The sequence below is a fragment of the Variovorax sp. P1_G12 genome (assembly GCF_056405555.1).
On the sequence record NZ_JBFUBW010000015.1, the window covers coordinates 1 to 55,187 of the forward strand.

Consider the following 55,187-nt stretch of genomic DNA (forward strand, 5'->3'; position numbering starts at 1 on the left):
GGCCATCGTCGATCTGTTCCTGAAGCAGGGAAGCGGACTTGGCGTGCTGCAGACCTGTCTGGCGCGCCGGCCGAATCAGAAGGTTGTGGTGCTCAGCAACTACGCCACCCCCGACATCCGCAAACGCTGCGCCCAGTTCGGCGTCGATGCGGTGTTCGACAAGTCGAACGAGATCGACGGCCTGATCGACTTCTGCATCGCGCAGGCCGCCGCCCGCACTGCATGAGTTGCTCGCCCCCAGGTTGCCCGGCACTTCGTGTCCGGGCGCCCACCCCCTACCGGGGGCGCAGTCAGCGGCCCGGCGAAGCCGGTTCCGCGACTGCCCACGGACAGGCACGCTGCGCGCAGCCGTCGAAAGACCACTGCGCCTGTTCGTTCGGCCGGCGCAGCCAGGCCCGTTGGTGAAACACCGCGGAACCGGCTTCGCCGGGCCGCTGGTGTTGCCCCCGGTAGGGGGTGGGCGCCCGACACGAAGTGCGGGCAACCTGGGGGCGAGCCTAGTCGATCAGTTTGTTCTTGAGGGCGTAGTAGGTCAGGTCGCTGTTGGAGGACAGGTTCATCTTCTCCATCAGGCGCGTGCGGTAGGTGCTCACGGTCTTCACCGACAGCGACAGCGTCTTGGCGATGTCGCCCGCGGTTTCGCCCTTGGCCAGCTTGAGAAAAACCTGGAACTCACGCTCCGACAACTGCTCATGGGGCGCCGCGTTGTCCTTGCGGTCGAGCTGACGCGCCAGCAGTTCGGCCACCGCCGGCGTGATGTAGCGCCGGCCCAGCGAGATGGTGCGGATCGCATTCACGATCTCGATCGGCTCGCACTCCTTGTTGAGGTAGCCGCTGGCGCCCTGGCGAATGAGGTTCATCGCATAGTGCTCCTCGGGATAGCCGCTCAGGATCAGGATGCCGACGTCCGGCGCCTTGGCACGGATCATGGCCAGCGCATCGATGCCGCTCTGGCCCGGCATCGAGAGGTCCATCACGAGCACATCGAGTTCGGTGGTCCGTACGAGTTCGATCGCTTCGCGGCCGCTGGCCGCCTCACCCACCACGCGAAGATCGACGTGCTCCGAGAAAAACTGGCGCAAGCCGGAACGCACGATGGCGTGGTCGTCCGCAATCCCGATCTTGATCATCTGTTACCTTCGTCGTTGTATTGCCGTCTTTTGCGTCGCAACATGCCGATCCCTGGACGACTCCGATTATTCCCGAATTTGAACTGCAGGCATTGCCCGGAAACCTCATGCGCTGGATAGCTTTCCCCCAGATGGCCCTCGGCCTCACGCTCGCCGCACTGGCGGCGCTGGCGCTGGTGGGCATCAACGAGGCCGGCTACCAGCAGTCGTACCGCGCCTTGCAGGATGTCAGCGACGCGCAGAAGGCACGCAGCGTGCTCAACCTGATGCTGCAGAACGTCCTCGATGCCGAAACCGGGCAGCGCGGTTTCCTGCTGACGGGCGAAGCCCGCTATCGGGAGCCCTACGACCTCGCGCTGAAGCAGGTGGACGGCCATCTGGCGACGCTCCAGGCCCTCTATGCAGGGCGGCCGAACGAACTCGCGCAGCTGGGCGAGCTGTCCAAGCACGTGGCGCGCAAGCTCGCAGAGATGGAAATGAGCGTGCGCCTGCGCCAAAGCGGCAACGAGGACGCCTGGAAGTTCGTCATCACGACCGATGTCGGCCGCGAGGAGATGGAGGCCATCCGCGGCCAGGTTCAGGCGCTGATTGCGACCAGCAACGACGAGCTGGCGCGCGGGCAGGCCCAGATCGCAAGTTCGCTGCACTTCGGCCGCATCGGCATCGCGCTGGTGGCGCTCGCGGGGCTGGCCGCGTTCTACCTCTACCTGCGCCAGACCCATGCGTTGCGCTCGGCCGGCGAGCGCCAGCAGGAGGCGCTGCAGCGCGAACGCAATGCGCTCGAAGGCGAGGTGCGGGAGCGTACCGCGACGCTGGCCGAACTGGCCACCCACCTGCAGCAGGTGCGGGAGTCCGAGCGCGGGTTCCTGGCGCGCGAACTGCACGACGAGCTGGGCTCGCTGCTGACGGCCGCCAAGCTCGATGTCGCGCGCCTGAAATCCAGGCTCAACGACGCGCCCGACGCGACGCAGCGGCTGCAGCACCTGAACGAGCTGCTCAACAGCGGCATTGCGCTCAAGCGTCGCATCATCGAGGACCTGCGCCCCTCCTCGCTGTCCAATCTGGGCCTGGTCGCCTCGCTGGAGATCCTCGGACGCGAGTTCGCCGAGCACTCGGGCATGGAGATCGAGATGGTGCTCGAACCCGTCGAGCTCGACGAGGACAACCAACTCACGGCCTATCGCATGGTGCAGGAGAGCCTGACCAACATCGGCAAGTACGCGCAGGCCACCGAGGCCAGCATCGTGATGAAGAACTACGGCAACCATGTGGTCATCGAAGTGATCGACAACGGCAAGGGCTTCGATACCCAGCACGCACGTCCTTCGACCCACGGGCTCGCGGGCATGCGCCATCGCGTGCAGGCCGCCAAGGGCAAGCTCACCGTGTCGTCGACGCCCGGCAAGGGCACGCACCTGAGCGCGATCCTGCCCGCCAAGCGGGCCTGAGTCCGGCGGCCTCGCCCCGGGCCGCCACCGCCCCTTTCGGTTCTCTCCTACGCCCCCAGGCCGCTGCTGCTGACAGGGTCTTCGCGGCCGGCCTCTTAACGTGGACCCCAAGCCGCTCCCGTCGCGAACGCGCCGGGGTCTTCACGTCAAACGGGGCCACCCTCGAAGGAGTCAGCATGTTGCACTACGCCGTCGTGTTCCTGGTCATCGCCTTGATCGCCGCGCTGTTCGGATTCGGTGGCATCGCCGCCAGTGCAGTGGGAATCGCGAAGATTCTCTTCGTCATCTTCATCGTTCTCGCGATCGCCAGCTTCATCGCGGGCTTGATGCGACGCCGCTAGCGTCGTTACGATGGGCGGGTAACGCAATCATTTTCCGGAAGGACCCATTTCATGAACTCGACCACCAAGACGCCTTCGCAAATCGCCGATGAGGCGCGTCAGACGGCCAGCGATGCCATCGACACCACGCGGGCCTACGCACAGAATGCCGTGAATGCCGCCGGGGAGAAGGTTCGCGACCTGCGTCGCGATGCCGAGCCGGCCGTGGAGCAACTGGCGGCGCGCGTCCAGCAGGCGGTCCAGCGTGGGCTGGATGCCGCATCGACCACCAGCGCCCGGGCTCAGCGCCGCTTCGAAGCCGCCGCCGACGTCACGGGGAAGTACATCGCCGACCAGCCGGTACGCTCGGTGCTCGTGGCCGCCGCCGCCGGTGCCGCCATCACCGCGCTGATCGTCCTGGCGAGCCGCCGCCGCAACGACTACTGATCCGCCGCAGGCGTATTTTCAAGCGGAGCGCGGCTTCGGCCGCGTCCCTCCGCTTGAGCCTGCGCAGCACCATGCTCCATCCCATCGTCTCGACGGCGCTCGGCCACCCGGAGCTGATCGCCGAACACCTCGCCAACTACGGCGCACTGGTACGGCAGGAATCCCAGGAGGCCAGCCGCAGTCTGGTCGCCCGAATGGCGGCGAGCGTCCTGGCGGCGGTCAGCGCCATGCTGGCATTGGGGCTGATCGGCGTCGCCGTGATGCTCGGCGTGCTGCATGGCAGCTTCCACTGGGTGCTGGCCGCGGTGCCGGGGGTCGCGGTCCTCGTTGCCGTGGTATCGGCGCTGATCGCGGCACGCCCCTCACCCTTCCACGCGTTCGCGGACCTTCAGGCCCAACTCGACGCCGATGTGCAGGCGCTTCGCCAGGCCGGAGAGCGCCATGGCCGTTGACTCTCGACCCCTCACGCCGCAACAGCGGCTCGCGATGTCCCGCAGGGCGCTGGTCGCCCAGTTCCGGAGAAGCCTTCCCGAGGACGAGGGACTCTACGCCATGGCGCTTCCACCGGCCAGCCCAGGGGCGTTCAAAGACCTCGCCTGGGCGCCCGTGGCACGCCATGTGGTGCGCCGCTGGTGGCGCCGGCATCCCGCGAACGCGGCCGGCCAGATCGCACGCCCGCTCCTCGAGCGCTATGCGCGCGAGCAGCCGGCCAGGCTGATGGGTGCAGCGGCGGCGGCCGGCGCGCTGGTCGTGCTGGTCAAGCCCTGGCGCCTGCTCTCGACCGCCGCGGTGATTGCCGCGGTCCTGAAGACCTCCGATGTGGCCGACCTGGTCACCACGCTGATGCAGAGAGACACCACCCCGCGAAAGGACCTCCCATGAGGTCCGCCAGATGATCGCGCTGGTTCGCTGAGCGGCCCGCCGCACGACAAAAAGCCCGGGAGACCGGGCTTTTTGCATGGGCGCATCGATGGCTATGGCTCGACGATGATGCGGACCTACATCGCCTTCACTTCGAGCTTGTTGTCGACGCCGTTGACGCCCCTGACGGACTTGGCGATCTCCTCGGCTCGCGCCTTCGCGTTGGCGTCCGGAGCCGGACCGCTGAGGGTCACCTGGCCGCCCTTGGTGTCGACGTCGATCTTGATGGCGCTCAGGTCCGGATCCTTGGCCAGGCCAGTCGACACCGCGGCCGTGATCGAAGCGTCGTCCACCGCCCCGGCCACCGACGTCACCGCGGATTCCGTCCTGGCCTTGGCGCCAGCGCCAGCCTGCTCGGTCCTGGCGATCGCCGAATCCACCTTCTGGCCGACGGTCTCGTCGCCCGCCTTGTCGCAGGCGCCCAGGGCCAGCGCGCTTGCGGCCAGCATCAGCGCCACCCAGCGGCGAACGTTCGGATTGACTTGTTTCGGATGGGTCATGGGAACCTCCTGTCTGTCTCGAGAGAAAGGGCCACCGTGAGTTGGATCACCGGTGGCTCACCGAACCGCCAATTCCAATCTAGCGAGACCGAGCGGGGGGCGCGGCGGGCAGCGTCTTGTCCTGCCGTAGGACGCCGGGAGGCCGGGAGGTCAGGCCGTCACGATCCAGCCTTCGATCGGATCGACCGCCGCGGGCAGACCGTAGCCCGGGCCCGGACGACTGCCGCTTCGCGCGGCCCCCCAGGCCGCCTGCACCAGGCAGAGCGCCGCGTCGAGGCGATCGCCCTTGGCATCGTCCAGCAACAGCCGCCGTGACCGTCCGTCGAGCGCGAGTTGCAGCCCGAGTCGCGCCGAGCCCGCTTCCAGCGCATCCAGCAAGTCCCCGCGCGCCTGCCGGCGCTCGTTGCTCTGGCCAGCGGCCGCGTCGCTCTTGTAGCTTCGCCGGCCGATCAGCTCGCGTGCCAGCAGCCCCGGATAGGCTTCCAGTGCTACGCGCGAACTGCCTTCGGCCGGCACGCGCAGGCCCGGCAACGCAGCGCCGGCGGCCACCAGCCGAGGCACGCCGGCATGCAGCATGAACGCGACCGGCGGATTGACCCATTTCATCGAAGGACTGGATCCGGCGGGACCGTCGGTCTTCCGGTGGGCGAATTTCCCGCCCTGGGGCCGACCCGCACAGAAGGCCGCGAAGGCACGGCGGATCTCCTCGCGGCCGAGGCCGGCATAGTGGGCGATCAGCGGCTCCCATTGCAGCGGCCATCCCAGGTGCTCGACCAGCTCGCGCGGCAGGCCGAACGGAAGGTCGAAGGCGCCCACCCACGCCGGCTGGTCGCCGAGCCAGCGCCCCCAGTCGTCGAGTGACGTGAAGTACTCGAACCCGGCAAGTTCCACGCGCGCGTCCCGCGCCGTCCCGAGCGCGACCACGATCGGCTTGCGCGGCTTCGGCGCGCTGGAAAAATCGCAGCCGAGCAGCAGCGGCAGGGTCGGCAGGGGGGTCTTCAGTGGCGTCCGACGATGGCCGCGGTCGCCATCAGTTCTTCCAGCAGCGCGAGCGAGACCACGCCCGACACCGAATAGGGATCGAGCTCGGCGCGCTCCGAATACTTGAGCAGCGTCGAGGCGTTGAGCTTCGACAGGTTGACCTGCCCCATCGTCCAGCCACCGAACCGGCGTTCGGAGATCTCCTCGTAGTACAGCAGCACCACGTCCTTGTGGCGCGGGTCCCGCTGGATGTGGCCATAGAGCTCGCTGATCGCCGTCCGGCCGCCTTCGATACCCTGCAGGAACACGCCCGCCCCATAGCAGAGGATGCCGGTGATGCCGCAGGCGGTGTTGTGCTGACGCGATTGCGCGAGGATGGCCTCGACGGCCTCCGGACTGGTGTCCACGGCGCGACTGGCGTAGAGAAGGCGTACGAGCATGGTGTGCGGCTCAGCGCTTGCGCGGAAGAAGGGAAAGGAATTCTCGGCGCAGGTTGGGGTCCTTCAGGAAGACGCCGCGCATGACCGAGTTGATCATCTTGCTGTCCATCTCCTTGACGCCGCGCCACTGCATGCAGAAGTGCTCGGCCTCGACCACCAGCGCCAAGCCGTCGGGCTGGGTCTTTTCCTGGATCAGGTCGGCCAGTTGCACCACCGCCTCCTCCTGGATCTGCGGCCGGCCCATCACCCATTCGGCCAGCCGCGCGTATTTCGAGAGCCCGATCACGTTGGTCTTCTCGTTCGGCATGACGCCGATCCAGAGCTTGCCGATGATCGGGCAGAAGTGGTGCGAGCAGGCGCTGCGCACCGTGATCGGGCCGACGATCATGAGCTCGTTGAGATGCTCCGCATTGGGAAATTCGGTCAGCGGGGGGGGCGGCACGTAGCGGCCCTTGAACACCTCGTTGACGTACATCTTCGCCACGCGGCGGGCCGTGTTGTCGGTGTTGTGGTCGTTCTCGATGTCGATCACCAGGCTCTCGAGCACGTGCTTCATCTTGCCCTCGACCTCGTCGAGCAGGCCCTCGAGTTCACCGGGCCGGATGAATTCCGCGATGTTGTCGTTGGCGTTGAAGCGGCGGCGGGCGGCGACGAGGCGCTCGCGAATCTTCACGGACACAGGCGTGCCCTCGTCTTCATCCCCTGCAGCGGGGCGCGGTACGGCGTCGATGGTCCTTAGCATCCGCGCATCGTATCAGCGAATGGAATTCCCGCGATGGCCCTACTGCGCCCTACCCGCCTGCGCGCCCAGCTATTGTTTTGATAGCGAAAAATCGGTCACGAGCGGCAGGTGGTCGGACATGCGGGCCCAGATCGATCCGCGCGGCACCGAGGAGGCGACCGGTTCGAGCTGCCGGGCGTAGATGAAATCGAGTTGGGCGACCGGCAGCCGCGAGGGGTAGGTCAGCGTGCGCGGCCCGCGCAGGTCGCTCGAGTCGCGCATGCCCATCGCATTCATCGCGTAGCGCATCCGCGCGCCCCAGTCGTTGAAATCGCCGGCCACCACCAGCGCCTCGGTGGACGGAATCTCGCGTTCGATGAAATCGCGCAACTGTGCGATCTGGCGGATCCGGCTGCCCTTGATCAGGCCCAGATGCACCACGATGGTGTGCACGGTGCTGCCGTCGACGTCGATCGCCACGTGCAGCAGGCCGCGCTGCTCGAAGCGGTGGTCCGAGATGTCCTGGTGGGTCTTGCGCAGCACCGGCCAGCGCGTCAGCAGCGCGTTGCCGTGCTCGCCGTGCTTGGTGATGGCATTGGTCTCGTAGACCGCCGTGTAGCCCTCAGGCGCCAGGAAATCCGCTTGCGGCAGCTCGGGCCACCGATTGAAGCGCGCGGCCGCCTGGCGGTTCATCTTGCGAACCTCCTGCAGGCAGATGATGTCGGCATCGAGCTGTTCGATCGCATGGCCGAGGTTGTGGATCTCCAGGCGCCTGGCAGGGCCGATGCCCTGCACACCCTTGTGGATGTTGTAGGTGGCTACACGGAAGCTGGTCGCCGAAGGATTCATTGCACAAATTGTGGCAGCAGCAAGATGGCCGCGGCGTTGGTCGGAGAAAAAGTGGCCTCCGCCGCTTCTTGGTAGGGGAGCCACCGCCAGGCCGTGTGCTCGCAAGGATCGAGCCGCGGTGTCAGCCGCTCGGGCACGCAGAGGCCGAACACATGCTCGGTGTTGCGGGTCACGCCGGGCGCGTAGCGGGCACGCCAGCGGGGCCAGATCTCGTAGACGTTGCGTCGCTGCCAGTCGACCAGCCGGGGCGCGAGCGCGCTGCCCGGACCACAGAGGATGCCGGTCTCCTCCTCGACCTCGCGCGCCGCGGTGCGCGCCAGCGGCTCGTCCTCGAAGTCCTTGCTGCCGGTGACCGACTGCCAGAGGTCATCGGCGCCGGCACGGCGGATCAACAGCACATCGAGCGCCGGCGTGTGGACCACGACCAGCACTGACTCGGGAATCTTCCAGGGCCGCCGCTCGCTCATGCTGGCGACCCTTCGTCCTCAGGCTGCCTGCGGCGTGTTGCGCAGCTTGATGTGCAGCTCGCGCAGCTGCTTCTCGTCCACCGGGCTCGGCGCCTGCGTCAGCAGGTCCTGCGCGCGCTGCGTCTTCGGGAAGGCGATCACGTCGCGGATCGACTCGGCGCCGGTCAGGAGCATCACCAGGCGGTCGAGGCCGATCGCAATGCCGCCGTGCGGGGGTGCGCCGTACTGCAGCGCGTCCAGCAGGAAGCCGAACTTGTTCTGCGCATCCTCGGCGTTGATCTTGAGCGCGCGGAACACCTTGCTCTGCACTTCCTCGCGGTGGATACGGACCGAGCCGCCGCCCATCTCGATGCCGTTGAGCACCATGTCGTAGGCCTTGGCGATGCACTTCTCGGGGGCCGTATCCATGAGGTCTTCATGACCGTCCTTGGGGGCCGTGAACGGGTGGTGCACGGCCGACCAGCGCTGGCCTTCCTCGTCGAACTCGAACATCGGGAAGTCGACCACCCACAGCGGCGCCCAGCGGTCGTCGAACAGGCCGTTCTTCTTGCCGAAGGCGCTGTGGCCGATCTTCACGCGCAGCGCGCCGATGGCGTCGTTGACGACCTTTTCCTTGTCGGCGCCGAAGAACAGGATGTCGCCGTTGCGGGCGCCCGTGCGCGCGATGATCTCGGCCAGCGAGGCGTCGTTGAGGTTCTTGACGATCGGGCTCTGCAGGCCTTCGCGGCCCAGCGCTGCATCGTTGACCTTGATATAGGCCAGGCCCTTGGCGCCGTAGATCTTGACGAATTCCTGGTAGCCGTCGATCTCGCCGCGCGAGAGACCGCCCTCGCCGCCGCCGCCCGGCACACGCAGCGCGACCACGCGGCCGCCCGGCGTGCTGGCGGCCTGGGCGAAGACCTTGAATTCGACATTGCGCATCACGTCGGTCAGTTCGGTGAATTCGAGCTTGACGCGCAGGTCGGGCTTGTCGGAGCCGTACTTGAACATCGCGTCGCCGTAGCTCATCACCGGGAACGGCGGCAGCTCGACCTCGGCCGCGGCGCGGAACACCTTGCGGATCATGCCCTCGAACATTTCGCGAATCTCTTCCTCGGCCATGAACGAGGTCTCGATGTCGATCTGCGTGAACTCGGGCTGGCGGTCGGCGCGCAGGTCCTCGTCGCGGAAGCACTTGACGATCTGGTAGTAGCGGTCGTAGCCGGCCACCATCAGCAGCTGCTTGAAGAGCTGCGGCGACTGCGGCAGCGCGAAGAAGCTGCCGTCGTGCACGCGGCTCGGCACCAGGTAGTCGCGCGCGCCTTCGGGCGTCGACTTGCCGAGCATCGGCGTCTCGATGTCGATGAAGCCGTTGGCGTCGAGGAACTTGCGCACCTCCATCGTGACCTTGTAGCGCAGCATCATGTTGCGCTGCATCGCCGGACGGCGCAGGTCGAGCACTCGGTGCGTCAGGCGGGTGGTTTCCGAGAGGTTGTCGTCGTCGAGCAGGAACGGCGGCGTGACCGAGGGATTGAGCACCTTCATCTCGTGGCACAGCACTTCGATCTTGCCGCTCTTGAGGCTGTCGTTGACCGTGCCCTCGGGGCGCGCGCGCACCAGGCCGGTGACCTGGACGCAGAACTCGTTGCGCAGCCCTTCGGCGGCGGCGAAGGTGGAAGCGCGATCCGGATCGCACACCACCTGGACGTAGCCTTCGCGGTCGCGCAGGTCGATGAAGATCACGCCGCCGTGGTCACGCCGGCGATTGACCCAGCCGCAGAGGGTGACGGTCTGTCCGAGGAGGGCTTCGGTCACGAGACCGCAATAGTTTGAACGCATGGCCATAGATGGATTCCGGCGCCGCGAAGGCGCGTCTTTGTCTTTACTTGATCGCGATCGTTGCGGGGCCGCCAGGAACGACCACCCCCATCGACACGATGTACTTGAGCGCGTCGTCCACGCTCATCCGGAGTTCGATGCAGTCGCTGCGCTTGAGCATCACGAAATAGCCGCCGGTCGGGTTGGGCGTGGTCGGCACATAGACACCGAGGTAGTCGCCGCCGCCAAGGTGGCCGACCACCTCATGGCCGGGCGTGCCGGTCACGAAGGCGATGGTCCAGGAACCCGCACGCGGCCACTCGATCAGCACCGCGGTACGAAAGGCATTGCCGTTCTCGGAGAACAGCGTGTCGGAGACCTGCTTGACACTGGAGTAGATCGAGCGCACCACCGGTATGCGGCGCACCACCGCATCGCCCCAGCCCAGCAGCCGCTTGCCGACGAAGTTGCTCGCGATCGCGCCGACCGACAGCAGGATGGTCAGCGTCAGCAGCACGCCGAGGCCGCGCACCTTGTGCTCGTTGAGGTACTTCTGCCACGTTTCCGGCAGCAGCCACAGCGTCTGGTCGAGCGTGCCGATGATCCAGTTCAGCACGCCGAGCGTGATGGCCAGCGGCACGATCACCAGCAAGCCGGAAAGGAGCCATTTCCGCAGCGCGAGCATGGCTTGGCCTCAGTCGCTGCCCGATGAGGGTGCTGGAGCCGGTGCTGGAGCCGGTGCCGGCGCCGGCGACGCAGCGCTCGCGGGCGCGTCGGCGGGCTTGGCTGCCGCGCCTTCCACCGGCGCGGCAGGGCTGGCAGCGCCCTTCTCGCCGCTGTCCGCGGCTTTCTTGCCTCCGCCGTCCCGGAAATCGGTCACGTACCAGCCCGAGCCCTTGAGCTGGAAGCCCGCGGCGGTGAGCTGCTTGCTGAACGCGCTGGCGCCGCAGGACGGGCACTCCGAGAGCGGCGCGTCGGACATTTTCTGCAGCACGTCCTTGGCAAAGCCGCAGGCACTGCACTTGTAGGCGTAGATAGGCATGGAATTGGGGGGGCGGAAGGGAACGGCCGGCGGCCGCTCGCAAAGCCCTCCATTATAGGCGCCCGCCCGCCACCGAGGCCGTCGGCGCGGCCGCCCTGCGCGCGGCTACGTCGTCGATTCGGCACCCCCCTTGAGTGCAGCGTGCTGCTGCCTGTAGCGCCTGCGCTCCCGCGCCGCGATCAGGTAGCTCGAACCCACGACGAACACCGCCACCACGAAGATCACCACGGTGGCCAGCGCATTGACGGTCGGATCGAGCCCCAGGCGGGCCCGCGAGAAGATCACCAGGGGGAGCGTGGTCGAGCCGGGCCCGGACAGGAACGCCGACATCACGACGTCGTCCAGCGACAGAGTGAACGTCAACAGCCAGGCAGCCACGAGCGACTGCGCGATCATCGGCAGCGTGACGCGCATGAAGACCTGCAGCGGCCGGGCACCGAGATCCTGGGCGGCCTCCTCGAACTGGGGATTCAGGTCGCGCAGGCGGGCACTGATCACCACGGTTGCATAAGCCAGGCCGACGAGCAGATGGCCGAGCCAGATCGTCACCATGCCGCGCTCCGGAAAACCGAAGAGGCGCTGGATCGAAACGAGCATCAGCAGCAGCGACAGGCCGACGATCACTTCCGGCATCACCAGCGGGGCGCTGACCATGCCGGAAAAGAAGGCGCGCCCCTTGAACCGCGCAAAGCGTTCCAGCGCAAAGGCAGCGAGGGTCCCCAGCACGACGGCGGCGCTCGCGGTGGCCGCGGCGACCCTGAGCGAAAGAAAAAGCCCCGATCGAATTTCCTCGTCGCCGGCGAGCTTGGCGTACCAGCGCAGGCTGAAGCCGGCCCAGACGTTCGGCACCGGGGAATCGGTGAAGCTGAAAACGACCAGCGCCGCGATCGGCAGGTAGAGGAAGACCAGCCCCAGCGTCAGCCAGATGCGGCTGGTCCAGCGGCCTGCGGACGTGACGATCATGAACGCGCCACCTTCGCCTGGCTGTTGTTGAAGATCGCCAGCGGCACGATGATGAGCAGCACCATCACGACCGCGACGCCCGAAGCCAGCGGCCAGTCGTTGTTGGAGAAGAACTCGTCCCAGAGCACGCGGCCGATCATCAGCGTTTCCGGCCCGCCCAGGAGTTCCGGGATCACATACTCGCCCACGCAGGGAATGAAGACCAGCATCGCGCCCGCGATGATCCCGCTCCTGGACAGCGGCACCGTGACCCGCCAGAACGCCTGCCAGGGCGTGGCCCCCAGGTCCTGCGCGGCTTCGAGCAACTGCAAGTCCAGCTTGGACAGCGTGGCATACAGCGGCAGCAGCATGAAGGGCAAGTAGGTGTAGACCATGCCCAGCACGAGCGAAAATGGGCTGTACATGAACTCGCCCGGCGCCGGGATCAGCCCCAATGGGTAGAGCAACTGGTCGGCACGGAGGTGGATGAGCAGCCTTCCGACCCAGCCGGTCTGCGCATCCAGCAGCCCTTTCCAGGCGTAGACCCGCAACAGGAAGCTGGTCCAGAACGGCAGCATCACGGCCATCAGCAGCAACGGCTGCAGGGCGGTGGAGGCGCGCGCCATGAAGTACGCGAACGGATAGCCGATCACGAGGCAGATCAGGGTCGTGATGCCAGCGTACATCAGCGACCGCCCATAGGTCGCCAGGTAGAGGTTGTCCTGGAAGATGGTCGCGTAGTTCTGGAGCTTGAGCCTCACGACCAGTTCCTGATCGGCGTACGCGAACAGGCTGCTGATCGTGGCGCCGTCCATCTCGGCGAAGCTGATGCGCAGGACAATGAGAAACGGCAACAGGAAGAAAGCCAGCAGCCAGAAATAGGGCACGCCGATCACAAGGCGCCGCCCTCGCATGAGCGTTTTCCAACCGGGCAAGCCGCCGCGGTCGGCTTGGGCGTGTTTCATCAGTTTTTCAGGACGACCTGGGAGGTCGGCAGCCAGTGGGCCCAGACCCTGTCCCCCGGCACCGGAGCGCCTTCCCGATGCCGGGTGGCGTTCTCGACGTTGACCTTGAGCACGGCGCCGCTTGGCAATTCGAGGTGGTACAGGGTGTAGCCACCGAAGTAGGAAAGGGCCTTGACGACCCCTTGGACCCTGTTGCGGTCATCGTCCGGCGGCTCCGTGCCCAGTTGGATCTTCTCGGGCCGCACGGCGACCACGACCGGCTGGCCTTCGATACCGGTGATGCCGTGATCGACCCGATGCACGACGTCGGCGCATTCGATTTCGGCATGGTCGGCCTCGTCCACCACGACCTTGCCTTCCATCAGGTTGACGTTGCCGATGAAGTCGGCGACGAAGCGGGTCGCGGGACTTTCGTAGATGTCGGCCGGGCTGCCGACCTGCAGGAAACGACCCTCGCTCATCACGGCCATGCGCGAGGCCATGGTCATGGCTTCCTCCTGGTCGTGGGTCACCATCACGCAGGTCACGCCGACCTGCTGGATGATGTTGACCAGCTCGATCTGCGTGTCCTCGCGCAGCTTGCGGTCGAGCGCGCCCAGCGGCTCGTCCAGCAGCAACAGCTGGGGGCGCTTGGCCAGGCTGCGCGCGAGGGCCACGCGCTGCTGCTGGCCGCCGGACAGCTGGTGGGGCTTGCGCTTGGCGAACCGGGTCAACTGCACCAGACGCAGCATTTCGTCCACGCGGGATGCGATCTCGGCCCTGGGCAGCTTGTCGCGCCGCAAACCGAAGGCGACGTTGTCCCAGACCGTCAGGTGCGGAAAGAGCGCATACGACTGGAACATCATGTTGACGGGGCGCTCATAGGGCGGCAGCCCCGCGAGATCCACCCCGTTCAGCACGATGCGCCCCGACGAAGGCAACTCGAACCCCGCGAGCATCCGCAGCAGCGTGCTCTTGCCGCAGCCCGAGGATCCGAGCAGCGCGAATATTTCGCCCCGCGTGACATCGAGACTGACCTGGTCGACGGCGCGGAACTCGCCGAAGTTCTTGCTGACGGACTCGATTCGCAGGAAGGCGCCGCCACCGGTGGGAACATTCATGCCGGCAAGCCCCTCAGCGATTGGCCTTGAAGTTGGTGAAGGTGCGCGTGATGAGCCTGAGCGTCGCCTGGTCGGGCGTATCAGGCGCGATCATCGTCGCAAGCGCGGCTTCGTCCGGAAACACGGCCTTGTCCTTCGCCAGCACGGGGTTGACGAACTTCGTCGCGGCCTTGTTGGGGTTCGCATAGAACACCTTGTTGGTCAGCGAGGCATGCACTTCGGGCCGCAGGATGTAGTCGATCCACTTGTAGGCGTTCTCCGGATGCTTGGCGTCCTTGGGGATGGCCATGGTATCGAAGAAGAGAAGGCCCCCGGTCTTGGGCAACAGCACGTCGAGGTCCTGCGGGTTCTTGGCCTTGGTCGACTTGTCCTTGGCGATCATGATGTCGCCGGACCAGCCGATGACGGCACACAGCTGGCCCTTGGCCATCTGGTCGATGTAGTCGGAGCCGGAGCCGGAAAAGCGGGTCACGTAAGGGCGCACGCCCTTGAGCATTTCACCGACCGCCTTGTAGTCCTCGGGGTCCTTGCTGCGCGGATCCTTGCCCAGGTACTTGAGAGCGATCGGCACGATCTCGGAGGCCGTGTCCAGATAGGCCACGCCGCAGCCCTTCAGCTTGGCCATGTACTCAGGCTTGAAGACGAGATCCCATGCGTTGTCCGGCAGCGGCTTGCCGCCCAGCGCCTGCTTGACCTTGTCCCGGTTGATTCCCACCGTCGTGTAGCCCCAGAGCCAGTCGACCAGGTGCTCGTTGCCGGGGTCCATCTTGGCCAGCTGGGCCTGGATGGCCGGGTCGAGATTCGCGAGGTTGGGGATCTTGGACTTGTCCAGCTTCTGCAGCAGGCCGGCCTTGATCTGCATCTTGGCGAAATGGGAGCCGGGCACCACGATGTCGTAGCCGCTCATGCCCGCCACCAGCTTGGCGTGAAGGGCCTCGTTGCTGTCGAACAGGTCGTAGCGGACCTTGATCCCCGTCTCCTTTTCGAAGTTCTTGATCGTGTCCTCGGCGATGTAGTCCCCCCAGTTGTAGATGTTGAGGACCTTCTCCTCATCCGCCCGCGCGACGGGCGACGCCAGCACCGCAAAGGCGCAGGCCAGCGCACCCAGGAGCAGGCGGGGACGCAAGGACATCGAACTCATGGACGAAACCTCCGGACAGGAAAGCAAAGAACAACAAAACGACTCGAGGGTTGCCTCGGCGCGGTGSCGGCCGGCACCGCGGGCCCCTAGAAAAGACGCACGCGCACCAGCACCTGCATCGCGATCAACCCCAATACAAAACCTATGCCACCGTAGATGATCGCCTGCAGGAGCCGGTTGGTGCGCTTCTGGGCGGCCAGCAGTTCCAGCAATTCGCTGCGGTGGTCCGGGGGGCGATTCTCCAGGAAATCGTGCATCAGTCGAGGCAACTGGGGCAGCAATTTCGCGTAGCGCGGCGCCTCGGCGCGCAATTGCTCGAACAGCTTGCGCGGGCCGATCTGGTCGGTCATCCACTTCTCGAGGAAGGGCTTGGCGGTGTGCCAGAGATCGAGCTCGGGGTCGAGCTGGCGGCCCAGGCCCTCGATGTTGAGCAGGGTCTTCTGCAGCAGCACCAGCTGCGGCTGGATCTCGACATGGAAGCGGCGCGAGGTCTGGAACAGCCGCATCAGCACCATGCCGAGCGAGATCTCCTTGAGCGGCCGGTCGAAGTAAGGCTCGCAGACCGTGCGGATCGCCGCCTCGAGCTCGTCGATGCGGGTGCCGGGGGGCACCCAGCCGCTCTCGAGGTGAAGCTCGGCCACGCGCTTGTAGTCGCGGCGGAAGAAGGCGACGAAGTTCTGCGCCAGGTACTCCTTGTCCGATTCGGTCAGCGTCCCGATGATGCCGAAATCGAGCGAGACGTAGCGCCCGAAGCTTTCCGGCTCCAGACTGACCTGGATGTTGCCCGGGTGCATGTCGGCATGGAAGAAGCCGTCGCGAAAGACCTGGGTGAAGAAGATCGTGACGCCATCTCGTGCCAGCTTCGGGATGTCGACGCCGGCTGCCCGCAGGCGGTCGAGCTGGGCGATCGGCACGCCCTTCATGCGCTCCATCACCATGACCTCGGGATGGCAGAAGTCCCAGTACATCTCCGGGATCAGCACCAGCTTGAGCTGTTCCATGTTCCGGCGCAGTTGGGCCGCATTGGCAGCCTCGCGCACCAGGTCGAGCTCGTCGTGCAGGTACTTGTCGAATTCGCGGACCACCTCGCGCGGCTTCAGCCGCTTGCCGTCGGCCGACATGCCCTCGACCCAGCCGGCCATCATGGCCATCAGCGCAAGATCCTTCTCGATCACGTCGCGCATGCCAGGGCGCAGCACCTTGACCGCCGCCTCGCGCACCGAGCCGTCGGCCAGGCGAACCGTCGCGAAGTGCACCTGGGCGATCGATGCGCTGGCGACCGGTGTCTCGTCGAACTGCACGAAGATGTCGCCGATCGGTCGCCGGAAGGCGCGCTCGATGGTCGCGATCGCCACCTTGGACGGAAACGGCGGCACCCGGTCCTGGAGCCAGGCGAGTTCGTCGGCGATGTCCGGCGGCAACAGGTCGCGCCGGGTCGACAGCACCTGCCCGAACTTGACGAAGATCGGTCCCAGTCGCTCCAGCGCCTCGCGCAGCCGCTGGCCGCGCGGCGCATCGAGGTTGCGGCCGACCGACACGATGCGCGCCACTGCGCGCAGCCAGGGTTTCTGGAAGCTCGAGAGCACAAGCTCGTCGAGGCCGTAGCGAAGCGCGACCCAGACGATGAAGGCGCCGCGGTAGATCCGCCTCATTCGAAAACCCGCGCGTTGCGCGCTGCGGTGTTCGCCTTGGGCTTGGTAACGATCCGGCGGCTCATTCGGCGCCTGCAGAACCGTCGGCCCTGCCCGGACGCTGGCCGACGAACTGCCGCAGTGCCTCCACCACGCGGCGGGCGCCGCTCGCGATGGTGTGCGCCGGCACGTCGCCGATGGCACGTGCGAGATCGTCTTCGACGTCCCAGCGCACATGATCGATCAACCAGTTGACCTCCGCGGCCAGCTGCACGTCACCCTCGATGCGCACGGCCGGCTTGTCGCCGCGGACGGCAGCCCGCGCGAGGCCGAAGGGCGACGCCTCGGTCACCGTCAGCGTGAGTTCGGCAGTGGCGCCTTCGGGCGCGAGGTCGAGCAGCCCCGCCGGCGTCGCGACGAACTGCATCGTCACGAAGAGCCACTCGAACTGCACCACGCGCCCCTGCAGCCGCAGCAGGCGCTGCTGGGCCTCGGGTTCCTGCTGGAGCACATGGTTGAGGAAAAGCACGGTGCGATGCTGGATCTCGTGGACAGCCCAGGGCGGCGGCTGCAGACGGCTGCCGACGCGATTGGCGAGGTCTTCCAGAAACGAAAAAGGAGACGATGGTGTAACCATGTCCGTATTATCGCGCTCGCCCCCAGGTTGCCCGGCACTTCGTGTCCGGGCGCCCACCCCCTACCGGGGGCGCAGCCAGCGGCCCGGCGAAGCCGGTTCCGCGGCTGCCCGCGAACGGGCGCGCTGCGCGCAGCCGTCGAAAAACCACAGCGCCGATTGCTTTGGCCGGCGAAGCCAGGCCCGTTGGTGAAACACCGCGGAACTGGCTTTGCCAGGCCGCCGGTGTTGCCCCCGGAGGGGGGGTGGGCGCCCGGACACGAAGTGCCGGGCAACCTGGGGGGAGCCTACTGCAACGCCTGCACCCCGGCCACCAGCCAGCCGCTGCCGCCCTTGGTGTCCTTGGTCATGTTCCAGACCTCGCGGAACGGGCTCGGGCCGGCCGACACGTCCTCGCGGATCATGCCGGAGAACTCCACGCTCGCCAGGTAGGCGTCGGGCAGTTCCTCGATGCCGAGCAGCTTGGCGTCGAGCATCACGACCTCGGTCTTGTTCGCCTGGCCGCCGGTGTGGGTCTCGCGCTCGGCCAGTTGCTGGCGGATCTCACCCACCATGCCATCGGTCATCATGGAGCGCAGGGTGCCGATGTCGGCGCGATCCCAGGCGTCCTGCAGGGTCACGAAGTTGCGCTTCGCCGCGGTGAGGAAGCCGTCGGCATCGAAGCCGGCGGGAATGCCCCACGACTGGGAGCCCGCCAGGGCCGACCCGATCATGCTGCCGCCCGCGGCGGCCGCGCCGGCCATCGACGAACCGCTGGTGCGATCCGCCGGATGCTCGGGCTGCTGCGAAGCGCTGGCGTCGAAAGCCGTGGCATTGTTCTCCCAGGGGCGCGCCGAGGCGTCGTTGCCGACATTCCGGGGGCTGTACTGGGGCGGTGCCGTGGCATCCGCCGGACTGCCTGCGCCCTGGAAGGCGAAACCGCCGGCGCGCGGCGAGGCGGCCGCACGCGAGCGGGCCGCGAAGATCCGCCACACGACCACTGCCGCCAGCACCAGCAGGCCGATCAGCAGGATGTTCCCGAAGGCGGCGCCGAGGCCGAGCGAATGCGCGAGCCAGGCCAGGCCGAGGCCAGCGGCCAGGCCGCCGAGCATCCCGGCCCAGGGCTTCTTGGGCGCCGCTGCGGCAGGGGCCGCCGCGGCCGGCTTGGCGGCGGTGCTATTCACGTTTTGTGCCGGTGCCGCCGGCGTGGCGGACGGCGTGGCCTCACGCTGCGTCACGTTGCCGGACTGCTTGCCGACCGACCTGCCGCCACCCATGCGGGCGGCACTGGCGTCGATGCTCACAACGGCCAACGCAAACACCAGCAACAAGGACCCAATTTTCTTCATGACGTCTCCAATTCGGCGAAAAACAGCTTCAACACTTGATTCCAACATGCAGGGCAACCACGCCGCCCGTCAAATTGTGATAGTCCACATGACCGAAACCGCCCTCCTTCATGAGGGTCTTGAGGTCTTCCTGGGCCGGATGCATGCGGATCGATTCGGCCAGGTAGCGGTAGCTGGCGTCGTCGCCGGCCACCACCTTGCCCAAGCGCGGCAGCACGCTGAACGAATACCAGTCGTAGGCCTTGCGCAGCGGTTTGGCGACCTTGGAAAACTCCAGCACCAGCAGCTTGCCGCGCGGCTTCAGCACGCGGTTCATTTCCTTCAGCGCAACATCCTTGTGGGTCATGTTGCGCAAGCCGAAGGCGACGGTCACGACATCGAAGTGGTTGTCTGGAAACGGCAGCTTCTCGGCATCGCAGACCAGCGTGGGCAAGGCGACCCCGGCATCGAGCAGGCGATCGCGGCCGGTGCGCAGCATGGCCTCGTTGATGTCGGTGTGGACCACCTCGCCGCTGGCCCCCACCTTCTTGGCGAAAGCGAGTGCAAGGTCACCGGTGCCGCCGGCGATGTCCAGCACCTTGGAGCCTTCGCCGACGTTGGCGACCATCACCGTGTAGGCCTTCCAGGCGCGGTGCAGTCCCATCGACATGAGGTCGTTCATGAGGTCGTAGCGCGAGGCGACCGAATCGAAGACGCCGCGCACGCGCTTCGCCTTGTCGCTTTCGTCGACCGATTCGAATCCGAAATGGGTGGTGCTCATGCACCCGATGTTAGGCCGGAAGCGTTCACATCAAGCCGGATAACCCGCAGGGGCACCGGACTTTCCGTGCTCAATGGCTGCCGCAGGCGTGTCCGCCGTGGCCCGACGCGGCCGCCTTGTCGGCCATCGGCGCGTCACGGTCGACGCCCGCGGCGGCCAGGCGCCGCTCGTACTCGGCCCACAGCTCGGCCTCGCGCGCGCCGAGGTCGTAGAGCAGATCCCACGAGAAAATACCGGTGTCATGGCCGTCGCTGAAGGTCGGCTGCACCGCATAGTTGCCGACCGGCTGCAGGTCGACCAGGTCGACCTCGCGCTTGCCGGTCTGCAGCACCTCCTGGCCGGGCCCGTGGCCCTGCACCTCCGCCGAGGGTGAATAGATGCGCATGAGCTCGAACGGGATGCGGAAGGTCGCGCCGTCGGAAAACCCCACCTCCAGCACGCGCGACTGGCCGTGCACCGTGATCGACTGGGGCGTCGGTGCGCCCGCCTGCAAACCTGCCATCAGAAACTCCTTGTCGCCAGACGCTGGATCATCTCGCGTTCCAGCGCCGGCCGTTGAATCTCGATCTCCCGTTCGCGCTGCGGGTCGCACGCGCGCTGCGGCGCGGCCCACACAGGCGAGGGAAAGCGGCTGTCCCAGTCGAAGCGTGCGATCACGTGCCAGTGCAGGTGCGGGACCATGTTGCCGAGGGCAGCAAGATTGATCTTGACCGGCGCCAGGACGTCGCGCAGGCACTGCTCCACCACGGCCACGGCCTCCATGCACAGGGCGCGGTCCGCCGGAGCCAGGTCGGACCACTCGGCCACATGGTCGGTCCAGACGACGCGGTAGAAGGCCGGGAAGCCCGCTTCGGACGCATGGATGACGCGCAGCCTGGCGGCCTGGAAGACCAGGCGCCCGCCGGGCTCGTCGCACAGCGGACAGCCCGCCACGTGTTTCGGCGTCATACCAGCACGCGTTCGATGCCGCCGTGGTTGGCGGCGGCCACGTACGCGGGCATCCAGTCCTCGCCGAGGATCTTGTTGGCCATCTCGACCACGATGTAGTCGGCTTCGAGCAGGCCGTTGTTCAGGTCGTTGCCGTAGCGGCTCAGGCCCTGCAGGCAGCTCGGGCAGCTGGTGAGGATCTTGACGTTGGCGCCGGGCGCGACCTTGCCCGCATCGCGCAGCGCCGCCTCGCCCTTCTTCAGCTCCTCTTCCTTGCGGAAGCGGATCTGGGTCGAGATGTCCGGACGGGTCACGCCCAAGGTGCCGGATTCGCCGCAGCAGCGGTCGTTCTTGAGCACGTTGTCACCGACCAGTGCCTTCACGGTCTTCATGGGATCCTGCAGCTTCATGGGCGTGTGGCAGGGGTCGTGGTAGAGGTAGCCTCCACCGCCCGCACCCGCCGAGTCCGCCAGCGTGATGCCCTTCTCGAGCAAGTATTCGTGGATGTCGATGATCCGGCAGCCCGGGAAGATCTTGTCGAACTGGTAGCCCTGCAACTGGTCGTAGCAGGTGCCGCAGCTCACCACCACGGTCTTGATGTCGAGGTAGTTGAGCGTGTTGGCGACGCGGTGGAAGAGCACCCGGTTGTCGGTGATCATCTTTTCGGCCTTGTCGAACTGGCCGCTGCCGCGCTGCGGGTAGCCGCAGCAGAGATAGCCTGGCGGCAACACCGTCTGCACGCCCGCATGCCACAGCATCGCCTGCGTGGCGAGGCCCACCTGCGAGAACAGCCGCTCCGAGCCGCAGCCGGGGAAATAGAACACCGCCTCGGTCTCCGGCGTGGTCGCCTCGGGGTTGCGGATGATCGGCACGTAGTCGGCATCCTCGATGTCGAGCAGCGCGCGCGCGGTCTTCTTGGGCAATCCACCGGGCATCTTCTTGTTGATGAAGTGGATGACCTGCTCCTTCATCGGCGCCGGACCGAGCGTGGCGGGCGGCGCGGCGGTCTGCTTCCTGGCCAGGCCACGCAGCAGGTCATTGGCCAGGCGCTGGACCTTGAAGCCGATGTCGACCATGCCGGTGCGCATCATCTTGATGGTCTGCGGATTGGTCGCATTGAGGAAGAACATCGCGGCCGCGTTGCCCGGCCGGAAGGACTTCTGGCCCATCTTGCGCAGCAGGTTGCGCATGTTCATCGAGACGTCGCCGAAATCGATGTTGACCGGGCACGGCGTGAGGCACTTGTGGCACACGGTGCAGTGGTCGGCCACGTCCTCGAACTCTTCCCAGTGCTTGATGCTGACGCCGCGCCGGGTCTGCTCCTCGTACAGGAAAGCTTCCACCAGCAGCGAGGTCGCGAGGATCTTGTTGCGCGGCGAATAGAGCAGATTGGCGCGCGGCACGTGGGTGGCGCACACCGGCTTGCACTTGCCGCAGCGCAGGCAGTCCTTGACGCTGTCGGCGATGGCGCCGATGTCGCTCTGCTGCATGATGATCGACTCGTGCCCCATCAGGCCGAAGCTCGGCGTGTAGGCATTGGTCAGGTCGGAGTGCAGCGCGCTCCCGTCGGCCGCCTGGTGCTCCCCGCTGCGCAACAGCTTGCCCTTGTTGAAGCGGCCTTCGGGGTCGACCTTCTTCTTGTAGTCGGTGAAGGGCTGCAGCTCCTCATCGCTCAGGAACTCGAGCTTGGTGATGCCGATGCCGTGTTCGCCCGAGATCACGCCGTCGAGGCTGCGCGCCAGCGCCATGATGCGCACGACGGCCGCATGGGCGGTCTGCAGCATCTCGTAGTTGTCGCTGTTGACCGGGATGTTGGTGTGGACGTTGCCGTCGCCGGCGTGCATGTGGAGCGCGATCCAGACGCGGCCCTTGAGGACGCTCCGGTGGATCTCGCTGCACTCGGCGAGGATCGGCGCGAACTCGGCGCCGGTGAAGATCTCCGCCAAGGGCGCGCGCAGCTGCGTCTTCCAGCTGGCGCGCAACGAATGGTCCTGCAGTTGCGGGAACAGCGTCCCGACCTGGTCGAGCCAGCCCTGCCACAGGGCCCTGACCTCGCCCACCAGCGCCACCGCCTGGGCCACGCGGTCTTCCAGCAGCTCGGCTGCCGGGATGTCGTTGGCGTCCTCGCGCTTTCCCAGCGGCAGGTTGCCCCGCGCCAGGAAGTTTTCCAGCGCATCGGCCAGCGCGATCTTGTTCTGCAGCGACAGCTCGATGTTGACGCGCTCGATGCCGTCGGTGTATTCGGCCATCCGCGGCAGCGGAATGACCACGTCCTCGTTGATCTTGAAGGCGTTGGTGTGCCGGCTGATGGCGGCGGTGCGCTTGCGGTCGAGCCAGAACTTCTTGCGTGCCTCGGGACTGATCGCGATGAAGCCCTCGCCGCTGCGCGAATTGGCGATGCGCACCACTTCGGAGGTCACGCGCGCCACCGTGTCGGCGTCGTCGCCGGCGATGTCGCCGAACAGCGCCATCTTCGGCAATCCGCCATGGCGCTTCGACTTGGTCGCATAGCCGACGGCCTTGAGATAGCGGTCGTCCAGGTGCTCCAGCCCGGCCAGCAGCACCCCCGAGCGCTTCTGCTCGGCGAACATGAAGTCCTTGATCTCGACGATGCTCGGCACGGCGTCCTTCGCGTTGCCGAAGAACTCGAGGCAGACCGTGCGGGTGTGGGCCGGCATGCGATGCACGATCCAGCGGCAGCTGGTGATCAGGCCGTCGCAGCCTTCCTTCTGGATGCCGGGCAGGCCCGACAGGAACTTGTCGGTGACGTCCTTGCCGAGGCCTTCCTTGCGGAAGGTGCGGCCCGGAATCTCGAGCCGCTCGGCGCGCAGCGGGGTCTTGCCGTCGGCGGCGAAGTACTGGAGCTCGAACAGCGCGCTCTCGGCGTCGTGGATCTTGCCGAGGTTGTGGCCGACCCGGGTGACCTCCAGCCACTCGGCGTCCGGCGTCACCATCCGCCACGAGGCCAGGTTGTCGAGTGCCGTGCCCCACAGCACGGCCTTCTTGCCGCCCGCGTTCATCGCCACGTTGCCGCCCACGCAGGAGGCCTCGGCCGAAGTCGGATCGACCGCGAACACGAAGCCCGCGCGCTCGGCCGCATCCGCGACCCGCTGGGTGACCACCCCGGCCTCGGTCCAGATCGTCGGCACCGGCGCTTCGAGACCGGGCAGCTCGCGCAACTCGACCTCGGTCATGGCCTCGAGCTTCTCGGTGTTGATGACCGCGCTGTTCCAGGTCAGCGGGATCGCGCCGCCGGTGTAGCCGGTGCCGCCGCCGCGCGGAACGATGGTGAGGCCGAGCTCGATGCAGCCCTTGACCAGTCCGGCCATCTCGGCCTCGGTGTCGGGCGTCAGCACCACGAAGGGGTACTCGACCCGCCAGTCGGTGGCGTCGGTCACATGCGACACGCGCGACAGGCCGTCGAACTTGATGTTGTCCTTGGCGGTGAGCCGGCGCAGCGCCCGCGTGGCCTTGCGCCGCAGGGCCGCGACCTCGCGGAACATGCCGTCGAAGGCCGTGACTGCCTGCGCCACCAGGCCGGTCAGCTCGCCGACGGACGCATCGCGCTGGGCATCGGTGTCGGGCGTGCGGCGCTTCTGCACCTCGCCCAGTCGGTGGTTGAGCGCCTCGACCAGCTGGCCGCGGCGACGCGGGTTGTCCAGCAGGTCATCGACCAGGTAGGGGTTGCGCTGCACCACCCAGATGTCGCCCAGGACTTCGTAGAGCATGCGGGCCGATCGACCGGTGCGGCGCTCCGAGCGAAGGGTCTGCAGCAGTTCCCAGCCGCGCCCGCCCAGAAGGCGGATCACGATCTCGCGATCGGAAAAGCTGGTGTAGTTATAGGGGATCTCACGCAGTCGCGCAGGCTCTGCGGCCTGCGACAACAACGCCGTCAACGCGGTCGGAGCATTCATCGGGGAGTGGCCTCGGTCGGGCGCTGCGCGCCCATGAACCAGGGGGGAACGGATTTTAAGTCAGCCCCGATGGCCATGCCGGCGCCCGGGCACCCGGGGCGTTCCGGCGCGGCTTGATGAATCGGGGTCGCTCGTGCCGGGCGGACAAAAAAAAACGGCCCGCGTGAAGCGGGCCGTTCCGTGGATGCCGGCGTCATGCCGGCCTTTCTACGGGATCAGGGCACGTTGGCCGTCTTGAGGTGGAACGGCTTGCCGGGCAGGGCCATGGCGCCACCGTACTCGATGCCGATGGAGCCCGTGGGCGTCACGGGGCACCCGTTGGGCGCCGGGCAGGCCTTGCCGTCGATGAAGATCACCGGTCCGTAGCGGTAGTTCCTGATGGCCTTGCCGGCGTAGTCGGCCACGCTCACGATGTTGTTCGAGTTGGCGAAGTTGTCCGCGTCCTCGATCGAGATCGGATCGATCATGCGCGTGTCCTGCAAGGTGCGCACGATGCTGCCGCTGTTGCCGTTGGACGCAAAGCGCACCCACGAGATCTTGCGGTCGCCGCGCGAACTCACCAGCACCTGCTGCGACAGCGGATCGATGYTGCTGCTGCTGGTGTTGGTCGGCTCCGCCTTGGACGTCGCGATCGAGGTCGGATTGCGCCCGAGGCCSGTGACCGTGCCAACCTCCGTGAAGGCATTCGGCGAGGGCGCCGGGGCCGCACCGCCCGAGGCATAGCCGTCGAGGCTGTAGATGTGCATCGTGCCGTCCTGCGTCGCGAYCCAGGCGCGCRTCGCACTGCCGTAGAGGCTGGTCTTCACCGCCGTGGGCCGGCCCGACAGCGACACCGTCTTCGCCACCGTCGGMAYCTGCGAAGKYTSCTGMGYGAAGGTGTAGGGCCACTGGTTGTCGGCCTGCCCGAGGCTCGCCATCCTCGACGTGAAGGTCGCCAGGTCGCCCCCGAAGTAGACGYTGTTGACGTAGGTGAACAACGGCTTCAGGTCGATGAAGGCCRCCTTCTGCTCCGACTTGGAGATCACCACCGCCACGCCGCTCTTGGGGTACCGGCCGTAGTTGCTGCCGCCGCTCAGGAAGCTCTGGCGGTTGGTCTGGCTGGTCAGCGGCGTCCTGTAGCCCAGGAAGACGCCGTCGGGGAGCAGGGCGCCCCACTGGTCCATGCCCGTGGTGACCGAGATCTCGGTCGGCGCCGTCATGCCCGGCAGGTCGACATAGCCCAGGATCTTCATGAAGGCGATGACCCCCACATTCATCAGACCGGGGTACGGTGCAGCCCACTCGTTCCAGTAGTCGATGTCAGTCTTCTTGTAGGGATCGCAGTTGTTGCACAGGCCGGCCAGCGCAACCACCGCGACCTGGCCCTTGAGGGCGGTCGTGTCCCAGACCGTGACCAGCGCGAATTCGCTGTTGTTGGTCACCGCGATGCCGGTCGGTACCTTGTTGGCCGGCAGTTTCACCGTCGTCTGGGTGCTCGAGGTGTTGGAGCCGGTGGTGCCGATCAGGCCATTCTGGTAGACCACCAGGCTCTGGTTGCAGAAGCCCGAACGCCCGCTGCACCGGCCCACCGCCACCGGATCCCCGTTGACGAGGCCGGCGGCCTTGTAGGCCTTCGCATTGATGCTGTCGAGGTTGCCACCCGCCGCGCCGCCGATCGTCCAGCTGATCTGGGGCGTCTGCGCGAAGACGTTGTACTGGTAGCCCGACACCTGAATGTCGGTGGCCCCCATGCGTTGCGTCGAGTCATCCGCGACGTACGCCAGGTTGGCCCAGTTCGTGGAATAGAGGCCGGCGTCGGATTGCGGCGGACCGGCGATCTGCCAGGTGCCCGCCAAAGCGCCGCGACCCGGGATGTCGAGCGGATTGGCCGCGTCTTTCGCAACCAGCGTCGGAATGCCCGCGTTGCCCACTGCGTAGGACGCGGCATCCGGACCGTAGCGATAGGCCAGGCCGGCGTCCTTGCCCATTTTGGCCGCCATGTCGCGATAGGCAGAGGCCGAGATCGCCTGCGAGCCGTCGACGATGTCTTCGGGTAATGCCGAGCCCGCTGCGAGAGCACTGCCGCTGCCGGTGGTGGTCGCCGCTTGCGCCGTCGAACCTGCTGCCGCGGTCCCGGTCCCGGTTCCGGTTCCGGTACCAAGAGCAGCGAGCCCTCCGCCGCCTCCACCCCCGCCACCACCACCACAGCCCGCCAGCACGGCTGCGGCTACTGCGAGCAAAATCGTGCTCTTGTGTAGAACTTTCAACAAAACACCTCCAAAATAACGAGTTGGGGGTTTGTACGTGGGAGAGGTCCGACTGGGCAACCGTTCTTTCAAATCCTTTCCTGATGTTTTTCGCCCGCTCCCTGGCGGTGTTACATCCGTAGCGCATAGTGACCTTATGACCGCAACTTATCAAGCCTCCCGCCGATCACAACTTTCTTCTCATATTGAAAAGGGCGGCATTGCCATCATCCCGACGGCACCGGAGCGGCAGCGCAATCGCGACAGCGACTTCCTGTACCGGCACGACAGCTACTTCTATTACCTGACGGGCTTCACCGAGCCGAATGCCTGGCTGGTGCTCTCCGGCGACGGGCGATCGACGCTGTTCTGTGCCCCCAAGGACCTGGAGCGCGAGATCTGGGACGGCTACCGGCTGGGCCCGGAGGCTGCGCCGGCGGCGCTGGGCGTGGACGAGGCCTTCTCGATCGAGGAGCTCGATACCCGGCTGCCCCGCCTGCTCGAGAACAAGAGCGTCGTCTGGTATCCGTTCGCGACCCACAAGGGCCTGGAGACACGGGTCGACGGCTGGCTCTCCGCCGTGCGCGGGCGCGTGCGCTACGGCGCGCTGTGCCCCGAAGCGCAGCGCGACCTGTGCGGCCCGCTGGACGAAATGCGGCTGGTGAAGGATGCCGCCGAGCAGGACACCATGCGCCGCGCGGCCCAAATCAGCGCCAGAGCCCATGTCCGCGCGATGCAGTTGTCGGCGCGCATGCTGCGCGAAGGCCGGGAAGTGCGCGAGTACCACCTCGATGCCGAGCTGCTGCATGAATTCCGCCTCGGCGGCTCGCAGTACCCGGCCTACGGCTCGATCGTCGCGGCGGGCGCCAATGCCTGCGTGCTGCACTATCGCGCCGATACGGCGCCGGTGCGCGACGGCGAACTGGTACTGATCGACGCCGGCTGCGAGCTGGACGGCTATGCCAGCGATATCACCCGCACCTTTCCGGCCAACGGCAGGTTCACCGGCCCGCAGCGCGCCCTGTACGACCTGGTGCTGGCCAGTCAGGACGCCGCCGTGGCGGCGACCCGGGCGGGACAGCGCTTCACCGATCCGCACGACGCCACCGTGAGGGTGCTGTCGCAGGGCATGCTGGACCTGGGGCTGCTCGACGCCAACAAGGTCGGCGGTGTCGACGACGTGATCGAGAAGCGCGCCTACTTCCCTTTCTATATGCACCGCACCGGCCACTGGCTCGGCATGGACGTACACGATTGCGGCAGCTACATCGAGCCCACGCAGCTCGGCGAAGTGAGCGAGCGCAGGGACCCGCTGTCCAACGAACTGATCCAGAACCGGCCCAGCCGGATCCTGCATCCGGGGATGGTGCTGACCATCGAGCCCGGCATCTACGTGCGGGCGGCCCAGGGCGTGCCGGAACAGTTCCACAACATCGGCATCCGCATCGAAGACGACGCCATCGTCACCGAGACCGGGTGCGAGCTGATCTCGCGCGGCGTGCCCGTCAAGGCCGACGAGATCGAAGCGCTGATGCGCGACTGATGCGGGCGCCGGGCCGAAGCAGGACGTTCAGGCCGCTGCCGCCGCCAGGTGCCCGCGCGTGAAGGCCTCCTCGAAGATCGAATAGCCGGACCAGTCGCCGTGGGCGAAAGCCAGGCGCCCGGCGACGATGCGGTCCCGGGCACCGAGCTTCGCCAGTTGGCCGGGCGCGGGGATCGCCATCGCATGGCCGTAGCGCGTGATGTCGATCCGGGTCGCCAGCCCGGCGAGGTCGGGGTGAGGCGCCGAAAGCTCCGCCAGCAGATCGTCGCGCCAGCCGGCCCAGGGCCGGGCCAGCAACTGGCGGCGGCCATCGGTGCCGTCCCAGGTGCTGGGCCCCAGCGGCCGGTACCAGGTCAGGACCGTGGCGCGCGGCGTCGGGTCCAGGGTCTGATGCCGCGCGTCGACGTAGCCGAGGCCGCGGGTGCCATAGACCACGTTGTCCCAACCCGGGGCCGCACCAGGCCGGTCGGCCAGTGGGGCCTTCACATGGACATTGGCGACCAGCCAGGGCGCGTAGCGCATCGACGCGGCGGCTTGGCGCAACCGCTCGGGCGGGGCCTCGATCACGCGCGCCGCAATGAACATCGGCAGCGCGACGATGCACCGTTCGGCCTGCCAGCGCACCCGCGAGCCGGTGGCGACGTCGATCGCATCGATCTCCACGCCGCTGCGCGCGTCGGCGATCCGCGTGACGGCCTGGCCGGTCCGCAGCCGATCGCCGAGGGGCTGCGCCAGCCGCTGGGTCAGCCAGGCGTTGCCCTCGGGCCAGGTCAGCACCGCCTCGCGTTCGCCGTCGTCCTCGCCGGGCGCATGGAAGCCGTGCCGGCTGGCGAAATAGTGGATGCCGGCCCAGGCCGAGACATGGGCCAGGCCGGCACCGTAGTCGTCGCGACAGCAGTAGTCGAGATACCAGCGCAGGTGGGCGTCGCCAAGGCCCTCACGGTCGAGCCAGGCCTCGAAGGACAGCGCATCGAGGGCCAGCAGGGCTGGCGCGGGCACCGCGCGCAGCGTCGGGATCGAGAACCGCGCATCGTGCCGCAAGGCATCCACGCGTTGCGAAAAGCGCCGGTACTGGGCCAGCGTGGCGTTGCCCACCCCCTGCACCGGCAACAGCCCGTCCTGCCAGCGGCCCTGGAAGAACAGGCGCTCCTGCGGACTGTGGCAGAGCTGGCGCTCGTCGTATTCCCAGCGGCCCGCCACGCGCCGGCGCAGGCCCAGTTCCTCGAGCAGGTCCTGCACCTCGTGCGCCTCGTCGCCGGGCAGCGGCAGATAGTGCGCGCCGAGCGGGCAGGCGATGCCCTGCACCGCGCCGGCGCGGCTGTTGCCGCCGGCCGTGTCCTCGAGTTCCAGCAGCACGAAATCCTCGATGCCGGAAAGACGCAACGCCCGCGCCGCCGCCAGGCCGGCAACGCCACCGCCGGCGATCACGACCTGCGTGCGGCGAGCGACATCCGGCACGGCCCCGCCGCGCTGCGTGCCGTCGCGCAGCGCATGGCCACGCGCCACGTCGATGCCGGTGAAGCCGCCCTCGATGTCGTGTCGGGCCTCGCACCCTGCCAGCGCGGCCGCCACGGCCATCGACGCGCCAAGAAACTCACGCCGCCTCATGGATCCTTTCCAGGAATACCGCGGAACCGGCTTCGCCGGGCCGCTGGTGTTGCCCCCTGCAAGGGGGTGGGCGGCTACACGAAGTGAGCCAACCTGGGGGTGTGCTCATCTCCCCCACTCGTGTTCGTAGGTGGACACCAGGATCTGGTTGGAAAGCCGATTCACCTCGGCCGGCACCCGCGCCATGTCGCGCGGGAAGTCGAACAGCAGCGGCAATGTCGGCACCGACAGGAAACGCAGCCCGTCGGGCAGCGCATCGGGCAGCCGGAAAGGCCGCCGGCTCGCGATGATGTATCCCCACTCGCCGAAGCTCGGCACGTGTGCGTGGTAGGGCGTCGCCGTGAGGCCGACCGATTCGATGGTGGTTGCCACGGTCCAGAAGCTCTTGCGCGCCACCAGCGGCGAGGTGGTCTGGACAACGGCATAGCCGCTGGCCGCCAGCCGCTGGTCGAGCAGCGCATAGAAGGAGCTTGTGTAGAGCTTGCCGATCGCGAAATTGGTGGGGTCCGGAAAGTCGACCACGATGACGTCGAAGACCTCGCCCTGCTGCTGCAGCCACTGGAAGGCATCGGTGTTGACCACGCGCAGCTTCGGGGAATTCAGCGCGTGGCCGTTCAGTGCGGCCAGCGTCTCGTGCTCGCTGAAGAGCCGGGTCATGTTCGGGTCGAGCTCCACCAGCGTCACGCTCTCGACCGACGGGTACTTGAGGATCTCGCGCACCGCCATGCCGTCGCCGCCACCGAGCACTGCCACCTTGCGCGGCGCGCCGTGGGCCGCCATCACCGGGTGCACCAGCGCCTCGTGATAGCGGTACTCGTCGCGCTCGGCGAACTGCAGGTTGCCGTTCAGGAACAGCCGGTGCCCGGCGGCGCCTCGCGTGACCACGATGCGCTGGTAGGGGGAGCTTTCGCTGAAGACGATGCGGTCCTGGTAGAACTTGTCCTCGGCCAGCGTCGTGAGGTGATCGGCGAACACGAAGGCCACCAGCAACGCGGCCAGCGCCAGCCCGCAGGCCAGCGCATGCATGCCGACACGGCGCAGCTCGTGCCGGAACAGCCACAACGCCCAGACCGCGACCGCCGCATTCATGAACCCGAACAGAAGCCCGGTGCGAATCATGCCGAGCTGCGGCACCAGCAGCAGGGGGAAGGCGATCGAGACGGCGAGCGCGCCCAGGTAGTCGAAGGTCAGCACCTGCGACACCAGGTCCTTGAGCGCGACGTTGCGCCGCAGGATCCGCATCACCAGCGGGATCTCGAGCCCCACCAGCGTGCCGACCACCATCACGAGCCCGTAAAGCAGCAACCGGAAGGCGCCCGGAACGTAGGCATTGGCAATGAAGAGCAGTGCCGGCAGCGCACCGCCGACCAGCGCCACCATGAGCTCGATGCGCAGGAAATGCGCCGGCAGCTGGCGCTCGAAGTAGCGCGACAGCCAGGAGCCCACGCCCATCGCGAACAGGTAGGTGCCGATGATCGTGCTGAACTGCAGCACCGAGTCGCCCAGCAGGTAGGAACTCAGCGCCGCTGCGCTGAGCTCATAGACCAGCCCGCAGGCGGCGACCACGAAGACGCTGGCGAGCAGCGCGATCTCGACCGGTTGCGGGCCGCTGCGCTCGAGCGGGCGCGCGGACGAGGCCGCTTCGCTCAATGGATGGCCGCGGCGACGATGATGCAGATGCCCAGGCTCATCGCGGCCACCACCAGCCCCAGCGCCATGTTCTGCTTCTCGACGATCTCCTGCCACAGGTCATAGGGCGTGACCTTGTCGATGATCCGGAAGGCCAGCCAGAAGAGCGCCACGCCGATCACCGCATAAACCAGCGACCCAAGGATCACGTCCGGCTTCAACCATTCAATTCCCATGATGAGAACCTCCAAAAAAAGACTTCATTTGTGGCCGCCGCCACTCGAATAGCCGCCATAGGAGCCGCCCGCACTGCGCGAGCCGCCCCCGCTGCTGCAGGTGCTCAGGATGATCAGCAGCACGACGATCACCACCACGATCAGCACGATGGTGCCGCAGCCCAGGCTGGACGCCGCGCTCACCGGCAGCACGTCGTTGCGCTTGAACATGTCCTTCCGGCGATCGAGCTTGAACGCCGCCGCCACCGCCGCGCTGTCGATCCGGTTGCCGGACGACCAGGTCAGCTCGTTGGCCGAGCGTTCCATCGACAGCAGTGCGCTGCCGTTGGCGAAATCGCGATTGAAGGTCTTCTGCCCGCGCTCGACCTGCCAGTAGAACTCGCCCGCCACATAGCCGGTCTCGGCGTTGTAGGCGTACTGCTGCAGGTAGACCTTGCCCAGGTACGTGGCGCGGGCCCCGCTCTCGGCCATGCTCGGGGCGCCGGTGGTCGGCTTCACCATGCTCCAGCCGTCTTCGGCATCGACCAGGAAGCTGAAGCCGCGCTTCTTGTTGTAGAGCAGGTACTCGCTCCAGCCGAAGTGCTCGTCGTCGCCGGGCGCCACGCCCATGCGGTGCTGGAAGCCGACCACCTGCCAGTCGACGCCCTGCAGCTGGCCGATGCTGCCGAGCGCGATCAGCGGCTGGATCGGCTCGTTCTGGGCCGCATGCCGAAGTTCGCCCCCGATGCCCTGCGAAAGATCGATGATCGCGTTGCAGGACGGACAGGTGATGCTCTTGCTGTCGGCCAGGTTGACCGTCACCGGCGAGCCGCAGTTCGGGCAGTTGAAGCTGCGGCCCTTTTCGTCCTTGGCCGATTCGTCGCGCAAGCCGGTGAGCTGCAGGTCCTCGAGCCGCACCGCGCGGCCGAGGTAGGCGCCGGGCGGATCGGTGTCGTAGTCGAGGCTGAGCACCTGTCCCTGGTCGCTGCGCAGCTCGACCACCGCGAAGGGACGGCCGAGTTCGGGCAGCCGCGGCAGCTCGCCTTGCGCCGAGACCAGCGCCACCTGCTCGTTCGAGGCCACCGTGTAGTTCTGGCCGTTGAAGGCGGTGGTCGCGCCGACGCGCTGTTCGACCGCCGGCGGCGTCGCGCGCTGCAGTTCGAAAGCCAAGGCGAAGACGAAGGCGCCGTTGTCCTCGCTCAGGATGCCGGTACGCTCGCCATCGAGCGTGGCGATCCACTCGGTCCAGCGGCCGCCCGGGTAGCTGTACTGCAGCCGGCCCACCAAAGTGAAAGGCTGGCCCTCGATGCGGCCGGCGGCGAACAGCTGCAGCGGACTGAAGTCGTCGAACAGCTCGGCCATCTTGCCGGTGCGCGCCAGCGTCTCGCCTTGGCGCACCACGGTGCTCTGGCAATAGGGGCAGACCGCGTGCGTCGATTGCGCCGAACGGAATTCGACCGGCGCGCCGCAGCCGGGACAGGGCGCGCGGTAGTAGCGCTGGCTACCGCGGTCCGTCACACGAGTTTTTTCAGCAGCTCCGCCTTCTTGGCGTCGAATTCTTCCTGCGTGAGGATGCCCTTGGACTTCAGCTCACCGAGCTTCTCGAGCGTGGTCATCACATCGGCCGGATTCACCACCGCGACCGCGGGCTGCTGCTGCGGTGCCGCGGGCTGCGCCTGCAGCCCCTGGGCCAGGTTCTGCGCCAGCACCTGCCCCAGCGCGACGCCGGCGCCGAGCCCCATGGCATCGCCCGCGATGCCGCCGCCACCGCCCGCGCCCTCGGCGAACTTCGGGATCGCCTGCGCGGTCTGGTATTGCATGAACTTGCCCATGTCGTTGCCGACCATGCCCATGCCAATCTTCTGATCGAGGATCTTCTGCAGCTCTTCCGGCAGCGAGACGTTCTGGACCGTGATGTTCTCGAGCTGAATCCCGATCTTGGCGAACTCGGGCACCAACTGCTTGGCCAGCGCCTCGGCGAACTGGATCTGGTTGGCTGCCAGGTCGAGAAAAGGAACGCCGCTGGCCGCGATCGCGTTGCTGATGTTCTGCAGCAGGAGGCCGCGGAGCTGGCCATCGAGGTCGGCCACCGTGTAGATGTCGCGCGTACCCGAGATCTCGGTGTGGAACAGCTTGGCGTCGCCGACGCGGAAGCTGAAGTTGCCGAAGGCGCGCAGCCGCACCGCGCCGAAGTCCTTGTCGCGCACCGTGATCGGCTGCGGCGTTCCCCATTTCTGGTCGACCTGCTGGCGCGTGCTGAAGAAGTAGACGTCGCTCTTGAATGGCGACTCGAAGAGCTTGTCCCAGTTCTTGAGATAGGTCAGGACCGGCAGCGTCTGGGTCGTGAGCTTGTACATGCCCGGGCCGAACACGTCGGCGACCTGGCCTTCGTTGACGAACACCGCGACCTGCGACTCGCGCACCGTCAGCGACGCGCCGTTCTGGATTTCCATCTCCGCCATCGGGAAACGCCAGGCCAGCGTGCCGTCGCCGGTCTCGGTCCACTGAATGATGTCGATGAACTGCTTCTTGATGAAATCCATCAGCGCCATGGTTGCTCCTCGTTGCGGGGGTCTTCTGAGCCGGGCATATTGCCACAGTGCCCGCCAAGGACAACCCTGGGGACAGTTCCGGCACAAGACAGTACTTGTCCACAGGCAAGTCGCTTCGCCCGAAGTTGTTCGCCTCGCCGCGACAGCACGGAAGCGCGGCTGCACACAGCCAGCGGGCTGCGGCAAGTCCTTGTCGCAAAAGGGAAAAATGACCCTGTCCACAGCGAAGCGCGCCCCTTACTACTACTACTAATCTAAATAGGAAGACTAAGTAGAAGAGATAGCAATAGCCACTTTCCGCCCAAATATCCGGGTCGGCGACCCGCGCCCGGCCAGCATGCAGATCGAGGTCTACAATCGGCGCCCTTTACAAGAAGCGTCACAGGAGGCACGGCCCAATGTCCGATTCGACTTCGCAGATCCCTACGCCCGAAGACAAGCGCGCCGAGCTGCGCCGCGCCGCGCTCGAGTACCACGAGCATCCGGTTCCGGGCAAGATCTCGATCGCCGCCACCAAGCAGATGGTCAACCAGCGCGACCTGGCGCTGGCCTACTCACCCGGCGTCGCGGCGCCTTGCGAAGAAATCGTCAGGGACCCGGTCAACGCCTTCAAGTACACGGCGCGCGGCAACTTGGTCGGCGTGATCACCAACGGCACCGCGGTGCTGGGCCTCGGCGACATCGGCCCGCTGGCTTCCAAGCCGGTGATGGAGGGCAAGGGCGTGCTGTTCAAGAAGTTCGCCGGCGTCGACGTCTTCGACATCGAGATCGACGAGAAGGACCCGGTCAAGCTGGTCGAGGTCATCGCCGCCCTCGAGCCGACCTTCGGTGCGATCAACCTCGAGGACATCAAGGCCCCCGACTGCTTCTACGTCGAGCGCGAGCTGCGCAAGCGCATGAAGATCCCGGTCTTCCACGACGACCAGCACGGCACTGCCATCACCGTGGCAGCCGCGATGCTCAACGGGCTGAAAGTGGTCGGCAAGGACATCGGCCAGGTCAAGCTCGTGACCTCGGGCGCGGGCGCTGCGGCGCTGGCCTGCCTGAACCTGCTGCTCAAGGTGGGCCTGAAGCGCGAGAACGTCTACGTGACCGACCTGGCCGGCGTGGTCTACGAAGGCCGCACCGAGCTGATGGACGACGACAAGCGCCAGTACATGCAGAAGACCGAGTCGCGCACGCTCAATGACATCATCGAGGGCGCGGACGTGTTCCTCGGCCTGTCGGCCGGCGGTGTGCTGAAGCCCGCGATGGTCGCCAAGATGGCGGCCAAGCCGGTGATCTTCGCGCTGGCCAATCCGAGCCCCGAGATTTCGCCGGAAGACGCGCATGCGGTGCGCGACGACATCGTCATGGCGACCGGCCGCACCGACTACCCGAACCAGGTCAACAACGTCCTGTGCTTCCCCTACATCTTTCGCGGTGCGCTGGACTGCGGCGCCACCACCATCACCGATGAGATGGAAGTGGCGGCGGTGCACGCGATCGCCGACCTGGCGCAGGCGGAACAAAGCGAGCGTGTTGCGGCCGCCTACGCAGGCGAGAAGCTGAGCTTCGGGCCCGAGTACCTGATCCCGAAGCCCTTCGACCCCCGGCTGATGATGAAGATCGCGCCCGCGGTCGCGAAGGCTGCGGCCGAAAGCGGCGTGGCGCTGCGTCCGATCACCGACCTCGACGCCTACCGCGACAAGCTGCAGACCTTCGTTTACACCTCGGGCACCATGATGAAACCGATCTTCGACGCCGCCAAGCGTGCGCCGAAGAAGCGGGTCGCGTACAGCGAGGGCGAGGAAGAACGGGTACTGCGCGCGGCGCAGATCGTGGTCGACGAAGGCATCGCGCGGCCCACGCTGATCGGCCGTCCGGCCATCATCGCGCAGCGGATCGAGAAGTTCGGCCTGCGCCTGAAGGAAGAACTCGACTACGACATCGTCAATGTCGAGCAGGACCATCGCTACCGCGATTTCTGGCAGACCTACCACCGCATGACCGAGCGCAAGGGCACGACGGTGCAGACCGCCAAGATCGAGATGCGCCGCCGCCTGACCCTGATCGGCGCGATGCTGCTGCACAAGGGCGACGTCGACGGCCTGATCTGCGGCACCTGGGGCACCACCGCGCTGCACCTGCACTACATCGACCAGGTGATCGGCCGGCGCCCGGGCGGCTGCGCCAGCACGCCGCAGGATGTGCCGATCTACGCCTGCATGAATGGCCTGCTGCTGCCGGATCGTCAGGTGTTCCTGGTCGACACGCACGTCAACTACGACCCGACGCCCGAGGAACTGACCGAAATCACGACCATGGCGGCCGAGGAAATGATGCGCTTCGGCCTCAAGCCCAAGGCGGCGCTGCTGTCGCACTCCAACTTCGGCAGCAGCAACCAGCCCAGCGCGGTCAAGATGCGCCGCACGCTCGACCTGCTGCGGGTTCAGGCACCCTGGCTGGAAGTCGACGGCGAGATGCACGGCGACATGGCGCTCGACGGCAAGCAGCGCGCTGCCGTCATGCCGCACAGCGCCCTGGCGGGCAATGCCAATCTGCTGGTATTCCCGAACATCGATTCGGCCAATATTTCCTACAACCTGCTCAAGACGGCGGCCGGTGGCAACATCGCGATCGGTCCGGTGCTGCTCGGAGCGGCCAAACCTGTGCACATTCTCACGCCGAGCGCCACCGTGCGCCGCATCGTGAACATGACAGCGCTGACCGTGGCGGATGCCAACGCCGAGCGATAAGCAAAAAAGCGACAGCGATCGCTAACTTCTAGAGCGCGGCATCCCCCTTTCACCTGCTCAAAGATTGAGCAGGCGCTTGCTATTTGCGCGTCCCTGGTGCACACTTGCGGCCTTGAATTCGCGGGTTAACCCCAAGTTGATCCGCCGGTTCGGTTCTCGCTCTTTTCCTTCTGGTGCCCCATGGCGGCTTACGCCTCGATCTCGTCCCCGGTCTCAAAGTTAGCGCTCACTGGCGTGTTGCTGGCGACCCTGATGGCGGGAGTCCAGGCTCGCGAATGGTTCGGCCCCGGCACCGGCACCCCGGCGCAGGAAACGGTCGCGTTGGCCGAACTGCCGGTTCAGGGCCAGCGTACCTATGGGGCCATTTTGAACGGTGGCCCTTTCCGGCACGAAAAAGACGGCACGGTGTTCGGCAATCGCGAACGCCTGCTGCCGCAGGAACGGCGAGGCCACTACCGAGAATACACGGTCGATACGCCCGGTTCGCGTGATCGTGGTGCCAAGCGCATCGTCTGTGGAGGCGAGCGCACGGCGCCATCGGTGTGCTGGTATACGGCAGACCACTACGCGAGCTTCAGGCGGATCGTGCCATGAGCGAGCAACTGGATTGGAGCGGCGCCGTGAGGCGCACCGAAGAAATGATGACGACAACCATGGAAAGACCAGCGGAGATGACCTTATCCCTTCGTGCAGTGCGACCCAACATCGTGCAGTCGATTCGCGCCTTCCGCGTGAACGACCTGCAGGAAGCGGCGCATGCGGCCGGTCAGCACTTCCTTTACGCCAACCTGGGCAACGCCCAGACCAAGCAGGACGTGCTTGATCTGATTGCCCAGCAATTCACTTTTCCGCAGCACTTCGGCAAGAATTTCGATGCGTTGTACGACTGCATGACCGATCCCTTGCACAAATCGGGCCCGCAGCCGGGTTTCGTCATCGTGCTCGAGCAGATCCCGGCCAACGCCAAGTTCGACAAGGAAGCACGCGAGCAACTGCTCGACATCTTCCGAGACGCCTCCGACTACTGGGGAGACCGGAAGATACCGTTCAGGTGCTTCTATTCTTTTCTGTAGCCCGTTCTGCACACACCAGCCAAGCAGAACGGGCGAATGAGGCTTCGCAGGACAATGCCGCCGCTCCGGCTCCAGGCATCGACCTTCCGAATTCCGACCCGGCAGCAGAAAAGATGCCGACCGACAAACTGGTCGACGTGTCGCCATTGGCCTTGCGCATGAGCAGCCCCTTCAACGCGGGCTACTGGCTGGCAGCAGCCTGACTGTTGCTCGCCCCCAGGTTGCCCGGCACTTCGTGTCCGGGCGCCCACCCCCTGCCGGGGGCAACACCAGCGGCCCGGCAAAGCCGGTTCCGCGGTGTTTCACGAACAAAGCCCAGCCTTCGGCGGGCTTTTTTTATGCGGGGACGGATTGGGCCAGCGCGACGAATTCGGCGACCGGCACTTCCTCTGCGCGGCGCTGGGTGTCGAAGGTGCCGGCAAAGGCGTGCTGGTCGAGCCATTTGCCGAGGGTGTGGCGCAGCAGCTTGCGGCGCTGGCTGAAAGCGACCTGAACGATCTCGCCGAGGCGCGCGGCGTTCACTGCGGGCGGCTCGGCCAGGGGCACCATGCGCACCACGGCACTGTCGACGCGCGGCGGCGGGTCAAAGCTCTCGGGCGGCACGAACAGCACGTTGTCCATGGCGTAACGCCACTGCAGCATCACGCTCAGGCGGCTGTAGTCGGACGTGGCCGGACGGGCGACCATGCGGTCGATGACTTCCTTCTGCAGCATGAAGTGCTGGTCGGCGATCAGGTGCGCGAAGCCGAGCAGATGGAACAGGATCGGGGTCGAGATGTTGTAGGGCAGGTTGCCGACGACGCGCAGTGGCGCCGGCGAGAATTTCGCAGCCAGCGTGGCGAAATCCACCTTGAGGACATCGGACTCGATCACGTCCAGCTGCCCATGGCCGCGCAGGCGCTGCGCCAGGTCGCGATCGAGCTCGATCACGGTCAGCCGCCCGAGCCGCTCCACCAGCGGCTGCGTCAGCGCCGCCAGCCCCGGCCCGATCTCGACCATCGCATCTCCCGCCTTCGGCGCGATCTCGCGCACGATGGCGTCAATGATTCCCCCGTCGGTCAGAAAGTGCTGCCCGAACCGCTTCCGCGCAATGTGCTTCAAGCAGCGCCCCCGGCCGCGGCCGCAGGCCGCTGGCCCCCTCGTGAAACACCGCGGAACCGGCTTCGCCGGGCCGCTGGTGTTGCCCCCGGCAGGGGGTGGGCGGCTACACGAAGTGAGCCAACCTGGGGGCGAGTCATGTCTGCGGCGGCTCGCGGTACTCGACGTAGGCGCGGGCGCGGACTTCCTGGGCCCAGGTCTCCGTGGCCTGCTCGACCTTCTTCTCGCGCAGCACGGCGCGGGCGGCTTCGCGCTGCTCGGCCTGGCTCAACTTGGCATCGCGCCGGGCGACGACCTGGATCAGGTGAACGCCGAAGCGCGAGACCACCGGATCGCTGATTTCGCCGGGCCCCAAACGGTTCATCGCTTCCTCGAACTCGGGCACGAACTGGCCAGGACGTCCCCAGCCCAGGTCACCGCCCTGCTTGGCGCTGCCATCTTGCGAATTGTCGCGCGCCAGGCCGGCGAAATCGGCGGTGCCGGCCTGCATGCGCTTCTTGAACTCGGCCAGTTGGGCGACGGCCTCCGAGGTGCTGCGCTTGGGATCGTTGCGCAGCAGGATGTGGCGTACCTGGGTCTGCGTGACGACCGCTTCGCTGGCGCCAGGCTGGGACTTGGCCAACAGCTTGAGCACGTGGAAACCAGCGCTGGAACGGATCGGCCCGGCAATGCCGTTGATCGGCGTCGATTGCGTGGCCTCGATGAAGATCCCCGGATATCGGTCTGCGCTGCGCATGCCGATGGCGCCGCCGGAGACGCGGTCAGGCGAGTCGGAATTCTCCTGCACCAGCTTGGTGAAGTCCTCGCCGGCGCGGGCGCGTTGTGCCAGGCCCTGCGCGCGCTGCTGCAGCTTCGCCACATCGGCCTCGCTGGCGTTTTCGGGCACCAGGACCAGCAACTGGGCGATGTTGATGTTCGGCGCGAAAGCGGCATTGGCCCCAGCGCGCTGTTCCTTGATGAACTGGTCGACCTCGGCATCGCTGATCTTGGCTTTGGCCTCGATCTCGCGATCGCGCAGCCGCGTGAGGATGAGCTGGTCGCGCAAGTCGCGGCGGAACTGCTCCCGCGACAGGCCTTCGGCCGCGACCCGCCGGTGCAGTTCGGGGAGGCTGATCTGGTTTTGTCGGGCCACGGTCTGCTCGGCCTGGTCGACCGCCAGTTCATCGACCTTGATGCCGTATTCTTTTCCCATCTGCAGTTGGGCCCGCTCGTTGATGAGACGCTCGAGCACCATCCGCGTCAGCTCGGCGCGCGGAACGCGCTCGGCTTCGGGGTTTTCCTTCAGCACTCGCAGCACGCGCGACTGCACTTCGGTGTTGGTGACCGGCTCGGAATTGACCAGCGCGACGATGTATTCGGCCGAGCGGCGCACGGCAGGCGCCGGTGCGCGGGGCTCCGTGGGCGCCGGCCCCAGCCGCGGTCCGGACCGCATGATGTCGGTAATGCCCGCTCCCTGCGCGCCGGCAGCGGTGGCGAGGGTGGCAAGGCAGGCCACGGTGAGGATGGATCGGAAATGTTTCATGGCGAAGCGCGATCTCAGTCGTAATTGGTGAAGCGGCTCGCGCCGATGCTCGGCTGGCGCATCGGCGTATAGCGCTGGATGTTCTGTGTCAGCGTGCGCCTCGGGCTCGAACCGATGCTTGCGAAGCCGACCAGCTCGATCTGGAACATGATTCGAGTATTGGCTGTGACCTGTCCGGTCGTGACACGTTCCAGCACCACGCGCCCGATCCAGCAGCAGCCGTCGTATTCGAAGCCGAGCACGCCATCCGTCAGTTTGCTGGATTCCAGACTGTAGTTCAATCGGCCTACTGCGTACCAGCGACCGCCGCCTTGACCCCTCCCGGGGCCCAGATCCTGGCCTTTGTCGCCCCAGAGATCGTTCAGGGGCCACTGCCAGCTGACGTCGAGCGCACGGTTGGCGTCGTTGGAGGTGGGCGTGGTGTCAGCCTGGTAGCGGTAGGCGGCGCTCACAGTGCGATAGGGGCCGGGGTTGTAGCGCGCGCTCAGCGCGGTGCGCGCGGAAGTCTGGGTGTCCGGGTTGTACTGGACGGTGCCGTCCATGGCCCATTTCGATGTCCAGTTGATCTGGGCGCCGAGCAGCAGGTCGCTCACCCGGTCGGTGACCGGCAAGGCGCCCGGCATCGTGACCAGCTGGTCCGCGAAGCGCAGGCGCTGGGCAACACCGAAGCGGGCCGCCTCGGCACCGGTTTCGGGGTCGATCAGCCGGGTGGTCACGCCGAGGGTCAGCAGGTTGCTGTCGGAAATGCGGTCATTGCCGGAAAACGCGTTCTCGGTATAGACAGTGGCGAAGTTGAAGTCGTTCTGCGCCGTGTCGTAGACCGGCAGGTAGTTCTGGTTGCGAAAGGGCGTGTAGACGTAGAACGCGCGCGGCTCCAGCGTCTGGCGGAAGGAACGGCCGAAATAGTTCGCATCGCGCTCGAAGATCAGGCCGCTGTCCAGGCTGAAGGTCGGCACCACGCGGTCTGCCGAGGTCGCACCGTTGGTCAGCAGCGGGCCATCGAACTGGTAGGCCGTCGCGTTCAGCATCACCTTCGGGACCACGAAGGTGCCCGGCGTCAGGAAAGGACGGCTCAGCGAGGCCAGGGAGAACACGCGTTCGCCGTTGGGCTGGCCCTGCACGAACGGATTCTTGGCCTCGAAGCGCGTGTAGTCGTTGATGACCGAGAAGTCGAAACCGTTCCAGTCGAACTTGTTGTAGTTCGCCGTGATCTGCGGCATCCGGTCGTAGGGCGGCACGATCGGCGCCGGCGCGTACTGCAGGGTCTGGTAGCTCAGCGCCCGCGCGGTGCCGCTCCAGTCGCCCTTGGACCAGTTGAGCGAGCCGTCGTTGGCCAGCAGGCGCTGCGTGAGCGAGGGCGTGTTGGTGAAATCGCGCCAATAGTTGTTGTCGCTGACGCGGTTGATGTTCAGCGTGCCGACCAGCGAGTCGAGGCCGAAGTACCGGGCGTCGAAGGTTTGCGAGTGATGGGTCCAGATGCCCCAGCGGTCGCGGTCGCGCAGGCGATCGTAGGGCATGTAGTCGGCCCGGACTTCACCGCTGTACTTTTCTTCGAGGTAGCGGAACTCGGTGCCCAGGTTGATGCCGCGCTTGCTCATCAGCGTCGGGTACAGCGTGGCGTCGCGGTTCGGCGCGATGTTCCAGTAATAGGGTGTCGTGATGTCGACGCCGTTGACGTTGTCGAGGCCGATCACGGGCGGCAGCATGCCGCTCTTGCGGTCGTTGCTGAGCGGGAAGCTCAGCGAGGGGAAGGGCGGCGTGGTGATGCCCATGAAGGTCAGGCGCGCCTGGGTCGCGACGCCGACGTTGTCCTCCGTGTCGGTCGTCAGTGTGGCGGCGCTCAGGAGCCAGGCCGGCATCCAGCCGGGATAGTCCTCGGGCCGGCAGGTGGTGTAGGTGGCCACGCGGGCGACCGACACGTTGCTGTCGACGAAGTCGATGCGTTCGGCATCTCCGCGGCCGCCGCTGGCAAGGAATCGGTAGCGGACCTTGTTGAAGAAGCCCTCGAAGGTCTCGATCTTGAGCTCGAGCTCGGGGCCCTCGTAGACGTTGCCCGCCTGGTTGATGCGCACGTTGCCGGTGGCGCGGGCGCGATCGTCGGGCTGGTAATACTCGAGCCGGTCGGCCCTGAGGGAGAGGTCGCCGCGGCGCAGGGTGGCGTTGCCTTCGACCACGGTCTCGAGGTCAGGCCGGCCGGAGATCTTGTCGCCGTCCACGAAGCTCGGCAGTTGGCCGCGCAGGGGCGCCGGGATGATCTCCGCGAGTTGCGGCGAGCGCTTGAGCACGAGAGGCTCGCCCAGGTCCGCGTCCTGCGCCCACGCGCCCTGCGCGTGCAGCAGCGCAAGCGACAGGAGCGCCAAGGGCAAAGGGGGGCGGCACCGGCGCCAAGCGGCTCGGTTCAGGTCAGGCATCGGTACGGGACAAATATCGTCTGGAGGGGGAGACGGCGCCAGGGGCCATCGGGTTGCGAAGCTCCGCGCCAGGCGGATTTGTAGAATCGATTATCCATGACAGCCCCTCAGCCATCGTCCAGCGCCGCCGCCCCCCTTCCCGAAGCACCGGCCTGGAGCGACCCGGCCCGCGCCCGGGCTTTCCAGCAATGGATGGAGCGCATTGCCGACCGCCACCATCTGCTGCCCGCGAGCGTGCGCCTGGCTTCGGCCGACGCCAGCTTCCGGCGCTACTTCCGCGTGGATGCGGCGGGCGCGCCGACCCGGATCGTGATGGACGCGCCGCCCGCGCAGGAAAACAGCGCTCCATTCGTCCAGGTCGCGAAACTGATGGCCGAGGCCGGCGTGCGCGTGCCGCAGGTGCTCGAATGGGACGAGACCGCCGGCTTCCTGCTGCTCGACGACCTGGGCCGCCAGACCATGCTGGATGTCATCGACCCGGCCGACGCCAACGCCGCGCGGCCGCTCTACGACCAGGCCATCGATGCCTTGATCCGATGGCAGCTGGCCTCGAAGCCCGATGTGCTGCCGCCCTACGACCGGGCACTCCTGGAGCGCGAACTGGCGCTTTTCCCCGAGTGGTACATCGCGCGCCATCGCGGCGTGGCGGTCGAAGGCCAGCTGAAGGAGCGGCTGGAGCGAAGTTTCCGAGCCATCGTCGAGAACAATCTGTCCGCCGCGCAGGTCTACGTGCACCGCGACTTCATGCCGCGCAACCTCATGGTCGGCGATGGCGCCGCGCTCGGCGTGCTGGACTTCCAGGATGCGGTCTTCGGGCCCATCACCTACGACATCGCGAGCCTGATGCGCGACGCCTTCCTGAGCTGGGACGAGGATGTCGTGCTCGACGTCACGGTGCGCTACTGGGAACGCGCGCGCAAGGCCGGGCTGCCGGTGGACGAGGATTTCGGCGCCTTCTATCGCTCGGTCGAGTGGATGGGGCTGCAGCGCCACCTGAAGGTGGCCGGCATCTTCGCGCGTCTGACCCTGCGCGACGGCAAGCCGAAGTACCTGGCCGACACGCCGCGCTTCATTGCCTACATCCGGGCGACCGCGGGCCGCTATCGCGAGCTGACTCCGCTGGTGCGCGTGATCGACGAGGTCGAAGGCACGCAGGCCTTGAGCGGCTTCGCCTACGGACGGATGTGACGGCGCGCTTCCATTGCGCCGTTGCGCTCGTCGCCGACAGCGCGCTCGTGCTTCCGCCCGGCGCCGCGCGCCATGTGCAGGTGCTGAGGATGCAGCCCGGCGACGCGTTGACGCTGTTCGATGGCCACGGTGGGCAATACGCCGCCACCGTCGAGCGCATGGGCCGCAGCGAAGTCGCCGTGCGGGTGGGCGCCCACACGGCGGACGAGCGCGAGGCGCCGCGTGCGGTCCACCTGGCGGTCGGCATGCCGGCCAACGAACGCATGGACTGGCTGGTCGAGAAGGCCACCGAGCTTGGCGTGGCCAGCATCCAACCCCTGATGACCGCCCACGGCGTGCTGAGGCTCAACGGCGAGCGCGCGGACAAGAAGCGGGCCCACTGGGAAGCGATCGCGATTGCCTCCTGCGAACAATGCGGGCGCAACCGCGTCCCGCAGATCCATCCGGTGCGAAGCCTGGCCGGATGGCTGGAGGCGCCCGAGGACGATGGCGAGCGCTTCGTGCTGAGCCTGGCGCCGGGCACGCGGCGCGCCATCGACGTGGCCGCCGAGTGGCAGGACCGGCAGGGCGCTCACATCGATGCCCGGGTGCTGAGCGGACCGGAGGGCGGCCTCAGTCTCGCCGAGGAACAGGCCGCCATCGCACGGGGCTTCGCGCCGCTGACGCTCGGTCCGCGCGTGCTCCGCGCCGAAACCGCGGCGCTGGCTGCGCTCGTCTGGCTGGCCGGCGGCTGATGTCGCACGGGCCAACGTGACAGAAGCCCGGCAGGGCGCGCAAAATGCCCAGTGCCCCGCGCGCGGGCTGTTCACACTCATACCTCAGGAGCCCATCATGGGATTGCTCGATTCGGTACTCGGTCAAGTGCTCGGCGGCGCCCAGCAGCAACCCCAGGCTGGGGGCGGCCTGGGAGATCTCGGCGGCCTGCTCGGCGGTGCGGGAGGCTCCGTGGACCATCTCGGCGGACTCGCCGGTGCGCTCGGCGGACTGCTCGCGAACAACGGCGAGGTCGGCGGTCTTGGCGGACTCGTCTCCAAGTTCGAGCAAGCCGGCATGGGCGACGTCGTCGGCTCCTGGGTCGGCAAGGGCGACAACGCGCCGATCTCGGGCGGGCAACTGCAGGATGTGCTCGGCAGCGACGCGATCGCCGGGATCGCCCAGAAGCTCGGCATCAACAGCGCGACGCTGCTGCCGATGTTGGCCGCACTGCTGCCGACGCTGATCGACCACCTCACGCCCAAGGGCCAGGTGCCCGCCGAAGGGCTGGGCAATCAGGACGAGCTGTTGTCATCGCTCAGCGGGCTGCTGCAGCAGAAGGGCTAGCAGGCGCGCCCTTGGCTTGCGGATTCGGGAAGCAGGGCGCTGCAGGGCGCCCTTTTTCATGCGTTCGTCGCGGGCGCGCCGTGATAGAACCGCCCCTCCATCCCCATTCCAACCCATGAATCGCAATCTCTGGCTGCTCGCCATCTGCCAAGGCCTGTTCCTGACGAACAACGTCACCTTCATGGCGATCAACGGTCTGGTCGGGTTGGCGCTGGCGCCGCGTGGCTGGATGGCGACCCTGCCGGTGATGGGCTACGTTGTCGGCGGTGCGCTGGCCACCGGGCTCGTGGCGCGCACGCAGCGGCGCTTCGGGCGCAGGCGCTCGTTCCAGATCGGCATCGCGGTGGCACTGGGCTCGGCGCTGCTGTGCGCGCAGGCGGCGCTCTGGCAGAACTTCTGGCTGCTTTGCTTCGCCACCGTGGTGGCCGGGTACTACAACGCCAATGCTGGCCTCTACCGTTTTGCCGCCGCCGAACTCACCGGACCCGACTGGCGCGAAAAGGCGGTCTCGCTGGTGATGGCCGGCGGCCTGATCGGTGCGGTCGCCGGACCGAACCTGGCCGCCGTCACGCGCGACTGGTTCGCGGTGCCCTTCGCGGGCGCCTACCTCGCGCTGGCCGCCGTCGCGCTGCTGTCGATGGCGGTCATGAACTTCATCGACTTCCCGGCACCACCACCCCGCAGCGCCACGGCCGCCGGGCGTTCCCTGGCCGAGATTGCGCGCCAGCCGGTGTTCATCGTCGCCGCCGTCTCGGGCGCGCTCGGCTTCGGCGTCATGAACCTGCTGATGGCCGCGACGCCGATCGCGATGCAGGTCTGCAGCCTGCCATTCAGCGACATTGCCTGGGTGCTCGAATGGCATGTGATCGGCATGTTCGCGCCCGGCTTCTTCACCGGCCACCTGATCCGCCGGGTCGGCGTGCTGCCGGTGATGGCGGTCGGGTTGGCGCTCAATGCGGGTTGCATCGCGGTGGCGCTGTCCGGCGTCGACCTGCACCAGTTCCTGATCGCGCTGTTCCTGCTCGGTGTCGGCTGGAACTTCCTCTTCACAGGCAGCACCACGCTCTCGCTCGCGGCCTACACGCCTGAAGAAAGGGATCGCGCGCAAGGGGCGCTCAACTTCTGCGTTTTCGCGACGCTGGCGCTGAGCTCCTTCGCATCCGGCGTGCTGGTCACGACGCAGGGCTGGCGGCTGCTGAACCTCGGCTCGCTGGTTCCCGTCGTGCTGACCGGCGTTGCATTGTTGTGGCTGGCGCGCCGGCAACGCCGGAGCGCCGCCGCCGCTGCGGCCTAGGGCGGAGGAAAGCGCGCGTCCAGCCAGCCTCGCAGGGCGTCGAACACGGGCTGCGCGTCGCGCTCGTTGAAGATCTCGTGGTACAGCGCCGGGAAACAGGTGCTGCTGACCATCGAGTCCGCGGCGGCTTCGGCGAAGGCGCGGCTGCCGGCGGGATTCACCAGGCGGTCGTCACCGGCATAGAGCAGCAGCGTGGGCACCCGCCATGCAGGCGCCTCGGCCAGGATGTTCGCACCCTCGTCGGCCAGGAAGCGCGCAAGGCGGGCACCGATGCGGTCATGACACAGCGGATCGGCGCGGTAGGCCTCGGCCACCGCCGGTTCGTGCGACAGAAAGTCGGCATCGAGCCCGTTGCCCACGCGCAGCCCGGGCGCCAGGCGCGACAGCGTGGCGAGGAGCAGCTTCTGCATCGGGCTGAGGCCGGCATCGAGCGCCGGCGAGGACAGCACCAGGGCGTCGACCACGCGCGCCCCGCGCGCGACGGCGCTGGCCGCCACCAGGCCGCCGAGGCTGTGACCCAGCAGTACCAGCGGCAATCCGGGAAAGTCGCACCGCGTGTCGTCGATCACCAGCGCCAGGTCCTCGACCAGGTGGCGCGAGGTCGGCAAGGCGCCGCGCCCGCCGCTGGACGCCCCGTGTCCCCGATGGTCCGCGGCACGCACCGCGAAGCCCCAGTCGTTGAGCCGCGCGGCCACGGCGCGGTAACGTCCCGCATGTTCGCCGAGGCCATGGACAAGCAGGATGACGGCCCTGGCCGCACCGGCCCCGAGCGGCCAGTCGTGCAGCACCAGCGTCTCGCCGTCGGGCGTGCGCAGGGTCTTCAAGCGGCGGCGCGGGCTGCCGGCAGCGCGGCGATCACCTCAGCCACCGCGGCCGTCAGCTTCTTCGCATAGGGCACGTGCAGGAACTCGTTCGGGCCATGCGCGTTGCTCTTCGGGCCCAGCACGCCGCAGACCATCATCTGCGCCTTCGGAAAGCCCCGGCTCAGCATGCTCATGAGCGGAATGGTGCCGCCTTGGCCGATGTAGCCGCAATCGGCGCCGAAATGGGCCTGCGAGGCGGCGTTGAGGGCGCGTTCGAACCAGGAGGCGGTGTCGGGCGCGTTCCATCCGGTGGCGCCGCCGCCGCCGTCGAAGGTGACCTTGGCCTGATAGGGCGCGTTGTCCTCCAGCAGCTGCTTGAGCTGCTGCACCGCCTGATCGGCATCGACCAGCGGAGGCAGGCGCAGCGAGAGCTTGAAGGCGGTGTAGGGACGCAGCACGTTGCCGGCGTCTTTCAAGGCCGGAAAGCCTTCGGCACCGGTCACCGACAGCGTCGGCTTCCAGGTGCGGTTGAGCAGCGCCTCCACCGGGTCGGTGGTGGTCGGCAGCGCGAAGGTGGTCGAGCCCCCGCAGTCGTAGTGGGCCCAGGGAAAGCGCTTGTAAAGCTCCTCGCCGAGGATCGCGGCGGTGGCACGTGCCTGGGCCAGCCGCTCGGCCGGTACTTCGCAATGGAAGCTCTCGGGAAGCAGGCGACCGGTCTTGCTGTCTTCCAGGCGGTCGAGCACCTGCCGCATGATGCGGAAACTCGACGGCACCAGGCCGGAGGCGTCGCCCGAGTGGATGCCTTCGGTCAGGATCTCGACCTTCAGGGTGCCGCTGGCCATGCCGCGCAGCGAGGTGGTGAGCCAGAGCTGGTCGTAGTTGCCGGCGCCCGAGTCGAGGCAGATGACGAGCGACACCTCGCCCAGGCGCGGCCGCAGCGCGTCGACGTAGGGCAGCAGGTCGTAGGAGCCCGATTCCTCGCAGGTCTCGATCAGGCCGACGATGCGCGGATGGGCCGCGTCCTGGGCCTTGAGCGCCTGCAGCGCCGCGATGCTGGCGTACACCGCGTAGCCGTCGTCGGCCCCGCCGCGCCCGTAGAGCAGGCCGTTCTCGTACTTCGGCGTCCACGGGCCCAGGTCGCTGCGCCAGCCGGTGAATTCCGGCTGCTTGTCGAGATGGCCGTACATCAGCACGGTTTCGGTCATGTCGGTGCCTGTTGCCGGCACTTCGAAGAACAGCACCGGCGTGCGACCTTCGAGACGCACGATCTCGAGCTTCAGGCCCTCGACCTTCTGGGCCTCGACCCAGGCGGCCGCATTGCGCAGCACGGTTTCGAGGTAGCCGTTCTGCGACCAGTCCTTGTCGAAGCCCGGCGACTTGGCAGGAATGGCGATGTAGTCGGTGAGCTGCTTGACGATGTCGTGGTCCCATTGGGACGAAACGTCGGCCAGCGCGCGGCCGGCATCGAGCAGACCAGCAGGCATTTCGCGGTGGAGGGGGGCGTTCATTGAGATCTCCGCGGGGGTGGGGACAACGATGTTAGTGCGTCTTGGGGCGACGTGCCCGGATTGGCGCCGGGTTGCGGGATGCGATAAAAAGGCGGGCTTCGCCACCGCGACCCGAGGAAGCCCATGACTGCACGCACTGACAAGGACTCCAGTTCCGCGACGCCGCGCATCCGTGTCGGCATCGGCGGCTGGACCTATGAGCCCTGGCGTGACAATTTCTATCCGGCCAAGCTCCCCCATGCGCAGGAACTCGGCTATGCGAGCCGGCAGCTCACGGCGATCGAGGTCAACGGCACCTACTACAGCACCATGAAGCCGGCCAGCTTCAAGAAGTGGCACGACGAGACGCCGGAGAGCTTCGTGTTCTCCCTGAAGGCCTCGCGCTTCGCCACCAACCGGAAGCTGCTCGCGAGCGCCGGCGAATCGATCGCGCGCTTCGTCGACAGCGGCATTGAAGAGCTCGGCAGCAAGCTCGGCCCGATCGTGTGGCAGTTCATGCCGACCAAGGCCTTCGATCCGGAGGACATGGCCGCTTTCCTGGAGCTGCTGCCGGAGAAAGCGGGAGGCCGCGCACTGCGTCACGTGCTGGACGTACGCCACGAGAGCTTCAAGACACCGGAGTACCTCGCGCTCGCACGCAAACATCGGGTGGCCACGGTGTTCACCGATTCCGACAAGTACCCGTCGTTCGCCGACCAGAGCGCCGACTTCGCCTACGCGCGGCTCATGAACAGCGACGCGACGCTCGAGAGCGGCTATGCGCCGAAGGCGCTCGATGCGTGGGCGGAGAACGCCCGCCTCTGGGCGGAGGGCAAGACGCCGGCCTCGCTGCCTCTCGTCGAGGCAAGTCCATCGAAGACAGGCGGCCCGCGCGATGTCTTTATCTTCTTCATCAACGGCGCGAAGGAAAGGGCACCCGCGGCTGCCCGTGCCCTGATCGAACGGCTGGGCTGAGCCGACGCGCCGCCCTCAATCCTAATGAAAAAAGCCCGTCCAGGACGGGCTTTCGTTGGTGAAACACCGCGGAACCGGCTTCGCCGGGCCGCAGGTGTTGCCCCCGGCAGGGGGCTGAGGAGCCGCGGCTCCAAGCCTGCCTGCGCAGGCTTGGACGGCCCCGAAGAGCCGCTGCCTCTGGCAGCGACTCGAGGCGGGCTACACGAAGTGAGCCCAACCTGGGGGCGAGCAACAATCAAGCTGCGGCTTGCAGCGTCGGCTTGGCCGGGCTGCCGGAAGCGGAGGTGCCGAAGCTGATCTCGCCCGACAGCTGGCCGCCTTCCTCGACGATGATCTTGCCGTAGCGGATCTTGCCGGTGACCTTGCCGGTCGAATGGATCACGAGCTTCTCGCGCACGGTCAGGTTGCCGTCGAACAGGCCGCGGATTTCGGCGATGTCGATCTCGGCCGAGCCCTTGAAGGCGCCCTGCTCGGCGATCTGCATGACGCGCGAATCCATCGTCGCTTCCACCAGGCCTTCGACCACCAGCGTGTCGCAGTCCGTGATCTCGACGCCCTTCAGCTTGATGTTGGGACCGACGGTGAGCTTGCTGCCGCCTTCCTTGGCGACGCTGGCCGCCGCGTTGGCGGCCTGGGTCGTGAGACTCGACGGATTGACGGGAGTGCCCGACAGATTGGTGCTCGAACCCATCAACGGCGCGGGACGGGAGGTGAGATTTTCAGCTTCGCGATCGCGCTTGCCGAAGAAGGGGGACTGTGTGGCCAATGGGGAACTCCTCAAAACGTCTATCGTAAGAACCCCATTTCGCCCCAGGGCACTTCATTGCGCAAGAGGCGTAACTGAATAAATCTGGCGGGGGCGCCATTTGCGAACTTTCGCTCTCTCTTTGCAGATCCGGCTGCCATTGTGCCGGGGCGCGGGGCTCAATCTTGCAGCCAGGCGACGCGCCCTTGGGCCGCATCGCCGACCCTGGCGACGAACGCGTCCGCCGCCGGCTCGGGCAGGCTGAAGTCGAAATGGACCATGGTCTCGTGGCGTACCCCGTCGAGCGTGGCACCGACCGCCGCGATCTCGCGCCGCAGCAGGCCCTCGAGCGCATAGGGCACCTCGCAGTGCAGCGAGCGCTGGCGCACCAGGGGCACGAGCGGGGCATCGATCAGCGTCTGGGCGATGCTGTCGGTGTAGGCGCGCACCAGCCCGCCGGCGCCGAGCTTGACGCCGCCGAAATAGCGAACCACCGTCGCCAGCACCCCTTCGAGATCGTGATGCCGGAGCACTTCGAGCATCGGTCGCCCGGCGGTGCCGCCCGGCTCGCCGTCGTCGTTGGCTGCTGACTGTCCGCCCGCCATCAGGGCCCAGCAGACATGCGCCGCCGCGGGGTGCTCGCGCCGCAGCGAATCGACCACCGCCTGCGCAGCGGCGCGGTCGGCCACCGGCTGGACGCAGCCGATGAAGCGGCTCTTCTTGATGATCAGCTCGCTGTGGCGCACAGCGTCGAGAGTGAATGGCATGGCTTCGAAATATGCCCCAGTCCAGGAACACCGCGGAACCGGCTTCGCCGGGCCGCTGGTGTTGCCCCCGGTAGGGGGTGGGCGGGCTACACGAAGTGAGCCCAACCTGGGGGGGAGCCCTACCCTCTCTCGAACTTGAAGACGGCGGTGCTGGCGCGCGCATTGGGCAGCCAGCGCACCTCCTGCCCGTCCTGCAAGCCGAAGGCATCGAGCACGCGCAAGCGGTTCTTGCGTGCCAGCACCTGGAAATCCTTGAAGGTGCCGACGCGGATGTTGGGCGTGTCGTACCACTGGTAGGGCAGCCGGCGCGTCACCGGCATGCGACCGCGCGCGATGCTGATGCGGTTCGGCCAGTGCGCGAAGTTGGGGAAGGCGACGATGCCGATGCGTCCCACGCGCGCGGTCTCGCGCAGCATCACTTCGGCATTGCGCAGATGTTGGAGCGTGTCGATCTGCAGCACCACGTCGAAGGAGGCGTCGTCGAACATCGCGAGCCCTTCGTCGAGGTTGAGCTGGATCACGTCGACGCCGCGCCGCACGCATTGCAGCACGTTGCCGTCGGCGATCTCGACGCCGTAGCCGCTGCAGCCGCGCTCACGCTGCAGCAGGTCGAGCAGCGCGCCGTCACCGCAGCCGAGGTCGAGCACGCGTGCACCTTCGGGAACGAGGCGGGCGATCAGTTTCTGGGTTTCGGTATCGCTCATAGGTCAACCTCCGTGCTGCGCACTGCGGTGCGAGCTCGCTTGGAGCGGTCCGGCGCGGCGCTCATGGGGCTGCGACTCCATTCGGTGCGCTCGCGATGCGATCGAAGTAGGAACGCACCACGCTCATGTAGCGCACGTCGTCGAGCAGGAACGCGTCATGCCCATGGGGGGCGTCGATCTCCGCGTAGCTCACGTTGCGGCGGTTGTCGAGCAGGGCCTTCACGATCTCGCGGCTGCGCGCCGGCGAGAAGCGCCAGTCGGTGCTGAAGCTCACCAACAGGAACTTGGCGCTGGCCTGGGCAAGTGCCGCGCGCAGGTCGCCGCCGAAGGCGCGCGCCGGATCGAAGTAGTCGAGCGCACGGGTGATCAGCAGGTAGGTGTTGGCGTCGAAGTACTCGCTGAACTTGTCGCCGTTGTAGCGCAGATAGCTCTCGATCTGGAACTCCACCTCCTGCGTCGAATAGAGGAACTCGGTGTTCGCGGCGCTGCCCTCGACCGCGCTGCGTAGGGCGCGGCCGAACTTCTCGTTCATCACGTCGTCGCTCTGGTAGGTGATATGGCCGATCATGCGGGCGATGCGCAGGCCGCGCCGCGGAATCACGCCATGCTCGTAGAAGTGGCCGCCATTGAAGTCGGGATCGGTCACGATCGCGCGGCGCGCGACTTCGTTGAACGCGATGTTCTGCGCCGTGAGGCTCGGCGCGCTGGCGACCACCACCGCGTGCTGCACCCGTTCGGGGTACTGGAGCGTCCACGACAGCGCCTGCATGCCGCCGAGGCTGCCGCCCATCACCGCCGCCAGCCGGCCGATGCCGAGCGCATCGAGCAGCGAGGCCTGGGCAGTGACCCAGTCCTCCACCGTCATCACCGGGAAGTCGGCGCCGTAGGCGCGGCCGGTTGCGGGGTTGTCGTGCATCGGTCCGGTGGAGCCGAAGCAGGAGCCCAGGTTGTTGATGCCGATGACGAAGAAGCGGTCGGTGTCGACCGGCTTGCCCGGCCCGATCATGTTGTCCCACCAGCCTTCGGATTTCGGCTGGCCCGCATAGACGCCGGCGACGTGGTGGGACGCATTGAGCGCATGGCAGACCAGCACTGCGTTGCTGCGATCGGCGTTGAGTTGGCCGTAGGTTTCGTAGGCCAGCGTGTAGTGGCTGATCGATGCACCGCTTCGCAAGGCCAGCGGGCCGGCGAACTGCATCGATTGCGGAGTGACGACGAACGACATGATGAAAAAGACCCGGCCTCGCCAAAAACGAGCCGGGTCCGGCATCCGTCTTTAGCTGCATTTGTTAAGCGCCCGCAAGCTGGAGCAAATCGGCGCGTGGCGGAAGTATATGCCGCTCAACTCCAGCCGATCAACGCGACGACACCGAGGACCAGGAAGATGGCGGCGGAGATACCGTGGACGAACTTGATCGGCACGCGCTTGACGATCCGCTCGCCGAGCCAGACGACCGGCGCATTGGCCAGCATCATGCCCAGCGTGGTGCCCATCACCACCCATGCATAGGCGTCCACGTAGCGGGCCGCGAGCATCACGGTGGCGATCTGCGTCTTGTCTCCCATTTCGGCGAGGAAGAAGGCGAGCACCGTGGTGCCGAAAACGCCGAACTGCGATGACTTGGGCACGTCGYCTTCGTCGATCTTGTCGGGAATCAGCATCCACAGCGCCATCGCGATGAAGGAGCCGCCGAGGATCCAACGAAGGACGTCGGCGCCGAGGAAATGGGTGACCCAGTTGCCCACCGCGCCGGCGAGCGCATGGTTCAGCACGGTGGCAGTGAAGATGCCCAGCACGATCGGCCAGGGCTTGCGAAATCGCGCCGCCAGGATGAGGGCGAGCAACTGGGTCTTGTCGCCCATCTCGGCGAGCGCGACCACACCGGTCGCAACGAAAAAAGCTTCCATGAGAAAAAGGGACTCCGACGGCCGAAAGACGCAATTGACCGTGCAACGCCTTCGGCCGAATCCCGAAGTCGCACGGTCAAAGGTCTCGCCAGGCTGCACGCTGCTTGCGCCATGTCCTGCACGGGGCAGGACAAGTCTGTTGACGCAAACCCTTCTCGCGATGGAAGGCGGCTACTCCCCAATGACCCGCAGATTGTAGCGTGTCCGCGAGCATCTATGTATGCAAGCACTCACACCAACGCCGGTCATGGGGTGCGGGGATGAGTGCAAATTCCTACTTGCATTCGACTCATTTCACCCATAATGCACAAGCCTTCCTTCAAAATTCAGGGGGCAAAACGGTGATCGGTCAGTTTCGCGCAACTCGGCGGATGTTCCGTCGGATTGCTGCTCTCGGGACTCCATCGCTTTTCTTGATGTGTTTATAGGAGTCCCTTGATGGGCAACAAACTGTACGTCGGCAACCTGCCTTACTCGGTACGCGACGGTGATCTCGAGCAGGCCTTCGGGCAATTCGGTGCCGTGACGAGCGCCAAAGTCATGATGGAACGCGATACCGGCCGTTCCAAGGGCTTCGGTTTCGTCGAGATGGGCAGCGATGCAGAAGCACAGGCAGCCATCAACGGCATGAACGGCCAACCGCTCGGTGGCCGCAGCGTGGTCGTCAACGAAGCGCGCCCGATGGAAGCCCGTCCGCCCCGCAGCGGCGGGGGCGGCTACGGCGGTGGCGGCGGCGGTTATGGCGGCGGTGGCGGCGGCTACGGTGGTGGTGGCGGCGGTTATGGCGGCGGTGGCGGTGGCCGCAGCGGCGGTGGCGGCGGCTATGGCGGCGGTGGTGGCGGCCGCAGTGGTGGTGGTGGCGGCGATGGCGGCTTCCGCAGTCCCTACGGCGCCGGTCCCCGTGGTGGTGGTGGTGGCGGTGGTGGTCGCGGCGGCTACGGCGGCGGCGGTGGCGGCAACAGCGGCTATTGATCGCG

General features: G+C 66.9%; 52 protein-coding genes, 1 pseudogene and 1 riboswitch. Of the genes and pseudogenes, 16 read left to right on the plus strand and 37 right to left on the minus strand.

The window, feature by feature from the left end:
• Positions 1-226 (plus strand): annotated as a pseudogene (locus AC1D2O_RS18200) (hypothetical protein); the annotation flags it as partial.
• Positions 227-497: 271 nt separating this feature from the next.
• On the opposite strand, the gene AC1D2O_RS18205 reads toward AC1D2O_RS18200, so the two are convergent.
• Positions 498-1,130: a response regulator gene (locus tag AC1D2O_RS18205; RefSeq protein ID WP_478094704.1), complete on the minus strand. Its 633-nt coding sequence runs from the start codon at positions 1,128-1,130 to the stop codon at positions 498-500.
• Between the two features lie 107 nt (positions 1,131-1,237).
• On the opposite strand from AC1D2O_RS18205, the gene AC1D2O_RS18210 reads away from it, so the two are divergent.
• The 5 genes from AC1D2O_RS18210 to AC1D2O_RS18230 all read left to right on the plus strand — a co-directional run bounded on the left by AC1D2O_RS18210 (position 1,238) and on the right by AC1D2O_RS18230 (position 4,227).
• Positions 1,238-2,578, plus strand: a complete 1,341-nt coding sequence (locus AC1D2O_RS18210) for a sensor histidine kinase (RefSeq protein WP_478157663.1) — start codon at positions 1,238-1,240, stop codon at positions 2,576-2,578.
• Between the two features lie 176 nt (positions 2,579-2,754).
• Positions 2,755-2,919, plus strand: a complete 165-nt coding sequence (locus AC1D2O_RS18215; RefSeq protein ID WP_478091568.1) for a DUF1328 domain-containing protein — start codon at positions 2,755-2,757, stop codon at positions 2,917-2,919.
• 51 nt (positions 2,920-2,970) lie between these two features.
• Positions 2,971-3,345: a hypothetical protein gene (locus AC1D2O_RS18220; protein ID WP_478091569.1), complete on the plus strand. Its 375-nt coding sequence runs from the start codon at positions 2,971-2,973 to the stop codon at positions 3,343-3,345.
• Positions 3,346-3,416: 71 nt separating this feature from the next.
• Positions 3,417-3,797 carry a hypothetical protein gene (locus tag AC1D2O_RS18225; RefSeq protein ID WP_478091571.1) on the plus strand — a complete coding sequence of 127 codons (381 nt, stop codon included), beginning with the start codon at positions 3,417-3,419 and terminating at the stop codon, positions 3,795-3,797.
• Positions 3,787-4,227, plus strand: a complete 441-nt coding sequence (locus AC1D2O_RS18230; protein ID WP_478091573.1) for a hypothetical protein — start codon at positions 3,787-3,789, stop codon at positions 4,225-4,227. The genes AC1D2O_RS18225 and AC1D2O_RS18230 overlap by 11 nt, the downstream gene beginning before the upstream one ends.
• Before the next feature lie 116 nt (positions 4,228-4,343).
• Here the strand turns inward: AC1D2O_RS18230 and AC1D2O_RS18235 are convergent, their stop codons facing one another.
• The 21 genes from AC1D2O_RS18235 to AC1D2O_RS18335 all read right to left on the minus strand — a co-directional run bounded on the left by AC1D2O_RS18235 (position 4,344) and on the right by AC1D2O_RS18335 (position 26,384).
• The gene (locus AC1D2O_RS18235) at positions 4,344-4,766 is read right to left on the minus strand and encodes a BON domain-containing protein (protein ID WP_478091574.1); all 423 of its coding nucleotides are present in this window, start codon (positions 4,764-4,766) and stop codon (positions 4,344-4,346) included.
• A 150-nt stretch (positions 4,767-4,916) separates the two neighbouring features.
• Positions 4,917-5,741, minus strand: a complete 825-nt coding sequence (locus AC1D2O_RS18240; RefSeq protein ID WP_478091585.1) for a DUF429 domain-containing protein — start codon at positions 5,739-5,741, stop codon at positions 4,917-4,919.
• A 23-nt stretch (positions 5,742-5,764) separates the two neighbouring features.
• On the minus strand, positions 5,765-6,187 hold the full coding sequence (locus AC1D2O_RS18245) for a BLUF domain-containing protein (protein WP_478091576.1): 423 nt from the start codon (positions 6,185-6,187) through the stop codon (positions 5,765-5,767).
• A 10-nt stretch (positions 6,188-6,197) separates the two neighbouring features.
• Positions 6,198-6,929: a GTP cyclohydrolase I gene (gene folE / locus AC1D2O_RS18250; RefSeq protein WP_442285478.1), complete on the minus strand. Its 732-nt coding sequence runs from the start codon at positions 6,927-6,929 to the stop codon at positions 6,198-6,200.
• 69 nt (positions 6,930-6,998) lie between these two features.
• Positions 6,999-7,757 carry an endonuclease/exonuclease/phosphatase family protein gene (locus tag AC1D2O_RS18255; RefSeq protein ID WP_478091578.1) on the minus strand — a complete coding sequence of 253 codons (759 nt, stop codon included), beginning with the start codon at positions 7,755-7,757 and terminating at the stop codon, positions 6,999-7,001.
• Positions 7,754-8,224 (minus strand): dihydroneopterin triphosphate diphosphatase, encoded by a 471-nt coding sequence (gene nudB, locus AC1D2O_RS18260; RefSeq protein WP_478091580.1) that lies wholly within the window; start codon positions 8,222-8,224, stop codon positions 7,754-7,756. Before nudB ends, AC1D2O_RS18255 begins: the two co-directional genes overlap by 4 nt.
• Positions 8,225-8,242: 18 nt before the next feature.
• A complete protein-coding gene (gene aspS / locus AC1D2O_RS18265) occupies positions 8,243-10,048 on the minus strand; it encodes an aspartate--tRNA ligase (RefSeq protein WP_478091582.1) in 1,806 nt (601 codons plus the stop codon).
• A gap of 37 nt (positions 10,049-10,085) precedes the next feature.
• Positions 10,086-10,706, minus strand: coding sequence for a DUF502 domain-containing protein (locus AC1D2O_RS18270; protein WP_478091583.1), 621 nt, complete (start codon positions 10,704-10,706; stop codon positions 10,086-10,088).
• Between the two features lie 9 nt (positions 10,707-10,715).
• Positions 10,716-11,063, minus strand: coding sequence for an FmdB family zinc ribbon protein (locus tag AC1D2O_RS18275; RefSeq protein ID WP_478157664.1), 348 nt, complete (start codon positions 11,061-11,063; stop codon positions 10,716-10,718).
• A gap of 105 nt (positions 11,064-11,168) precedes the next feature.
• Complete coding sequence (locus AC1D2O_RS18280; RefSeq protein WP_478094605.1) at positions 11,169-12,026, minus strand: ABC transporter permease subunit; 858 nt, start codon at positions 12,024-12,026, stop codon at positions 11,169-11,171.
• Positions 12,023-12,970 (minus strand): ABC transporter permease, encoded by a 948-nt coding sequence (locus AC1D2O_RS18285; RefSeq protein WP_478094607.1) that lies wholly within the window; start codon positions 12,968-12,970, stop codon positions 12,023-12,025. The genes AC1D2O_RS18280 and AC1D2O_RS18285 overlap by 4 nt, the downstream gene beginning before the upstream one ends.
• Entirely contained in the window at positions 12,970-14,070 is a 1,101-nt protein-coding gene (locus AC1D2O_RS18290; protein ID WP_478157665.1) for an ABC transporter ATP-binding protein, read from the minus strand. Before AC1D2O_RS18290 ends, AC1D2O_RS18285 begins: the two co-directional genes overlap by 1 nt.
• A gap of 13 nt (positions 14,071-14,083) precedes the next feature.
• A complete protein-coding gene (locus tag AC1D2O_RS18295) occupies positions 14,084-15,211 on the minus strand; it encodes a polyamine ABC transporter substrate-binding protein (RefSeq protein WP_477650760.1) in 1,128 nt (375 codons plus the stop codon).
• An 86-nt stretch (positions 15,212-15,297) separates the two neighbouring features.
• Positions 15,298-16,863 (minus strand): ubiquinone biosynthesis regulatory protein kinase UbiB, encoded by a 1,566-nt coding sequence (gene ubiB, locus AC1D2O_RS18300; RefSeq protein ID WP_478157666.1) that lies wholly within the window; start codon positions 16,861-16,863, stop codon positions 15,298-15,300.
• A 61-nt stretch (positions 16,864-16,924) separates the two neighbouring features.
• A complete protein-coding gene (locus tag AC1D2O_RS18305) occupies positions 16,925-17,479 on the minus strand; it encodes a ubiquinone biosynthesis accessory factor UbiJ (protein WP_478094556.1) in 555 nt (184 codons plus the stop codon).
• A gap of 284 nt (positions 17,480-17,763) precedes the next feature.
• Positions 17,764-18,804, minus strand: a complete 1,041-nt coding sequence (locus AC1D2O_RS18310; RefSeq protein ID WP_478157667.1) for a Tim44 domain-containing protein — start codon at positions 18,802-18,804, stop codon at positions 17,764-17,766.
• A gap of 28 nt (positions 18,805-18,832) precedes the next feature.
• Complete coding sequence (ubiE, locus tag AC1D2O_RS18315) at positions 18,833-19,564, minus strand: bifunctional demethylmenaquinone methyltransferase/2-methoxy-6-polyprenyl-1,4-benzoquinol methylase UbiE (RefSeq protein ID WP_478094740.1); 732 nt, start codon at positions 19,562-19,564, stop codon at positions 18,833-18,835.
• 70 nt (positions 19,565-19,634) lie between these two features.
• A complete protein-coding gene (locus AC1D2O_RS18320; protein WP_478094738.1) occupies positions 19,635-20,066 on the minus strand; it encodes a gamma-butyrobetaine hydroxylase family protein in 432 nt (143 codons plus the stop codon).
• Positions 20,066-20,512, minus strand: coding sequence for an HIT family protein (locus tag AC1D2O_RS18325; RefSeq protein ID WP_478157668.1), 447 nt, complete (start codon positions 20,510-20,512; stop codon positions 20,066-20,068). The genes AC1D2O_RS18320 and AC1D2O_RS18325 overlap by 1 nt, the downstream gene beginning before the upstream one ends.
• The gene (locus AC1D2O_RS18330) at positions 20,509-24,405 is read right to left on the minus strand and encodes a DUF3683 domain-containing protein (protein ID WP_478157669.1); all 3,897 of its coding nucleotides are present in this window, start codon (positions 24,403-24,405) and stop codon (positions 20,509-20,511) included. The genes AC1D2O_RS18325 and AC1D2O_RS18330 overlap by 4 nt, the downstream gene beginning before the upstream one ends.
• Positions 24,406-24,620: 215 nt before the next feature.
• On the minus strand, positions 24,621-26,384 hold the full coding sequence (locus AC1D2O_RS18335; RefSeq protein WP_478157670.1) for a hypothetical protein: 1,764 nt from the start codon (positions 26,382-26,384) through the stop codon (positions 24,621-24,623).
• A 403-nt stretch (positions 26,385-26,787) separates the two neighbouring features.
• Between AC1D2O_RS18335 and AC1D2O_RS18340 the strand changes: the two genes are divergently transcribed.
• The gene (locus AC1D2O_RS18340; RefSeq protein WP_478093664.1) at positions 26,788-28,173 is read left to right on the plus strand and encodes an aminopeptidase P N-terminal domain-containing protein; all 1,386 of its coding nucleotides are present in this window, start codon (positions 26,788-26,790) and stop codon (positions 28,171-28,173) included.
• 27 nt (positions 28,174-28,200) lie between these two features.
• Here the strand turns inward: AC1D2O_RS18340 and AC1D2O_RS18345 are convergent, their stop codons facing one another.
• The 5 genes from AC1D2O_RS18345 to AC1D2O_RS18365 all read right to left on the minus strand — a co-directional run bounded on the left by AC1D2O_RS18345 (position 28,201) and on the right by AC1D2O_RS18365 (position 34,177).
• Complete coding sequence (locus AC1D2O_RS18345) at positions 28,201-29,781, minus strand: FAD-dependent oxidoreductase (protein ID WP_478157671.1); 1,581 nt, start codon at positions 29,779-29,781, stop codon at positions 28,201-28,203.
• Positions 29,782-29,886: 105 nt separating this feature from the next.
• Positions 29,887-31,431, minus strand: coding sequence for a polyamine aminopropyltransferase (locus tag AC1D2O_RS18350; protein WP_478090801.1), 1,545 nt, complete (start codon positions 31,429-31,431; stop codon positions 29,887-29,889).
• Positions 31,428-31,646, minus strand: coding sequence for a DUF350 domain-containing protein (locus tag AC1D2O_RS18355; protein ID WP_478090802.1), 219 nt, complete (start codon positions 31,644-31,646; stop codon positions 31,428-31,430). The genes AC1D2O_RS18350 and AC1D2O_RS18355 overlap by 4 nt, the downstream gene beginning before the upstream one ends.
• A 24-nt stretch (positions 31,647-31,670) precedes the next feature.
• Positions 31,671-33,143, minus strand: a complete 1,473-nt coding sequence (locus tag AC1D2O_RS18360; protein WP_478090803.1) for a DUF4178 domain-containing protein — start codon at positions 33,141-33,143, stop codon at positions 31,671-31,673.
• Positions 33,140-34,177: an SPFH domain-containing protein gene (locus AC1D2O_RS18365; RefSeq protein ID WP_478090804.1), complete on the minus strand. Its 1,038-nt coding sequence runs from the start codon at positions 34,175-34,177 to the stop codon at positions 33,140-33,142. Before AC1D2O_RS18365 ends, AC1D2O_RS18360 begins: the two co-directional genes overlap by 4 nt.
• Before the next feature lie 398 nt (positions 34,178-34,575).
• Between AC1D2O_RS18365 and AC1D2O_RS18370 the strand changes: the two genes are divergently transcribed.
• From AC1D2O_RS18370 to AC1D2O_RS18380, 3 genes are all read left to right on the plus strand, one after another.
• Positions 34,576-36,915, plus strand: a complete 2,340-nt coding sequence (locus AC1D2O_RS18370) for an NADP-dependent malic enzyme (RefSeq protein ID WP_478157672.1) — start codon at positions 34,576-34,578, stop codon at positions 36,913-36,915.
• Positions 36,916-37,095: 180 nt separating this feature from the next.
• Entirely contained in the window at positions 37,096-37,509 is a 414-nt protein-coding gene (locus AC1D2O_RS18375; RefSeq protein WP_478090806.1) for a guanyl-specific ribonuclease, read from the plus strand.
• A gap of 47 nt (positions 37,510-37,556) precedes the next feature.
• The gene (locus AC1D2O_RS18380; protein WP_286570543.1) at positions 37,557-37,988 is read left to right on the plus strand and encodes a barstar family protein; all 432 of its coding nucleotides are present in this window, start codon (positions 37,557-37,559) and stop codon (positions 37,986-37,988) included.
• Positions 37,989-38,324: 336 nt separating this feature from the next.
• Here AC1D2O_RS18380 and rsmA read toward each other — a convergent pair whose 3' ends face one another.
• The 3 genes from rsmA to AC1D2O_RS18395 form a co-directional block, all read right to left on the minus strand.
• Positions 38,325-39,089: a 16S rRNA (adenine(1518)-N(6)/adenine(1519)-N(6))-dimethyltransferase RsmA gene (rsmA, locus tag AC1D2O_RS18385; protein ID WP_478095109.1), complete on the minus strand. Its 765-nt coding sequence runs from the start codon at positions 39,087-39,089 to the stop codon at positions 38,325-38,327.
• 133 nt (positions 39,090-39,222) lie between these two features.
• Positions 39,223-40,608 carry a peptidylprolyl isomerase gene (locus AC1D2O_RS18390; protein ID WP_478091749.1) on the minus strand — a complete coding sequence of 462 codons (1,386 nt, stop codon included), beginning with the start codon at positions 40,606-40,608 and terminating at the stop codon, positions 39,223-39,225.
• Between the two features lie 14 nt (positions 40,609-40,622).
• Entirely contained in the window at positions 40,623-43,019 is a 2,397-nt protein-coding gene (locus tag AC1D2O_RS18395) for an LPS-assembly protein LptD (protein ID WP_478157673.1), read from the minus strand.
• 96 nt (positions 43,020-43,115) lie between these two features.
• Between AC1D2O_RS18395 and AC1D2O_RS18400 the strand changes: the two genes are divergently transcribed.
• The 4 genes from AC1D2O_RS18400 (at position 43,116) to AC1D2O_RS18415 (ending at position 46,821) form a co-directional block, all read left to right on the plus strand.
• Positions 43,116-44,207: an aminoglycoside phosphotransferase family protein gene (locus AC1D2O_RS18400; protein ID WP_478091752.1), complete on the plus strand. Its 1,092-nt coding sequence runs from the start codon at positions 43,116-43,118 to the stop codon at positions 44,205-44,207.
• Positions 44,204-44,941, plus strand: coding sequence for a 16S rRNA (uracil(1498)-N(3))-methyltransferase (locus AC1D2O_RS18405; protein WP_478091754.1), 738 nt, complete (start codon positions 44,204-44,206; stop codon positions 44,939-44,941). Before AC1D2O_RS18400 ends, AC1D2O_RS18405 begins: the two co-directional genes overlap by 4 nt.
• 97 nt (positions 44,942-45,038) lie before the next feature.
• Positions 45,039-45,527, plus strand: a complete 489-nt coding sequence (locus AC1D2O_RS18410) for a YidB family protein (RefSeq protein WP_478091755.1) — start codon at positions 45,039-45,041, stop codon at positions 45,525-45,527.
• Positions 45,528-45,642: 115 nt separating this feature from the next.
• Complete coding sequence (locus tag AC1D2O_RS18415) at positions 45,643-46,821, plus strand: MFS transporter (protein ID WP_478157674.1); 1,179 nt, start codon at positions 45,643-45,645, stop codon at positions 46,819-46,821.
• Here AC1D2O_RS18415 and AC1D2O_RS18420 read toward each other — a convergent pair.
• Both AC1D2O_RS18420 and AC1D2O_RS18425 read right to left on the minus strand, forming a co-directional pair.
• Positions 46,818-47,645: a lysophospholipase gene (locus AC1D2O_RS18420; protein ID WP_478157675.1), complete on the minus strand. Its 828-nt coding sequence runs from the start codon at positions 47,643-47,645 to the stop codon at positions 46,818-46,820. The genes AC1D2O_RS18415 and AC1D2O_RS18420 overlap by 4 nt on opposite strands.
• On the minus strand, positions 47,642-49,132 hold the full coding sequence (locus tag AC1D2O_RS18425) for a M20 family metallopeptidase (RefSeq protein WP_478094306.1): 1,491 nt from the start codon (positions 49,130-49,132) through the stop codon (positions 47,642-47,644). Before AC1D2O_RS18425 ends, AC1D2O_RS18420 begins: the two co-directional genes overlap by 4 nt.
• Before the next feature lie 123 nt (positions 49,133-49,255).
• Between AC1D2O_RS18425 and AC1D2O_RS18430 the strand changes: the two genes are divergently transcribed.
• Positions 49,256-50,086, plus strand: coding sequence for a DUF72 domain-containing protein (locus AC1D2O_RS18430; RefSeq protein WP_478157676.1), 831 nt, complete (start codon positions 49,256-49,258; stop codon positions 50,084-50,086).
• Between the two features lie 235 nt (positions 50,087-50,321).
• Here the strand turns inward: AC1D2O_RS18430 and AC1D2O_RS18435 are convergent, their stop codons facing one another.
• From AC1D2O_RS18435 to AC1D2O_RS18455, 5 genes are all read right to left on the minus strand, one after another.
• Positions 50,322-50,852, minus strand: a complete 531-nt coding sequence (locus AC1D2O_RS18435) for a bactofilin family protein (protein ID WP_478093715.1) — start codon at positions 50,850-50,852, stop codon at positions 50,322-50,324.
• A 158-nt stretch (positions 50,853-51,010) separates the two neighbouring features.
• Positions 51,011-51,598: an IMPACT family protein gene (locus AC1D2O_RS18440; RefSeq protein ID WP_478093717.1), complete on the minus strand. Its 588-nt coding sequence runs from the start codon at positions 51,596-51,598 to the stop codon at positions 51,011-51,013.
• 119 nt (positions 51,599-51,717) lie between these two features.
• Positions 51,718-52,302 (minus strand): methionine biosynthesis protein MetW, encoded by a 585-nt coding sequence (gene metW, locus AC1D2O_RS18445; RefSeq protein ID WP_478093719.1) that lies wholly within the window; start codon positions 52,300-52,302, stop codon positions 51,718-51,720.
• Between the two features lie 61 nt (positions 52,303-52,363).
• Positions 52,364-53,527: a homoserine O-succinyltransferase MetX gene (gene metX, locus AC1D2O_RS18450; protein ID WP_478093721.1), complete on the minus strand. Its 1,164-nt coding sequence runs from the start codon at positions 53,525-53,527 to the stop codon at positions 52,364-52,366.
• A gap of 116 nt (positions 53,528-53,643) precedes the next feature.
• Positions 53,644-54,210 (minus strand): TMEM165/GDT1 family protein, encoded by a 567-nt coding sequence (locus AC1D2O_RS18455; RefSeq protein WP_478157677.1) that lies wholly within the window; start codon positions 54,208-54,210, stop codon positions 53,644-53,646.
• Between the two features lie 15 nt (positions 54,211-54,225).
• Positions 54,226-54,402, minus strand: a riboswitch (yybP-ykoY riboswitch).
• Positions 54,403-54,648: 246 nt separating this feature from the next.
• Here AC1D2O_RS18455 and AC1D2O_RS18460 point away from each other — a divergent pair.
• On the plus strand, positions 54,649-55,182 hold the full coding sequence (locus AC1D2O_RS18460; RefSeq protein WP_478157678.1) for an RNA recognition motif domain-containing protein: 534 nt from the start codon (positions 54,649-54,651) through the stop codon (positions 55,180-55,182).
• Positions 55,183-55,187 lie beyond the last annotated feature (5 nt).

Bases quoted from the DNA above. Each gene is read 5' to 3' on its own strand.
- AC1D2O_RS18205 (WP_478094704.1), bottom strand. From the start codon at position 1,130: ATGATCAAGATCGGGATTGCGGACGACCACGCCATCGTGCGTTCCGGC.
- AC1D2O_RS18210 (WP_478157663.1), top strand. From the start codon at position 1,238: ATGCGCTGGATAGCTTTCCCCCAGATGGCCCTCGGCCTCACGCTCGCC.
- AC1D2O_RS18215 (WP_478091568.1), top strand. From the start codon at position 2,755: ATGTTGCACTACGCCGTCGTGTTCCTGGTCATCGCCTTGATCGCCGCG.
- AC1D2O_RS18220 (WP_478091569.1), top strand. From the start codon at position 2,971: ATGAACTCGACCACCAAGACGCCTTCGCAAATCGCCGATGAGGCGCGT.
- AC1D2O_RS18225 (WP_478091571.1), top strand. From the start codon at position 3,417: ATGCTCCATCCCATCGTCTCGACGGCGCTCGGCCACCCGGAGCTGATC.
- AC1D2O_RS18230 (WP_478091573.1), top strand. From the start codon at position 3,787: ATGGCCGTTGACTCTCGACCCCTCACGCCGCAACAGCGGCTCGCGATG.
- AC1D2O_RS18235 (WP_478091574.1), bottom strand. From the start codon at position 4,766: ATGACCCATCCGAAACAAGTCAATCCGAACGTTCGCCGCTGGGTGGCG.
- AC1D2O_RS18245 (WP_478091576.1), bottom strand. From the start codon at position 6,187: ATGCTCGTACGCCTTCTCTACGCCAGTCGCGCCGTGGACACCAGTCCG.
- folE (WP_442285478.1), bottom strand. From the start codon at position 6,929: ATGCTAAGGACCATCGACGCCGTACCGCGCCCCGCTGCAGGGGATGAA.
- AC1D2O_RS18255 (WP_478091578.1), bottom strand. From the start codon at position 7,757: ATGAATCCTTCGGCGACCAGCTTCCGTGTAGCCACCTACAACATCCAC.
- nudB (WP_478091580.1), bottom strand. From the start codon at position 8,224: ATGAGCGAGCGGCGGCCCTGGAAGATTCCCGAGTCAGTGCTGGTCGTG.
- aspS (WP_478091582.1), bottom strand. From the start codon at position 10,048: ATGGCCATGCGTTCAAACTATTGCGGTCTCGTGACCGAAGCCCTCCTC.
- AC1D2O_RS18270 (WP_478091583.1), bottom strand. From the start codon at position 10,706: ATGCTCGCGCTGCGGAAATGGCTCCTTTCCGGCTTGCTGGTGATCGTG.
- AC1D2O_RS18275 (WP_478157664.1), bottom strand. From the start codon at position 11,063: ATGCCTATCTACGCCTACAAGTGCAGTGCCTGCGGCTTTGCCAAGGAC.
- AC1D2O_RS18280 (WP_478094605.1), bottom strand. From the start codon at position 12,026: ATGATCGTCACGTCCGCAGGCCGCTGGACCAGCCGCATCTGGCTGACG.
- AC1D2O_RS18285 (WP_478094607.1), bottom strand. From the start codon at position 12,970: ATGAAACACGCCCAAGCCGACCGCGGCGGCTTGCCCGGTTGGAAAACG.
- AC1D2O_RS18290 (WP_478157665.1), bottom strand. From the start codon at position 14,070: ATGAATGTTCCCACCGGTGGCGGCGCCTTCCTGCGAATCGAGTCCGTC.
- AC1D2O_RS18295 (WP_477650760.1), bottom strand. From the start codon at position 15,211: ATGAGTTCGATGTCCTTGCGTCCCCGCCTGCTCCTGGGTGCGCTGGCC.
- ubiB (WP_478157666.1), bottom strand. From the start codon at position 16,863: ATGAGGCGGATCTACCGCGGCGCCTTCATCGTCTGGGTCGCGCTTCGC.
- AC1D2O_RS18305 (WP_478094556.1), bottom strand. From the start codon at position 17,479: ATGGTTACACCATCGTCTCCTTTTTCGTTTCTGGAAGACCTCGCCAAT.
- AC1D2O_RS18310 (WP_478157667.1), bottom strand. From the start codon at position 18,804: ATGAAGAAAATTGGGTCCTTGTTGCTGGTGTTTGCGTTGGCCGTTGTG.
- ubiE (WP_478094740.1), bottom strand. From the start codon at position 19,564: ATGAGCACCACCCATTTCGGATTCGAATCGGTCGACGAAAGCGACAAG.
- AC1D2O_RS18320 (WP_478094738.1), bottom strand. From the start codon at position 20,066: ATGGCAGGTTTGCAGGCGGGCGCACCGACGCCCCAGTCGATCACGGTG.
- AC1D2O_RS18325 (WP_478157668.1), bottom strand. From the start codon at position 20,512: ATGACGCCGAAACACGTGGCGGGCTGTCCGCTGTGCGACGAGCCCGGC.
- AC1D2O_RS18330 (WP_478157669.1), bottom strand. From the start codon at position 24,405: ATGAATGCTCCGACCGCGTTGACGGCGTTGTTGTCGCAGGCCGCAGAG.
- AC1D2O_RS18340 (WP_478093664.1), top strand. From the start codon at position 26,788: ATGACCGCAACTTATCAAGCCTCCCGCCGATCACAACTTTCTTCTCAT.
- AC1D2O_RS18345 (WP_478157671.1), bottom strand. From the start codon at position 29,781: ATGAGGCGGCGTGAGTTTCTTGGCGCGTCGATGGCCGTGGCGGCCGCG.
- AC1D2O_RS18355 (WP_478090802.1), bottom strand. From the start codon at position 31,646: ATGGGAATTGAATGGTTGAAGCCGGACGTGATCCTTGGGTCGCTGGTT.
- AC1D2O_RS18365 (WP_478090804.1), bottom strand. From the start codon at position 34,177: ATGGCGCTGATGGATTTCATCAAGAAGCAGTTCATCGACATCATTCAG.
- AC1D2O_RS18370 (WP_478157672.1), top strand. From the start codon at position 34,576: ATGTCCGATTCGACTTCGCAGATCCCTACGCCCGAAGACAAGCGCGCC.
- AC1D2O_RS18375 (WP_478090806.1), top strand. From the start codon at position 37,096: ATGGCGGCTTACGCCTCGATCTCGTCCCCGGTCTCAAAGTTAGCGCTC.
- AC1D2O_RS18380 (WP_286570543.1), top strand. From the start codon at position 37,557: ATGACGACAACCATGGAAAGACCAGCGGAGATGACCTTATCCCTTCGT.
- AC1D2O_RS18390 (WP_478091749.1), bottom strand. From the start codon at position 40,608: ATGAAACATTTCCGATCCATCCTCACCGTGGCCTGCCTTGCCACCCTC.
- AC1D2O_RS18395 (WP_478157673.1), bottom strand. From the start codon at position 43,019: ATGCCTGACCTGAACCGAGCCGCTTGGCGCCGGTGCCGCCCCCCTTTG.
- AC1D2O_RS18400 (WP_478091752.1), top strand. From the start codon at position 43,116: ATGACAGCCCCTCAGCCATCGTCCAGCGCCGCCGCCCCCCTTCCCGAA.
- AC1D2O_RS18410 (WP_478091755.1), top strand. From the start codon at position 45,039: ATGGGATTGCTCGATTCGGTACTCGGTCAAGTGCTCGGCGGCGCCCAG.
- AC1D2O_RS18415 (WP_478157674.1), top strand. From the start codon at position 45,643: ATGAATCGCAATCTCTGGCTGCTCGCCATCTGCCAAGGCCTGTTCCTG.
- AC1D2O_RS18425 (WP_478094306.1), bottom strand. From the start codon at position 49,132: ATGAACGCCCCCCTCCACCGCGAAATGCCTGCTGGTCTGCTCGATGCC.
- AC1D2O_RS18430 (WP_478157676.1), top strand. From the start codon at position 49,256: ATGACTGCACGCACTGACAAGGACTCCAGTTCCGCGACGCCGCGCATC.
- AC1D2O_RS18440 (WP_478093717.1), bottom strand. From the start codon at position 51,598: ATGCCATTCACTCTCGACGCTGTGCGCCACAGCGAGCTGATCATCAAG.
- metW (WP_478093719.1), bottom strand. From the start codon at position 52,302: ATGAGCGATACCGAAACCCAGAAACTGATCGCCCGCCTCGTTCCCGAA.
- metX (WP_478093721.1), bottom strand. From the start codon at position 53,527: ATGTCGTTCGTCGTCACTCCGCAATCGATGCAGTTCGCCGGCCCGCTG.
- AC1D2O_RS18460 (WP_478157678.1), top strand. From the start codon at position 54,649: ATGGGCAACAAACTGTACGTCGGCAACCTGCCTTACTCGGTACGCGAC.